Source organism: Streptomyces sp. SID4985 (assembly GCF_009863025.1).
Lineage (GTDB): Bacteria > Actinomycetota > Actinomycetes > Streptomycetales > Streptomycetaceae > Streptomyces.
The window spans coordinates 1-44,519 of the sequence record NZ_WWIR01000331.1 but is presented as its reverse complement, the minus strand read 5'-3'; the positions used below and the strand labels follow the sequence as shown (position 1 = coordinate 44,519).

Annotated in this window: 39 protein-coding genes, 1 tRNA gene and 1 pseudogene; 17 read left to right on the top strand and 24 right to left on the bottom strand. The window is 71.1% G+C overall.

Annotation, left to right across the window (positions count from 1 at the left end; genetic code table 11):
• Positions 1 to 453 (bottom strand): DDE-type integrase/transposase/recombinase (locus tag GTW40_RS13940; RefSeq protein ID WP_161180488.1); only part of this gene is annotated, 453 nt, incomplete at its 3' end.
• A gap of 219 nt (positions 454 to 672) precedes the next feature.
• Complete coding sequence (locus GTW40_RS13935; RefSeq protein WP_161180487.1) at positions 673 to 999, bottom strand: transposase; 327 nt, start codon at positions 997 to 999, stop codon at positions 673 to 675.
• A 406-nt stretch (positions 1,000 to 1,405) separates the two neighbouring features.
• Between GTW40_RS13935 and GTW40_RS13930 the strand changes: the two genes are divergently transcribed.
• Positions 1,406 to 1,648, top strand: a complete 243-nt coding sequence (locus GTW40_RS13930; protein WP_161180486.1) for a hypothetical protein — start codon at positions 1,406 to 1,408, stop codon at positions 1,646 to 1,648.
• Between the two features lie 9 nt (positions 1,649 to 1,657).
• Here the strand turns inward: GTW40_RS13930 and GTW40_RS13925 are convergent, their stop codons facing one another.
• Positions 1,658 to 4,969 (bottom strand): type ISP restriction/modification enzyme, encoded by a 3,312-nt coding sequence (locus GTW40_RS13925; protein WP_161180485.1) that lies wholly within the window; start codon positions 4,967 to 4,969, stop codon positions 1,658 to 1,660.
• Positions 4,970 to 5,412: 443 nt separating this feature from the next.
• Here GTW40_RS13925 and GTW40_RS13920 point away from each other — a divergent pair, with 443 nt between their 5' ends.
• From GTW40_RS13920 to GTW40_RS33110, 4 genes are all read left to right on the top strand, one after another.
• Positions 5,413 to 6,549: a hypothetical protein gene (locus GTW40_RS13920; RefSeq protein WP_161180484.1), complete on the top strand. Its 1,137-nt coding sequence runs from the start codon at positions 5,413 to 5,415 to the stop codon at positions 6,547 to 6,549.
• A 106-nt stretch (positions 6,550 to 6,655) separates the two neighbouring features.
• The gene (locus GTW40_RS13915) at positions 6,656 to 7,087 is read left to right on the top strand and encodes an ATP-binding protein (RefSeq protein ID WP_237525502.1); all 432 of its coding nucleotides are present in this window, start codon (positions 6,656 to 6,658) and stop codon (positions 7,085 to 7,087) included.
• 65 nt (positions 7,088 to 7,152) lie between these two features.
• A complete protein-coding gene (locus GTW40_RS33115) occupies positions 7,153 to 7,446 on the top strand; it encodes an AAA family ATPase (RefSeq protein ID WP_237525501.1) in 294 nt (97 codons plus the stop codon).
• A 15-nt stretch (positions 7,447 to 7,461) separates the two neighbouring features.
• The gene (locus GTW40_RS33110; protein ID WP_343245691.1) at positions 7,462 to 9,195 is read left to right on the top strand and encodes an AAA family ATPase; all 1,734 of its coding nucleotides are present in this window, start codon (positions 7,462 to 7,464) and stop codon (positions 9,193 to 9,195) included.
• Positions 9,196 to 9,228: 33 nt separating this feature from the next.
• Here GTW40_RS33110 and GTW40_RS13900 read toward each other — a convergent pair whose 3' ends face one another.
• The 4 genes from GTW40_RS13900 to GTW40_RS13885 all read right to left on the bottom strand — a co-directional run bounded on the left by GTW40_RS13900 (position 9,229) and on the right by GTW40_RS13885 (position 13,412).
• A complete protein-coding gene (locus GTW40_RS13900) occupies positions 9,229 to 10,194 on the bottom strand; it encodes a hypothetical protein (protein WP_161180482.1) in 966 nt (321 codons plus the stop codon).
• Between the two features lie 145 nt (positions 10,195 to 10,339).
• Positions 10,340 to 11,452 carry an AAA family ATPase gene (locus GTW40_RS13895; RefSeq protein ID WP_161180481.1) on the bottom strand — a complete coding sequence of 371 codons (1,113 nt, stop codon included), beginning with the start codon at positions 11,450 to 11,452 and terminating at the stop codon, positions 10,340 to 10,342.
• Positions 11,449 to 12,198 (bottom strand): nicotinamide riboside transporter PnuC, encoded by a 750-nt coding sequence (gene pnuC / locus GTW40_RS13890; RefSeq protein ID WP_161180480.1) that lies wholly within the window; start codon positions 12,196 to 12,198, stop codon positions 11,449 to 11,451. The genes GTW40_RS13895 and pnuC overlap by 4 nt, the downstream gene beginning before the upstream one ends.
• A 221-nt stretch (positions 12,199 to 12,419) precedes the next feature.
• Positions 12,420 to 13,412 carry a GNAT family N-acetyltransferase gene (locus GTW40_RS13885; protein WP_161180479.1) on the bottom strand — a complete coding sequence of 331 codons (993 nt, stop codon included), beginning with the start codon at positions 13,410 to 13,412 and terminating at the stop codon, positions 12,420 to 12,422.
• A 227-nt stretch (positions 13,413 to 13,639) separates the two neighbouring features.
• On the opposite strand from GTW40_RS13885, the gene GTW40_RS13880 reads away from it, so the two are divergent.
• Entirely contained in the window at positions 13,640 to 14,848 is a 1,209-nt protein-coding gene (locus GTW40_RS13880) for a cytochrome P450 (protein WP_161180478.1), read from the top strand.
• A 641-nt stretch (positions 14,849 to 15,489) separates the two neighbouring features.
• Here the strand turns inward: GTW40_RS13880 and GTW40_RS13875 are convergent.
• From GTW40_RS13875 to GTW40_RS13850, 7 genes are all read right to left on the bottom strand, one after another.
• Positions 15,490 to 15,577: transfer RNA gene (locus GTW40_RS13875), tRNA-Leu, on the bottom strand.
• Between the two features lie 158 nt (positions 15,578 to 15,735).
• The gene (locus GTW40_RS13870; RefSeq protein WP_161180477.1) at positions 15,736 to 16,683 is read right to left on the bottom strand and encodes a beta-ketoacyl-ACP synthase III; all 948 of its coding nucleotides are present in this window, start codon (positions 16,681 to 16,683) and stop codon (positions 15,736 to 15,738) included.
• A 283-nt stretch (positions 16,684 to 16,966) separates the two neighbouring features.
• Complete coding sequence (locus tag GTW40_RS33540; RefSeq protein WP_272919004.1) at positions 16,967 to 17,095, bottom strand: hypothetical protein; 129 nt, start codon at positions 17,093 to 17,095, stop codon at positions 16,967 to 16,969.
• On the bottom strand, positions 17,070 to 18,407 hold the full coding sequence (locus GTW40_RS13865) for an OFA family MFS transporter (protein WP_161180476.1): 1,338 nt from the start codon (positions 18,405 to 18,407) through the stop codon (positions 17,070 to 17,072). Before GTW40_RS13865 ends, GTW40_RS33540 begins: the two co-directional genes overlap by 26 nt.
• A 235-nt stretch (positions 18,408 to 18,642) precedes the next feature.
• Positions 18,643 to 19,173, bottom strand: a complete 531-nt coding sequence (locus GTW40_RS13860; RefSeq protein ID WP_161180475.1) for an isochorismatase family protein — start codon at positions 19,171 to 19,173, stop codon at positions 18,643 to 18,645.
• A 120-nt stretch (positions 19,174 to 19,293) separates the two neighbouring features.
• The gene (locus GTW40_RS13855; protein ID WP_161180474.1) at positions 19,294 to 20,376 is read right to left on the bottom strand and encodes a bile acid:sodium symporter family protein; all 1,083 of its coding nucleotides are present in this window, start codon (positions 20,374 to 20,376) and stop codon (positions 19,294 to 19,296) included.
• Positions 20,377 to 20,502: 126 nt separating this feature from the next.
• Positions 20,503 to 21,486, bottom strand: a complete 984-nt coding sequence (locus tag GTW40_RS13850) for an Lrp/AsnC family transcriptional regulator (protein ID WP_161180473.1) — start codon at positions 21,484 to 21,486, stop codon at positions 20,503 to 20,505.
• 153 nt (positions 21,487 to 21,639) lie between these two features.
• On the opposite strand from GTW40_RS13850, the gene GTW40_RS13845 reads away from it, so the two are divergent.
• The 4 genes from GTW40_RS13845 to GTW40_RS13830 all read left to right on the top strand — a co-directional run bounded on the left by GTW40_RS13845 (position 21,640) and on the right by GTW40_RS13830 (position 27,188).
• On the top strand, positions 21,640 to 23,145 hold the full coding sequence (locus GTW40_RS13845) for an MFS transporter (protein WP_161180472.1): 1,506 nt from the start codon (positions 21,640 to 21,642) through the stop codon (positions 23,143 to 23,145).
• A gap of 338 nt (positions 23,146 to 23,483) precedes the next feature.
• Positions 23,484 to 25,319 carry an AMP-dependent synthetase/ligase gene (locus GTW40_RS13840; RefSeq protein WP_161180471.1) on the top strand — a complete coding sequence of 612 codons (1,836 nt, stop codon included), beginning with the start codon at positions 23,484 to 23,486 and terminating at the stop codon, positions 25,317 to 25,319.
• 154 nt (positions 25,320 to 25,473) lie between these two features.
• Positions 25,474 to 26,310, top strand: coding sequence for an aldo/keto reductase (locus tag GTW40_RS13835; protein ID WP_161180470.1), 837 nt, complete (start codon positions 25,474 to 25,476; stop codon positions 26,308 to 26,310).
• Between the two features lie 182 nt (positions 26,311 to 26,492).
• Entirely contained in the window at positions 26,493 to 27,188 is a 696-nt protein-coding gene (locus GTW40_RS13830) for a glycoside hydrolase family 75 protein (RefSeq protein WP_161180469.1), read from the top strand.
• A 24-nt stretch (positions 27,189 to 27,212) separates the two neighbouring features.
• Here GTW40_RS13830 and GTW40_RS13825 read toward each other — a convergent pair whose 3' ends face one another.
• Complete coding sequence (locus tag GTW40_RS13825; RefSeq protein WP_161180468.1) at positions 27,213 to 28,574, bottom strand: alpha/beta hydrolase; 1,362 nt, start codon at positions 28,572 to 28,574, stop codon at positions 27,213 to 27,215.
• A gap of 68 nt (positions 28,575 to 28,642) precedes the next feature.
• Between GTW40_RS13825 and GTW40_RS13820 the strand changes: the two genes are divergently transcribed.
• Positions 28,643 to 29,251: a TetR/AcrR family transcriptional regulator gene (locus tag GTW40_RS13820; protein WP_161180467.1), complete on the top strand. Its 609-nt coding sequence runs from the start codon at positions 28,643 to 28,645 to the stop codon at positions 29,249 to 29,251.
• A 36-nt stretch (positions 29,252 to 29,287) separates the two neighbouring features.
• Here GTW40_RS13820 and GTW40_RS13815 read toward each other — a convergent pair whose 3' ends face one another.
• A complete protein-coding gene (locus tag GTW40_RS13815) occupies positions 29,288 to 30,187 on the bottom strand; it encodes a class I SAM-dependent methyltransferase (protein ID WP_161180466.1) in 900 nt (299 codons plus the stop codon).
• Positions 30,188 to 30,372: 185 nt separating this feature from the next.
• Here GTW40_RS13815 and GTW40_RS13810 point away from each other — a divergent pair, with 185 nt between their 5' ends.
• Positions 30,373 to 31,152: a ferritin-like domain-containing protein gene (locus tag GTW40_RS13810; protein ID WP_343245690.1), complete on the top strand. Its 780-nt coding sequence runs from the start codon at positions 30,373 to 30,375 to the stop codon at positions 31,150 to 31,152.
• On the opposite strand, the gene GTW40_RS13805 is transcribed toward GTW40_RS13810, so the two are convergent.
• A complete protein-coding gene (locus tag GTW40_RS13805) occupies positions 31,121 to 31,864 on the bottom strand; it encodes a class I SAM-dependent methyltransferase (protein ID WP_161180465.1) in 744 nt (247 codons plus the stop codon). The two genes, GTW40_RS13810 and GTW40_RS13805, sit on opposite strands and share 32 nt — an antisense overlap.
• Before the next feature lie 165 nt (positions 31,865 to 32,029).
• Here GTW40_RS13805 and GTW40_RS13800 point away from each other — a divergent pair, with 165 nt between their 5' ends.
• On the top strand, positions 32,030 to 32,893 hold the full coding sequence (locus GTW40_RS13800; protein WP_161180464.1) for a helix-turn-helix transcriptional regulator: 864 nt from the start codon (positions 32,030 to 32,032) through the stop codon (positions 32,891 to 32,893).
• Between the two features lie 34 nt (positions 32,894 to 32,927).
• On the opposite strand, the gene GTW40_RS13795 is transcribed toward GTW40_RS13800, so the two are convergent.
• Both GTW40_RS13795 and GTW40_RS13790 read right to left on the bottom strand, forming a co-directional pair.
• Positions 32,928 to 33,596: a response regulator transcription factor gene (locus GTW40_RS13795; RefSeq protein ID WP_202485845.1), complete on the bottom strand. Its 669-nt coding sequence runs from the start codon at positions 33,594 to 33,596 to the stop codon at positions 32,928 to 32,930.
• Positions 33,560 to 34,828 (bottom strand): sensor histidine kinase, encoded by a 1,269-nt coding sequence (locus GTW40_RS13790; RefSeq protein ID WP_161180493.1) that lies wholly within the window; start codon positions 34,826 to 34,828, stop codon positions 33,560 to 33,562. Before GTW40_RS13790 ends, GTW40_RS13795 begins: the two co-directional genes overlap by 37 nt.
• 199 nt (positions 34,829 to 35,027) lie before the next feature.
• On the opposite strand from GTW40_RS13790, the gene GTW40_RS13785 reads away from it, so the two are divergent.
• Together GTW40_RS13785 and GTW40_RS13780 are read left to right on the top strand one after the other, a co-directional pair.
• Positions 35,028 to 35,765 carry an ABC transporter ATP-binding protein gene (locus GTW40_RS13785; protein WP_161180491.1) on the top strand — a complete coding sequence of 246 codons (738 nt, stop codon included), beginning with the start codon at positions 35,028 to 35,030 and terminating at the stop codon, positions 35,763 to 35,765.
• Positions 35,759 to 38,215, top strand: a complete 2,457-nt coding sequence (locus GTW40_RS13780) for an FtsX-like permease family protein (protein WP_161180463.1) — start codon at positions 35,759 to 35,761, stop codon at positions 38,213 to 38,215. The genes GTW40_RS13785 and GTW40_RS13780 overlap by 7 nt, the downstream gene beginning before the upstream one ends.
• A 122-nt stretch (positions 38,216 to 38,337) precedes the next feature.
• Here the strand turns inward: GTW40_RS13780 and GTW40_RS13775 are convergent, their stop codons facing one another.
• The 3 genes from GTW40_RS13775 to GTW40_RS13765 all read right to left on the bottom strand — a co-directional run bounded on the left by GTW40_RS13775 (position 38,338) and on the right by GTW40_RS13765 (position 41,484).
• Complete coding sequence (locus GTW40_RS13775) at positions 38,338 to 38,763, bottom strand: OsmC family protein (RefSeq protein ID WP_161180462.1); 426 nt, start codon at positions 38,761 to 38,763, stop codon at positions 38,338 to 38,340.
• A 93-nt stretch (positions 38,764 to 38,856) separates the two neighbouring features.
• Positions 38,857 to 40,869 carry an alkaline phosphatase family protein gene (locus GTW40_RS13770; protein WP_343245689.1) on the bottom strand — a complete coding sequence of 671 codons (2,013 nt, stop codon included), beginning with the start codon at positions 40,867 to 40,869 and terminating at the stop codon, positions 38,857 to 38,859.
• 183 nt (positions 40,870 to 41,052) lie between these two features.
• Positions 41,053 to 41,484, bottom strand: a complete 432-nt coding sequence (locus GTW40_RS13765) for a hypothetical protein (protein WP_161180460.1) — start codon at positions 41,482 to 41,484, stop codon at positions 41,053 to 41,055.
• An 82-nt stretch (positions 41,485 to 41,566) separates the two neighbouring features.
• On the opposite strand from GTW40_RS13765, the gene GTW40_RS33535 reads away from it, so the two are divergent.
• Both GTW40_RS33535 and GTW40_RS13755 read left to right on the top strand, forming a co-directional pair.
• On the top strand, positions 41,567 to 42,340 hold the full coding sequence (locus GTW40_RS33535) for an MBL fold metallo-hydrolase (RefSeq protein ID WP_161180459.1): 774 nt from the start codon (positions 41,567 to 41,569) through the stop codon (positions 42,338 to 42,340).
• 14 nt (positions 42,341 to 42,354) lie between these two features.
• Positions 42,355 to 42,975 (top strand): VTT domain-containing protein, encoded by a 621-nt coding sequence (locus GTW40_RS13755; protein ID WP_161180490.1) that lies wholly within the window; start codon positions 42,355 to 42,357, stop codon positions 42,973 to 42,975.
• 104 nt (positions 42,976 to 43,079) lie between these two features.
• On the opposite strand, the gene GTW40_RS13750 is transcribed toward GTW40_RS13755, so the two are convergent.
• Positions 43,080 to 44,174, bottom strand: coding sequence for an MBL fold metallo-hydrolase (locus GTW40_RS13750; protein WP_202485844.1), 1,095 nt, complete (start codon positions 44,172 to 44,174; stop codon positions 43,080 to 43,082).
• Positions 44,171 to 44,519, bottom strand: a pseudogene (locus tag GTW40_RS13745) (pyridoxal phosphate-dependent aminotransferase); the annotation flags it as partial. The gene GTW40_RS13750 and the pseudogene GTW40_RS13745, both read right to left, overlap by 4 nt.

Sequence of the window (44,519 nt, the reverse complement as noted above, 5' to 3'; positions counted from 1 at the left end):
GCCGACCGAGCCGACCGAGCCGATCGAGGCGGCGATACCGGCAGCGTCCAGATGCTCGGCGAGCCGGAAACTCGTGTACTGCGACCCGGCGTCGGAATGATGGATCAACTCTCCTGATCGGATGGGGTGTTGGTCACGATCGCGCTGCCAGAGCGCCATCTCCAGGGCGTCCAACACGAAGACCGTCTCCTTCACGGTGGCCGCGGACCAGCCGACGATCCGGCGGGAGAAGGTGTCCACCACGAAGGCGACGTAGACGACCCCGGCCCAGGTCTTCACGTGGGTGAAGTCCGCGACCCAGCAGCGGTTCGGGGCATCGGCGACGAAGTCGCGGTCCAGCAGGTCCGGGGCCCGTTCGACCTGCCCGCCGGGCAACGTGGTGATCACGCGTTTGCCACGGACCGCTCCGGCGATGCCAAGCTCGCGCATCAGGCGTTCGACGGTGCAGCTCACGCCAGATCTTCCTCGCCCCGTAGACACGGTAGTTGGTGTCGTAGGCACGCTGGATCAGTGCCTTCAGCTCGCCGTCCCGCACGGTCCTGGCCGACGGCGCGGTCCGACGTTTGTGGTGGGCGTAATAGGTGGAGGGGGCGATCTTGCAGTCGTACTCTGTCAGCACGCGGCAGATCGGCTCGACACCGCCGAAGCGGTCCCGGTGCTCGTCGATGAAGGCTACGAGCGCGTATGTGGCCGGTCGAGCTCGGCCGCGAAGAAACTTGCCGCAGCTTTCAAGATCTCGTTGGCCCGCTTGAGCTCGGCGTTCTCCTTCTTCAACCGCTTCAGCTCGGCCGACTCCTCGGTGGTCACGCCAGGGCGCACGCCGGCGTCGACCTGGTCCTGCCGCACCCACTTCCGCAGCGTTTCGGTCGTACCGATGCCCAGCTTCTGGGCGACCGCTTTCATCGCGGCCCACTCGGTGTCGTACTCCGGCCGCACCTCGGCGACCATCCGCACCGCACGACGGCGCAGCTCAAGCGGGTACTGGGAAGGACGTGCCATGACTCGATCCTCTCAAATGATCGAGTCCCTACCGAACCCGGAACGGTTCAGGCAGCGCGCGTGAATCAACGAGCCGTTGCGTGTGCCTTGTTCGCGCCCGCCGACCGGCAGGCCTGAGAACTTGGGCCAGGCCCAGCGGCAGTGTCCGGCGACCGTCCAACCCGGTGGCATCACATGGCGCGCCACGCCCACGGACTTGCCCCTGCATGCCGGTGTCGGTCGGAGTGCCAACGGCATGCTAGGTATGGGGCTCATGGTCGTTCCGGACGTCGCACTCACCCAGACCCAGTACTCCCTACTCCGGGAGCTGCTGCTGGCGCCCCTCTGCCTCCAGAGGCCGGAGGCAACAGCCGATCGCGGACTTTCCCCTGACCAAGTAGCCGCAGACGCCCCAGCTCTCGCCTGGATGGGGCTGATCAAGAAGACCGGCGAGACGCTGGAAGCCACCGCACTGGGGGCGGCCTTCTTCCACCGAGCCGAGCACGAGGAGGCGACGGTCCTCCTGGCCGAAGTGGCCGCGTTCGCCGAGGCGTTGGGGGCCGAGGAGAAGGATCTGGACCAGCAACGGATTGCAGGTGCCCTGCGCAGGCTCGCGCAGGGCACCTGCAATCTTCAGGAAGCCCTCAGCAGCACACGTGCCGCTTCATGACTCCGCTGTTCAGTCGCCGTCGAGGTCCCCGAAGAGGCCCTCCATGAGCGCGCTCGCGCGCCGGGCCTTACGTGCGGCCTCCTGGACAGGCAGGATGCCTTCCTTCCACAACTCGGCCTCCGTGACAACGGGGCCGGACAGAACCTCGGCCAGCAGATCTCGCTGGCCGGGATGAAGATCGGTCAAGCGGCGCAGGACTGAGAGCAACTGGACCAACTCTTGCGTCCACTCATCGGGCCAGGACTCCACGTGTATGTCGTCCAGCGGGCTCGTCCTCTTGCTGTTCGGCGAGGCCTTCCTGTACCCGAACCACTTGCGGATCACCGGCATCCCGCCGACATCGAAGCTCCAGACCGCTTCGGGGACGGGACTGAACGATCCCTCACCCACGTACAGGGTCTCGGTTTCGGCGTCATAGCGCAGCTTCTCAGGGAGGGTCTTCCCGATGTGGGTCGCGTAACGAACCTGACGGGGATCGCCGACCTGGAATTCCACATCCTTGGGGGGACGACCGGCTTCGGGGGCGACGGCGCGTTCACCACAGGTGAGAGCCCAGATGGCTTCGGAACCAAGGGCTACCGCCTTCAGCCAGGTCTCGGGGTTCCGAGTCAGGGGTACCCGCACGCCGGGGGTCAGAAGCTCCTCCGCGAACTGTGCGGTGAAAACAGAGTGGCCGGCGACAGCCACGGTGTACGCGGCCAAGTCGTGGACCGTGATCTCGTCCAGCTCGAGGACGGTACTCAAGTGGGCGAGCAAGCCGGGGAGGACGTTGGCCGAGCCGTCCGGGTGAAGGATCGGCATGTTGCGGCCACCGCGCCCGTTGAAGTGATGAGTGTCCGGTATGAGCGCTGTAACCATCACGGCAGGCCCCGACTCGATCACATGGGACGACTGCTGGTTGAGAAATAACTGGTCTTCCGACATGGCCTCCCAGAGTTCCGAACGCGGACGGTCGAGAACCCGGTGGTCGGCAATCACCCACTGCCTGTCGAAGCTACGCATGGCGAGCCGCATCAGGTCCGGCTCAAGACGCCGTTCATCCCGAACGGAGGCAGGCCTTGCTGGTTGACCGGGCAGAGGTCCGATGGTGCGGTCGAGGTAACGGGCATCCGTCTCCTTGAACAGCTCAGCCTTCTCGGCTGGGTCGTCCTCGCGAATCAGCCGCGCCCAGCGGCGGCGCAGCGTCTCGGCAGACGGCGCACTGACCCAGGACCGGTTCGACGTCACGCCGAGGCTTCCCCAAGGGAAGAGGTCAGCCAGTGCCGGAAAGTCCTCCCAGCCTGACTGAGTAACCGGAGTGAACGGCCGCACAGCGGCATCATGAGTGTCCCGCCACACCTCGTCGTCCAACCGGACCTGCTTCAACTGCCGGAACTTCTCCTGCCGCTTCCCCGAAAGCGCCCGGTAATGAATGCGAGCGGGCCGATCGGGATCCGTGTCGAGTCGCCGTACGAATATGCAGATCGCCAGCGGCTGGGCAACGCCCGGGAAGACTCGCGTGCTCACATCCGCGCGCTGCCCCTCGGGGCTGAGGTTGATGATCCATCCCTCGTCGCAGGTACGCCGCAGATAGTCACGCATACCTCGCCCGCCGGGCCCGGTGGCGAATCCGGACGGGGTGATGAAGCAGATCACGCCGTGCTGGTCGGCCTCGTGGGCGTCGAAGACCTTCCAGGTGGCCCAGCGCCAGAAGTACACGTACATGTTCTTCAGGACATGCTCGTACCGGCCGTTTCCTGGGTGGCGGAAGGCATCCAGCAGCGGAGGCTCCTGCCCCTTGGGCCGTTTCTCCACCCACCCGCCACGGTTCTCCGCCTTGTCGTCGTACGGCGGATTGCCGATGACCACCGTGACCGGTGTCTTCCCCTTCACCTCGTTCGCACGTCGACGGGAGTCGGAAAGGGCCTCGTACGTCGAGGCCAGTTCCTGTTCTTCCACGTACGGGTTGTCCAGGGTGTCCGTGACGAAGAGGTTGAGGCCGCCCTTGGGCAGCGGGGCTTCGTGTCTCTTGAGCAGGTCCGAGGCACGCATCTCGGCGACCGCGAAGGGGCCCATCTGCAGCTCGAAACCGAACAGCCGTCGGGCGAGGCGAGCAATGGCGTCCCTGGCCATCGCCGGTCCGCTCCGCTCCACGGCCTGCGATGCCACTCGCTCGATGATCGTGTGGAGAAACGTCCCCGTCCCCATGGCCGGGTCCACGATCCGCACATCGTCCTCGGCGTAGGCCTTCGCCTTTCCCAGGCGCGTCCGCAGCACATCCGCGGTGAGGCGGACCATCTCCTCGACCACTTCGCGGGGCGTGTAGTACGAGCCGCTCTTCTGCCGCAGGCCCGCGTCGTACACGGTGAGGAAGTTCTCGTAGAGATGGAGATACGCGTCGCAGTTCCCCCGGCGGATGGTCTCCCAGTCGACGCAGCTGATCGTACGCAGCAGCAGGTCGAGGGTGACTTCGAAGCGTTCGTTGACGTTGTCGGTCAGGAGCTGGAGCGCCCTGCCCATCAGTGCGTGGCCGCCACCGAGCTTGCGGCCGACCTCGTGAAGGCTGACCTGCGTGAGGTCGATGCCTTCCACACGGGCCAGGAGCAGCGCGAAGGTGACGGTCTGCGCGTACCCGTCGGCGAAGGTCGCGTCGTCCGCGGAAGGGAAGAGCAGCCTGCGCCAGTCGCTCTTCAGGCCGGAGAAGGGGCGGGCATGCGCGACGCCGTCCTCATCGGTCGACCTGGCCTCGGCGGCGAGCTGTTCGAGGACAGCTCCACGAAGGAGTCGGCACAGCGGAGCGACGTGCTGGACCAGCCTGGAGACCTGGCGGATGGGGGGAGGCGCCCAGAGCAGGAACGCCTGCATCATCGCGTCGAAGGCGGCGGGGTCGGCCGGCACGAGTTTCTCGCCGGAGGTCTTCAGCGACCCCGCGAAGTGGACCGTCTCCCCGGTCTGGACGCCGTGGCGGAACAGACGCCACTCCGCACCGTTCGAGTACAGGAGGTTCGGCAGGTCACGGAGGTTCTCCCACTGCTCCCTGTTGCGACGGGTGAAGGTCTCGGGATCTACGCTCAGTCCTGGCTTCTTCAGTTCGATGTAGCCGTTGACCATTCCGCCGACGCGCACCGCGTAGTCCGGACGCACGCCGAGATTGCGGAGTTCGACCTCGTCGTGCCAGGTGACTTCGGAGATGGCGTGGTGGCTTCCCACGGCCGCGAGCAGATTCTCCAGTGGGCCACGTATCGCGGCTTCTTGTCCGCCGTCACCAGCAAGCTTCATCTTGCATGCGCGGCCGAAGTCCGAGACGGCTTGGACGAGCCAGTCGTACGTGCTGGGCGACACGGTCCCCCCTGGAAGTGTCATGAGCGCGTAATCTGCTTTTTATCAGGCAACTGACGTTGCGTCATCACCCGTGACATTTACGTACACACGAAGTTCCCTCACTGGCTGATCTGCCCCTTCCAAGAAGGATCATGAAGTCGCCGAGGGGGCGCTCTTCGCCGTTCGGGCCGCGCTTCGAAGCGCGAGCACTGAGCTACGGGATCCGCGCAACCCGGCAGTACCGCGTACGAGCGTCTGTGCCCCGTGTGCAGCGCCCCGCTTGTACACCCGCACCTGCGTAATTCGTCACGGCACCAGTCGCCTGACCACAAGTTAAGGTTGCCCCTCAAGGGGAGGACAGAGCGGCCGTTGCGCCGCTCGCCGAATCAACGCGCGGAGACGGCGGCAGGGGTGCCCACCCCCGCGGCTCGGTCGACCGCGGAACAGCCCGGGGGGCTTACGCCATGAAAGACGCGCCGACGCACGCCGCCGACATCGACACCGACGAAGTCGACGAAGCCGCAGACCAGAAGGTCGTCGAGCAGGAACAGGCCGATATCAAGGACTTCGTCAAGAGCCTGAGCGCGGACGACATCAAGTCGGGGAACTGGTTCACCAAGCTCGCCGCCCATGCCATGAACTCGTACACCGAGAAAGTGAACTGGCAGTACTTCCAGGACCGGTACGCGGGTGTGCCCGCGGATGCCATCGTGGATCAGCGGATCAAGATGGCGGCCCGGTACGCGGCGCTCGAAGGCGGGCTCTCCGCCGGGGCCTACACGGCGACCGTCGCCGCCACTATCGGAAGCCTCGGGGGTGCCTCGCCGGCGACCGTCCCCGCGGCCGTGGCGACCGTGATGGTCGACGTCGCGTTCATCTCCCAGCTCCAGCTTCGCCTGGCCTACGACATCTCCGTGCTCTACCGGGTCCCGGTCGACGTGCACGACCCCGACGACCTGTGGAAGCTCATCCGCGTGGCGTTGACGATCAAAAGCGGGGAAACGGCCAACAAGACCGTGTCCAAAGCAATCCCGGTCCTGGTACGACCAGTGGTCAAGCGCTTCTACTCGAATTCGGCACTCGCCGCCGGAAGGGCACTCCCCGTCATCGGGAAGCACCTCCTCCAGCGCAACGTCATCAAGATCGGCATCCCCCTGGTCGGCGTCCCTCTCTCCGTCCTGCTGAACCGCTACACCACGCTCCTCGCCGGCCGGCACGCGCGCGCCGTCTTCCGGAACGAGGCGCGGGTGATCGAACTCGCCGAGAGCCTGAGCAAGCGGAGTCGGCACCCGCAGTTGATGCTGTGGGTCGCATGGCTCGTCATCAGGGCGAACGCGAACAACAAGATCGCCGACGACGAGGCGCTGCTCATGCGGCACCTGGTGAGACTGGTACGGGAGCGGCACGACGTGGTCGACGAACAGCTCGCGAACCTCGTGGATATCGACCACATGGAGGTGTGGCGTCGAGTAGACGCCGAGCCGGACGATCTCAGTGACGTCATCGACGCGGCGGAGCGTGTGGCCACCGTGGACGGTGCCATCGACTCCCGCGAGAAGGCGGTCCTCGCGGAGCTTCGGGAGCGGTGCAGTCGGAGCTGACGCCGTCGTACGGCACCGCTCGCCACAGCCCGGCGCCGTGTACAGCGCACGGCCGTACAGGCGTCGCTCCTGGTGACACGCGCGTCCCGGCCGCAACGCTGGCCGCATGCACACGACGCTCTTCTCTTCCCCCGGCCCCACGGGGACCAACGAGTTCGCGATGTCGTTCACGTCGACCCCGCGAGGCGCCCCCCTGGCCCGGCTCTCCGTCGCGCACCGCCTTGACTCCCGGGGCCACCCCTACGACAGCGACGTCAACGAGTCGCTGGCCGTGATCACCGCCGAGCTGTGCGCCAACGCCGTACGGCACGGCCGGGTCCCCGGACGGGACTTCCACGTACGACTGACCACTGAAGCCGACGGTGAACTCCGCCTGGAGGTCTCGGACACCCGCGGCGAGCGCCGGCCCGCCGCTGTCCCTCCTGCGAACCCCGACGCCGAATCCGGCCGCGGCCTGCTCATCGTGACGGCGCTGGCCGACGAGTGGATTGACCGCACTCAGTGCGGGACCCGATGTCAGCAGTCCCGGATAGTCTGATCCACGATGTTTCACGCGTGACAGGTGATCAACCACGAGTGAAGGCCAGACATGACGGAGGGCCGATGCTGACCCGGTTGGAGGTCCACCGGTTCAAGAACCTGCTGGACCTGTCCATCGACTTCGGGCCGTTCACCTGCATCGCGGGCGAGAACGGTACGGGCAAGTCGAACGTCTTCGACGCGATCCAGTTCCTGTCGCTCCTCGCCGACGGGCCGATGATGGAGGCAGCGCAGGATGTCAGCGGTGTGCACGGCGAGCGCCACGGCGATCCACGCGACCTCTTCTGGAAAGGCTACCGGCCCGGGCATCACCGCATGCGCTTCGCCGCCGAGATGATCGTGCCACCGGAGGTCTAGGACGACTTCGGCCGTGTGGCGAAACCGACCATGACGTTCCTGCGCTACGAGCTGGAGATCGGCTACCAGGAACCGTCGGGACTCGACCGCTTCGGACGGCTCACCCTGCTACGCGAGGACCTCCGTCACATCACCAAGGGCGCCGCCAAGAATCACCTCCTGTTCCCGCACAGCGCGGCCCACTTCCGCAACGCGGTCATCACGGGTCACCGCAGTGGCGCCCCGTACATCTCGACGGACACGGACGCCTCGTCCGGAGAGCCCATCGTCAAGATCCACCAGAACGGCGGCAGCCGAGGGCAGCCGAAGCCGGCAGCGGCCTCACGGGCCCCCGGCACGATCCTCTCCACCATCGCGTCCAACGACGACCCGACCATTCTCGCCGCGCGCCGCGAAATGGAGTCCTGGCGCAGACTCGCCCTCGAACCCTCGGCGCTGCGCAGTGCCGACCGGTACATGGACCCGCAGACCATGGACGTGGACGGCTCTCATCTACCCGCCGCGCTCTACCGTGTCGCACACACCGCTGCGAAGGCCGACCCTGAACAGGTGTACGCCCGCGTCGCCGGACGTCTCTCGGACCTCACGGGCGTGCAGATCCGGGAACTGGGCGTGGACCAGGACGAGGTGCGCCAGCTCCTCACCGTCCAGGTGCGTGAAGCGGACGGGATGCTGTTGCCCGCACGCAGTCTGTCCGAGGGGACGCTGCGCTTCCTCGCGCTCTGCGTCCTGTTGGAAGATCCCACTGTGCGCGGCATGATCTGCATGGAGGAGCCCGAGAACGGCATCCATCCGGCCAACCTCAATCCCATGGTGGAACTCGTCCAGGATCTCGCTGTCAATCCCACCCAGCCGCCGGGGACGGACAACCCGTTCCGCCAGGTCCTCATCAACACCCACTCGCCCGGTGTCGTTCAACTGCTTTCCCCCGAAGACCTGTTGTTCGCCGACACAGCCGTACACCGGACCGAGACGGCAGCAAGGCGCGCAGTCTGCACCTGCGTCCGCTCACCGGTACCTGGCGGCTGGCTGGTGAAAGGCGTGACTACGTCACCAAGGCGGACATCCTCCCTTACCTCACCACGCCCCCGGGGCCCAGATCACCGTCGACCTGGGGGCGGCGTCACGCTGCGCATCCTCTTCACGGGCGAGGGAACGAGCGACAACGGCCTCGTCCCGCACATCGAGATGGTGGCGGCGGAGCGCGGCGTACAAGCCGTGGTCACCGCACCCGACTTCGGGCGCCTCGGACCGGACCACTGGCACGCCGTGACGGACAGGCTCCGCGCCGTAATCAGCCTCGGCGACACCTACGACCTGGTGATCGTGCACCGGGACGCGGACCGTGTTTCCCCCGATGACCGCCGGAAGGAGGTCGCTGAAGCCGTGACGAGGGAGTGGCTGGAGCACCCCCATATCGCCGTGGTTCCAGTGCGGGCCATCGAAGCGTGGCTGCTGCTGGACGAGTCGGCCATCCGGCGGATCGCCGAGAGTCCCAACGGGCGGATGCACCTCGACCTGCCCAAAGCAGGTGCTGTGGAACGGATCGCCGATCCGAAGAGACTCCTCCAGGAAACCCTGGCCGCTGCGAGTGGTGTGGCCGGACGCCGTCTCACAACGTTCCGCAACCGCTTCCCGCGCCATCACCACAAGCTGCTCGAGAGCCTCGATCCCTACGGACCGGTCTCCCAACTTCCGTCCTGGCAGGCCTTCCTCAGCAATCTGAACGCCGTATTTCTGCGCGCCTGACGGTTGGGGTTCAAGGCTCTCGGCGCCGGCTCGTCACCCGCGTCTCGACAACCCCGGAGTACGCAGGTTGATCGGTGTGCGGATGCGTGGACCGTCCAGGACCGAGTTGTCGATGGACGGTCTGGGACGGGGCGTGACCGCGGCCAGGGTGATTGTGCCGCGATCGCCCAGCGCGGTGAGCCACTCGCTGGGGCGGGGGCGCGCACCCCGCGCCCCCGCTGCCTGGGCGAAGAGCCGTCGTGCCGCCGCTTCCTGGCGTTCGTTCAGACAGCCCGGGACGGCTCGCAGCTCCTGTGCCGGGTCGAGGTACGGCTCCTGGGAGAGGACGCGTCCCACCGCGAGCGCCGTCTTGTAGGCATCCGTGTCGACACTGGCCTCGGTGGAGGGGGCGAGCGGGTCGTTCCAGTCCGGGGTGGCGGCCTGAGCCTGGACCGGTGAGCGCCCCACTCGCCGGAAGCCGTCGCAGTCCAGGAAGTGGACCGCCGTGTCCGGTGTGAGGGTCCACAGGACGTTGGCCTGCGAGATGTCACCGATGACGAGCCCCGCGTCGTGGAACCAGCCGATGGCCTCGGCGCAGGCCATGGCAAGAGCCCTGCGCTGCTCAGGAGTCGGCTGGGAGACCTCCTGCCAGGCGACTTTGGACGGCCTGATGAGGTACTGGAGTTCAAGTAGCTTCGTCGCTCCGGCAGACGTGCGCCACATCATGGCGGCGGGCGCGCGACGCATGAGGAAACCGACCACTCGGCCGCCCTCGACCACACGACTCAACGGCCACGCGGCAAGGGCGTCCAGGCGGGCGCGGTCGGTGGGGCCGAGAGCCTGCCGGAACGCGACCAGGTCGGCGAGGGCGTCGCCGTTGACTCTGGCCGGGTCCTTGTACTGCTTGAACAGCAGTGGGCCGCCGACCACCACGTGCACTTCGCCCTGGCCGCCGCTGCCGATGACGTCGCCCAGCACGAGCGACGACCGCGAGACGTCGGCACCGTCCTCCGCGCTCATGCCCCCGCCTCCCACACACAGATCACGGTGCGGTCGTCATCGTAGGACTTGGCCCGGGTCTGCGCCTGCCAACCGGTGCCCTGACCGGCGGCGGGATCACGTCCCGACGGTCACGGGCAACAGGGACATCTCCGACCGGTTCCGGTCAGCCCAACGGATCCGCCAGTCCCCACCCTTCCCCCAGAATCCGGTCCACGGCGGCGAGGGCATGCCCCAGCCGTGTCTGCCGGTCGCCCGAGATCTCGAGCCACTCGACACCGGAGGTGGCGAGTACCTCGCGGAAGCGGTCGGTCATCCACGGGCGGAGGTGTTCGCCGTCGCGCAGGCCGTCGTCTTCGAAGGGGACGTCCTTGTCGGAGGTGAGCAGGTAGAGGGCGCGGGGTGGCATGGCGGCGGCGAGGTCGCGGACCGGGGCGGTGGTGCGGCCGCGGTAGCGCTCCTGCCAGACGGTGGTGGCCAGAGCGTCGGTGTCGCACACGAGTACGGGGCCGCCGGTGCGGGCGGAGTGCTGTTCGGTGCGGTTCTGGCGGCGGGCGACCAGTTCGAAGTCCGCGTCGTCCCAGTCCAGGTCCGCCACGGTCGGCCGGGGCGTGTCGGTGGCCGCCACGGCGCGGGCACGGGCGAGCTTGGTGACCGTCAGCTCGCGGCCGTACTCGGGTACCCAGCGGGTGAGCGCGAACGGGCCGCCTCGGGCGCGCAGGGCGGTGGCCAGGTCGCGGGAGAGTGTGGTGGTTCCGGTGGACTCCGCGCCGAGGACGACGACCCGGCGGGTGAGCCAGGCGCGCACCGGTGGTTCGATCTCGTCCCAGTGGGCGACGGGGTCGGCGCGCACCTTGGTGCCGGAGACGGCGAAGGTCGTACGGCCGAGATCCAGCAGGACCGGTGCGGCGTCGAAGCGGTGGGCGAGTTCCGTGCCGTAGGGCTCGGAGCTGAACACCGCGTCCACGGAGGCGGCGTTCGGACCGGTGGCAACGGCTTGGCGCATCAACCCGACGTGTCCGTCCCAGAGTTCCGCGCTGTCGTAGTCGACCGGCAGATCGTCGACGATGCCGACGACCGCCACGTGGGGCTGACCGGCCCAGTGTTCGCGTATCCAGGCGACGCGCTCCGCGAGGGGGATCGACTCGTGCCCGGCCGCCATCACGACGACGGTGACCCGTGCGCAGGAGTCGGCGGCGGAGCGGATCAGGAAATGATGGCCGGAGTGGGGTGGGTAGAACTTGCCGATGACGAGGCCGTGGGCGAAGGACGTGCTCATGCGGTCACCGTCCGGTCGGGGGCGCCGGAAAAGTTCGCGCCGCCGGTATCGTTCGCGCCGCCGGTGCCGGTCCCGTCGCCGGTGCCGGTCCCGTCGTCCGCTCCGGCCGCGGGCCGGGTGGCCGTCGACCCGTCACGCCACGACCGCCAGCCCATCAGGCACATGCCCAGGAACAGCACGTAGACGATGGCCGTGAGATCGAGCCCCTTGGTGAAGTACAGCGGGATGTAGACGAGGTCGGCGGCGATCCAGAAGTACCAGTTCTCGATCCGCTTGGTGTTCAGCAGCCACTGCGCGGCCAGTGAGAGTGCGGTGGTCAGCGCGTCCCAGAAGGGAGCGGAGTCGTGCGCGCGGGCCAGCAGGACGGTCAGCCCCCAGGTGACGGGGACCAGCAGCGCGAGCAGGACGAGCAGCGTGGATCTGGACGCACGGCCCACGCGCCGCCGGGAGCGCCGCTCGCCGCCTCGCAGCCAGAGCAGCCAGCCGTGGGCGGCGAGGACCAGGTAGACGACCTGGAGCGTGGCGTCCGCGTACAGCCGGGCGCTCCAGAACAGGGCGAGGAAGAACAGGTTGTTGGCGATGCCGACAGGGAAGTTCCACACGCTGGCCCGTACGCACAGCCACACGCACACCGCGCCGGTGGCGAAGCCGAGTAGCTCGGACCACGTGACCGCGTCCTGGCCCAGCTGGAACACCTGCTGATTCAGCGGCGCGATCAGGCCGCCGAGTATGTCCGGGACAGCCATTCCGTCCTCACCCCTCCCGTTAATGTCGAAGTGACGATAACAAGTGGGTGGCGACTACACAATCCCCGTCCGACCACGCTGGTTTTCAGCCATGTGCCCCTGCGCCCATTCCGGCCTTCGCCAGTCCCACGCCCTTCGCCGCGAGCACCTCTTCGGGGCGAACGACGACGTCTTCGCCACTGGGTGAACTCCCCGGCAGCGTACGGAAACGGGAGCGTGCTCTAGCCCGTGCTCACCACGACGATGACCACCAGCCAGCACACCGCCACGAGTGACGGGAGCAGCACCATGAGCATCCCGGTCGGGGAGGCGCGCAGCCATCCGTTGTTCGCCTCGCTGATGTCACGGCTCACTATGCGGTGACCGCCGTGCCAGGCCAGGTGTTCCTCCAGGTCTATGACCGCCTTCTTGCGGGCCTGGAGGTAGCGGCGTCCGAACCGGAGCATCTGGGAGAAGGCCACGGACGTGCCCAGTCCGATGACGCCGATGATCACGGTGAGGTTCCGGGCCATCCGCTCGGACGCGGCCCCGTCCTTGCCGAACGCGAAGGCGATGGCGGCGGCGAGGGCCGCGGTGATGTAGAAGAAGTTGTTCAGCTTCTGCCAGTTGGTGACGTCCTCGTGCTTGTAGAGGTCGACGGCGATGCCGTACTGGGCGTAGAGCAGCATCTCGCGGGGCTTGCGGCGCACCCACACCACCCGCTGTCTGCCGTCCGGCGGGACCAGCCGGATCAACTCCTCGAAGCCGAGCCGACGATGGAACCGGGTGGACGCCTCGTTGGCCGGCTCCGCGACCACGGCGGCGATCACCGGCTTCTCCTCGCACTGGTCCAGCACGTGGTAGTACAGCCGCGAGGCCACACCCTGGCGGGCCGCGTCCCGCGCCACACAGATCTGCTTGATCACCAGGAAGCTGCCCAGAGCGCTTCTGATCCGCCGGTTGAGCCATTCGTCGGGCTCGAGACGCTCGTCGCTGTAGGCGAGCAGGAAGCCCAGTACGGTGGCGCCCTTGACCGCGACGTAGAAGTGTTCGGCGGTGTTCAGCCGGGCGCGGTACGTCTGCTCGGTGAAGTCCGAGACGAGGAACCCTTCGTGACGGGCCTGCAAGGGGTCCGTCCGGTCCAGGCTCCGTGACGCGGCCAGTGCCGTGATCTGCTCCAGGTGGTCCTCGCGTGCCCGGACGATCTGGAAGTCCACCGCTGCGCCGTCCACCATCGCCGCTCCCCCTCGGGATCCAGTTAGCCGCCTCAACCTACCGTGACGGTCGCTCAGTTGTCGGCCTCCGTCGCGTCGATTCACGCGTTCGGAAGATCCGCCCGGGTCGCCGCGCGGCGGCGCGGCCGGTGTGTCGCGGGACAGGTCCGCCGCGACCGCGACACGGCCGTGACCGGCGGCGCCGCGCACTGCTAGCGTCGGGGCGAGTCTGCGAACAGGGGTGGAAAATGGGGGATGTTGAAGTGATCGACCTGGTGGCGATGGGCGACGACTTCGTCCGCGACCCGTATCCGGTGTACGCGGCGCTGCGCGAGCGCGGGCCCGTGCACCGGGTGCGGATTCCGGAGGGGGCCGAGGCGTGGCTCGTGGTCGGGTACGAAGCGGGGCGTGCCGCGCTCATGGACCCCCGGCTGTCGAAGCGGTGGGACAACGCCGCGCCCTCGTTCCCGATCTCCAGCCCGGCCGCCGGGCCCCACATGCTCAACCAGGACCCACCGGACCACGGGCGGCTGCGCAAGCTGGTGGTCCGCGAGTTCACCCCGCGCCGCATCGAGCAACTCGCCCCGCGCGTCCAGCAGATCACCGACGAGCTGCTCGACGCGATGCTGGCGGCGCCGGACAGCCGGACCGACCTGGTCGACGCACTCTCGTTCCCGTTGCCGATCTCGGTGATCTGCGAACTGCTCGGCGTGCCGATGCTGGACCGGGCCGCCTTCCGCGACTGGACGAACACGGTCCTCTCCAACGCCGCTCCCGAGGTCCGGCAGGAGGCGACGCGCGAAACGGCCGCGTATCTGGCCGAGTTGATAAAGAGCAAGCGTGACGCTCCGGGCCAGGACCTGATGAGCGACCTGGTCCGCACCACCGACGAGGACGGCGACCGCCTCTCTCACGAGGAACTCCTCGGCACCGCCTGGCTGTTGCTGGTCGCCGGGCACGAGACCACGGTCAACCTGATCTCCAACGGCGTACTGGCCCTGCTCACCCACCCCGAGCAACTGGCCGCTCTCCGCGAGGACATGACGCTCATGCCCAACGCGGTGGAGGAGATGCTGCGTTACGACGGCCCGGTGGAGACCCCGACGTTCCGCTTCACCACGGAGCCGGTCGAGATCGGCGGCACGGTCGTCCCCGGCGGCGGCCACATGGTCCTGGTCGCCCTGGCGGACGCCAACCACGACCCCGCCCGCTTCCCCGACCCGGACGCCTTCGACATCCGCCGCCCCGCGGGCGGCCACGTCGCCTTCGGCCACGGCATCCACTACTGCCTCGGCGCCCCCCTCGCCCGCCTCGAAGCCCGCATCGCCCTCACCTCCCTCCTCACCCGCTTCCCCCACCTCGCCCTCGACGCCCACCCGGCCGCCCTCTCCTGGCGCGAGGGGATGCTGATCCGGGGGCCGCGGAGTCTGCCGGTGCGCTGGGGGATCTCACAGTGATCGAGCTGAAGATCCCGGACATTTACCGGGACGACGAGAACGCGGTACGACTGCTGACCGAGTACTTCACCCAGCAGCGCAGCCGTGGCGACCTGTTCTAGTCGGGCGCGCACTTCGAGCGCCTGGGCGGCGGCGGGGACGCGGAGGAGGCGGCAGACCACTTCGACACAGCTGGTCGAACCTCACCGATACGTCTTCGGCGGGCTCGCCTTCCACGCCCGGTCGAGGGAATCGTCCCAAGTGCCGTCCCGGTCGAAGCTGGCGGCTCGACAGCCACGGGACATAGGCGCCGCGGCGCTATGGCGCCAGGACGCATCCCCGATTCGGGCTATTGCGTGGCCGCCGTGTCGGCAGACTGCGTGCCCCATCAACTCGTCAGCCAGCCGCTCGAGCTGCGTGGTCCGGTCCGCGACCTCTTCCTTGATGCCCCGCAACACCTCCTCGGCGCTGGAAACCCCCTGCGAGGAGTTCGGGGACCCGGTGCCGCTCCGACGACTGCGGGCAGACATGCTTTCCCGTGCCAGCCGTCTTGACCTGTCACCCCCGAGACCGGACCGGAAATTCGTTCGGCCGTTGGTCACGCGACTGGTCACGCCGCAGCCAGAAAAACAGAAAAACCCCAGATCAACTGGGGTCTCTGCTGGTGTCCGAGGGGGGATTTGAACCCCCACGCCCGATAAAGGGCACTAGCACCTCAAGCTAGCGCGTCTGCCATTCCGCCACCCGGACTAGGTGTCTGTCGCCTTCGGGGTGTGTTCCCCTCGGCGACATGGACAACAATACCAAGGTTTCGGAGTGGGTTTCACCTGCGTATTCGTGACGCGGGAGGGGGGTGAACCTGGGGGTACGGAGAGTTAACCGAACATAGCCGTGCGTGAGCGGGGGGCTCACGGGCAGCGGATCACCTGGCCCGCGTACGAGAGGTTGCCGCCGAAGCCGAAGAGGAGGATGGGGTCGCCGGTGCGGACGGCGCCCTGTTCGATGAGCTTGGAGAGGGCGAGGGGGATGCTGGCGGCGGAGGTGTTGCCGGACTCGGTGACGTCGCGGGCGACGACGGCGTTCACGGCGCCGATCTTGTGAGCCAGGGGTTCGATGATGCGCAGGTTGGCCTGGTGGAGGACGACGGCCGCGAGGTCGGCGGGCTCGATGCCGGACTTCTCGCAGGCCCGGCGGGCGATGGGGGGCAACTGGGTGGTGGCCCAGCGGTAGACGCTCTGGCCCTCCTGGGCGAACCTCGGCGGCATGCCCTCGATGCGGACCGCGTTGCCCATCTCCGGCACCGAGCCCCACAGCACCGGGCCGATGCCGGGTTCCTGACCAGGCGTACACGCCTCGACCACGGCCGCGCCCGCGCCGTCGCCGACCAGGACGCACGTCGTACGGTCGGTCCAGTCGGTGATCTCCGACATCTTGTCCGCGCCGATGACCAGCGCACGGGTCGCGGCACCGGCCCGTACCGTGTGGTCGGCGGTCGCCAGCGCGTGCGTGAACCCGGCGCAGACCACGTTCACGTCCATCGCGGCCGGCTGCGGGATGCCGAGGCGGGCCGCGACGCGGGCGGCGGTGTTCGGGGAGCGGTCGACGGCCGTGGAGGTGGCGACCAGGACCAGGTCGATGTCCTCGGGGGCGAGGCCCGCCGCCGCGAGGGCCTTGGCCGCGGCGTGCGCGGCCAGCTCGTCCACCGGCTCGTCGGGGCCCGCGATGTGCCGCGTACGGATGCCGACCCGGCTGGTGATCCATTCGTCGCTGGTGTCGACCATGCCCGCCAGGTCCTCGTTGGTGAGCACCTTGGCGGGCTGGTAGTGCCCGATCGCGGTGATGCGCGAGCCGATCATGTCGAGGTCCCCTTGTTCGCCGTAAGTAGCGGGACCGTCCAGTCTGATCAGTGACTCACGGGTACGCGGACACGTGAAGCCACAGGAAACGGGCATCCGAGTTGTCGGCTTCCCGCAGACCCTCGGATGTCCGCATACACAGCGTTTCCGAGGGTCACGGGCTTGGGCCATGCCCTGACTCCGGGCGGCGGCCCTTCACTCCGGGTACGGCCCGTTCCAACCCCGGGTACGACGCGTCCAACCCCGGGTACGACGCGTCCAACCCCGGGCACGGTGGCGCGCTTCACCCCGTGAACAGCTGCGTCGCCTTCCGTACGAGTTCGTACACCCCGTAGGCCAGCGGCGCCGACACCCACAGCCAGGCGAGGACGATCAGGCCCCTGAGATCACGCGGGCTGCTCTCGCTGGACATCGGGTGCCTCCTTCGGGTCGGGGACGTGGTGGCGGGCGTGGACGGGGCGGACGAGTTCGTTGGCGGCGAAGCCGACGACGAGCAGGCCGATCATGATGGCGAAGGAGAGCCCGTACAGGGCGGGGCCGTCCTTGCCCGCCTCCTCCTGGCGGTCGGCGATCCAGTTGACGATCAGCGGGCCGAGGACGCCCGCCGTGGACCAGGCGGTGAGCAGGCGGCCGTGGATGGCGCCGACCTCGTACGTGCCGAAGAGGTCCTTCAGATAGGCGGGGATCGTGGCGAAGCCGCCGCCGTAGAAGGAGAGGATCACCAGGGCGCAGAGTACGAAGAGGGGCTTGGCCGTGTCGCCGAACAGGGCGATCAGGAGGTACATCAGGGCGCCGACGCCGAGGTAGACGCGGTAGATGTTCTTCCGGCCGATCAGGTCGGAGGTGGACGACCAGCCGATCCGGCCCGCCATGTTCGCCGCCGACAGCAGCGCGACGAAGCCCGCCGCCGCGGAGACGGAGACCGGGGTGGAGCTGTCCGCGAAGAAGTCCGTGATCATCGGGGCGGCCTTCTCCAGGATGCCGATGCCCGCCGTGACGTTGGTGCACAGGACGACCCACAGGCACCAGAACTGCGGGGTGCGCACGGCGCTGCGGGCGGAGACGCGGACGCCGGTGGGTGCGGCGGCCACGGCGTCGCCCGCCGTCGTCCGCTCGGGCGCGCGCGGGACGCGGATCAGCAGCACGCCGAGGGTCATGAAGACGGCGTACGACAGCCCGTGGACGAGGAACGCGAGGGCGATGCCGTTCGGGCCGGTGCCGAAGGACTCGAGCATCTGGGCGGACCACGGCGAGGCGATCAGGGCGCCGCCGCCGAAGCCCATGATGGCGATGCCGGTGGCCATGCCGGGGCGGTCCGGGAACCACTTCATCAGGGTGGAGACGGGCGAGATGTAGCCGATGCCGAGGCCGATGCCGCCGACGAAGCCGTAGCCGAGGACGATCAGCCAGTACTGCTCGGTGCGGGCACCCAGCGCGGAGATCAGGAACCCGGAGGAGAAGCAGACGAGGGCGACGGTCATCGCCCAGCGCGGGCCGTTGCGTTCGACGAGCGTGCCGCCGAACGCGGCGGACAGGCCGAGCATCACGATCGCCAGCTGGAACGGCAGCGCGCTCTGCGTGCCGTCCAGGTGCAGCGCGGACTCCAGGGGCGGCTTGAACACGCTCCAGGCGTAGGCCTGGCCGATGGACAGATGGACGGAGAGGGCGGCGGGCGGGACCAGCCATCGGCTCCAGCCCGCGGATGCGACAGGGGGGCTGCTCATGGGGCCGGACGGTAGGGCGGGGGGCGGGAGTTGAGAAGGTGGCGGGGCGACGGGATGCGGTGAGCGGTAGGGGTTGTGCGTCCAGCGGTCGGTACGGGCGTGAACGCCGGGCGCCGCGGCGGCTGCGGTCGGCCTCGGGGTGAGTGCCGGCCGGCCTCCGCGACGACCTCGACCGGCCTCCGTATCAGCGCCCCGGCCTCCGCGTCCGCGCCGCTCACCCCTACGGCAGCCGCCCTCAGCCTCCCGTCCCGAACCGCACCTCCGCCGCCCGCACCACCGTCCCCAGCCTCGGGAAGTCCAGCCGTACCGACGCCTCGTGCTCGGCGGCCGTGAACGCGGCCATCGCGTCCTCGGCGAAGACCAGGTCGTAGCCGAGGTCGGCGGCGGCGCGGGCGGTGGATTCGACGCCGAGGTTGGTGGTGATGCCGCCGAGGACGAGGGTGGTGACGCCGTGCTCGCGCAGCCGTGTGTCGAGGTCGGTGCCCTGGAAGGCGCCGATGGTCCGCTTGACCACCTCGGCGTCGCCCTCGTGGCGCAGTCCGGCGACCAGTCCGCTGCCCGGCGGCTGCTCGGCGACGGCGGGGCGCTCGGTCCGGACGAGGACGACCGGGGCCCCGGCGGAGCGGAAGGCGGACGCCAACTCCTCGGCGGTGGCGTGGGCTTCGATGCCCTTACGGGGTTCCAGGGGCAGCGCGACGATACGTTCCATCAGGTCGACGAGGACGAGGGCGGTGCGCTGCGGGTCGAGTACGGGAGCTGCGGTCATGACGGAACGTTAGCCGTCGCCCGCGGTCCGTGGTGCCAACCCGGGTCAACGGGCCGGTGAACTGAACGCGTTCGGCGGTGGGGGCAGGGGCAGGTTTCGGCCACCGTGCGTCATCGTGCGTCACCGCGCGGACGGCCGTACGTCCGGACGGTCCGGCTCCGACGCCCGCTCCCCTTCCTCGTCACGCTCCTCGTCCGGCTCTCCCGCCCGCCCCCGCTCCTCGTCCCGCTCACCCGCCGCCCCATCTCCCGCCCGCCGCTTGGCGATCACCGCGCACACCATCAGCTGCATCTGGTGGAACAGCATCAGCGGCAGCACCGCCAGCGAGGCGTGCGCGCCGAACAGCACGCTCGCCATGGGCAGCCCCGAGGCGAGGGACTTCTTCGAGCCCGCGAACTGGATGGCGACCCGGTCCGCGCGGCCGAAGCCGAGCGCCCGGGCGCCGTACCAGCTCACGCAGAGCATCGCGGCGAGCAGCGCCGCCTCCACGCCGAGCAGCGCGCCGAGCCGCAGCGGGCTCACCTGGTGCCAGATGCCCTGGGCCATGCCCTCGCTGAAGGCGGTGTAGACGACCAGCAGGATCGAGCCGCGGTCGACCAGGCCGAGCACCTTCTTGTGGCGCGTGACGAAGCCGCCGATCCAGCGCCGGAGCACCTGCCCGGCGAGGAACGGCACCAGCAGCTGGAGCACGATCTTCAGGAGCGAGTCGGCGGAGAAGCCCCCGCTGCCGCCGAGGAGCGCGGCCGCGAGCAGGGGGGTGAGGACGATGCCGACGAGGGAGGAGAAGGAGCCCGCGCAGATGGCGGCGGGGACGTTTCCGCGCGCCATGGAGGTGAAGGCGATCGACGACTGGATGGTGGAGGGGACCAGGGTGAGGAACAGCAGGCCCTGGTAGAGCGGCTGGGTCAGGACGTACGGCACCAGGCCCCGCGCGGCCAGGCCGAGCACCGGGAAGACGAGGAAGGTGCAGGCCAGCACGGTGAGGTGAAGCCGCCAGTGGCGCAGTCCGTCGAGCGCCTCGCGGGTGGAGAGGCGGGCGCCGTAGAGGAAGAAGAGGAAGGCGATGGCCGCCGTGGAGGCGCCGGAGGCCACGGCCGCGCCGGTCCCGCTCGCCGGGAGCAACGCCGCGACGCCCACCGTCGCGAGCAGCAACAGGATGTACGGGTCGACGGGCAGCCGACGGGGCAGGTGCGGGCGTTTCACGGTGCTCCGGGTGCTGGACGGCAAGGACGCAAGGACGACAACGACGACCGCAGGGTGCGGACGCACGAGGGGCGGGCGGACCGGCTTCCATCATGCCCCCTGGCCGGAGCGGCGGTCCGGGCCCCGTCAGCGGCCCCCGCGATACGTCAGCTGCTTGACCCGGCGCAGGAACGGCGTCGTCTCCACGTGGCGCACCCCGTCCAGGCGGCCGAGCGGGCCGCTGAGGTAGGTGTACAGGCTCGCGGTGTCGCGGACGACGACGGTGGCGACGATGTGGGAGGGGCCGGTGGTGGCCGCGGCGAAGGCGACCTCGCCGTGGCCGGACAGGGCCTCGCCTACGGAGTGCAGGGCGGCGGGTTCGGTGGTGATCCACAGGGCGGCCGTGCGGGCCTGCCCGGAGAGTTCGTAGTCGTACTCGATGTCGATGTAGATCGCCCCCGAGGCGAGCAGCGCGGCGAGGCGGCGTTTGACGGCCGACTCGGAGCGGCCGGTGGCGCGCGCGAGTTCCTGGTGCCCGGCGCGGCCGTCACGCCGGAGGACGTCCAGGAGGGGTTCGTCCTCGGGTTCGATGCGGGCCTCGGCCACCGGGCGGGCGGGGTGGCGGGGCCGTAGCGCGGCGGCCTGTTCCGCGTCCAGGGCGCCGGACTTGACGATCCAGCCGCTCGGGCCGCCGTCGAAGCGGTGCAGGAGTTGCTGGGCGTGGACCTCCATCACGCTGGGCGTGCGCGGGAGTTTGCCGAGCAGGAGGTCGTCGTGGTCGCCGGGGCTGCGCGGGTGGGTCATGCAGACGATCTCGGTACCGCCGGAGGCCAGCCCGATCCAGGAGGTGTCGGGGCGCTTGGCGAGGGCGTCCGCGATGACGGGGGTGCTGTCCGGGGCGCAACGCAGCCGGAGCATCCACTGGTCCTGGCCGAGGACGAACGCGTCGCGCCGGGCGACGACCCGGAGACCGGCCTCGGCGGTGAGGCGGCGGCAGCGGCGGGCGACGGTCTGGTCGGACACGCCGAGGACCTGCCCGATCCGGGCGAAGGAGGCGCGGGCGTCGACCTCCAGGGCGGAGAGGATCAGGACGTCCAGCTCGTCGAACGTGTCGGATTTCGACGCCTGCATGAGTTCCCCCGTCGGTTTTCACCGGCCCGAGGGCCGTGGCCGGGGTGTTCGGCCCGGTGCCGCGCATCGTACGGGCGAGGACGCGCGGTCGCGCGTCACGTCGTACGGAACGCGTCACGGCGTACGGAAACGGAAATGGCGGGAGGCGGGGACATGCGGACATGGGGGACGCTCACGGCGGTGTGCCTGGGCACGTTCATGCTGCTGCTCGATGTGACGATCGTGGTGGTGGCGCTGCCGGACATGAGTCACGCGCTGCACGCGTCGCTGGGCGATCTGCAGTGGGTGGTGGACGGCTACGCGCTCGCGCTCGCCGCCCTGCTGCTGGGGGCGGGCGCGGCGGCGGACGTACTGGGGCGGCGGCGGACGTACGTCGCGGGCGTGGTGCTGTTCGCGGCGGCCTCGCTGCTGTGCGGGCTGGCGGCCGGGCCCGGGATGCTGGTGGCGGCGCGGGTGGTGCAGGGTGTGGGCGCGGCGGCGATGTTCGCGACGACACTGCCGCTGCTCGGCTCGGTGTACCAGGGGAAGCAGCGGTCGGTGGCGCTCGGTGTGTGGGGCGCGGTGAGCGGCGGCGCGGCGGCGGTCGGGCCGGTGCTGGGCGGGCTGCTGGCCGAGGGGCCCGGCTGGCGGTGGATCTTCTTCGTGAACCTTCCGGTGAGCGTGGCGGCGGTGTGGCTGACGCTGCGGGTGGTGCCGGAGTCGCGGGGCGGCGGTGCGGGGAGCGCCTGGCAGCGGGTGGACTGGGCGGGTACGGCCGCCTTCGCCGCGTTCGCGGGCGGGCTGACGTACGCCGTCGTACGGGCCGGTGAGGACGGCTGGGCCGCGCCCGCGACGCTCACGGCGTTCGGCTGCGCGCTGCTGGCACTGGTGGTGTTCGTGCTGGTGGAGCGGCGGGTGGCGCATCCGCTGCTCGACCTCTCGCTGCTGCGCAACCGTACGTTCGTGGGCGTGATGGCGGGTGCCTTCGCCTTCAACGCGGTGGCGTTCGGCGTGACGCCGTACCTCTCGCTGTGGATGCAGACACTGCTCGGCATGAGCCCGGTGCGCAGCGGTCTGACACTGCTGCCGATGACGGTCGCGGCGATGGTCGTCGCGGTGCTGGTGGGGCGGCTGCTCCACGGGGCGCCGTCCCGGCTGACCATCGGTGGCGGGCTGTTGCTGATCGGCGCGGGGTGCCTGTGCCAGGCGGTCCTGTCGGCGGGCTCCGACTGGACGGCCCTGATCCCCGGCTTCGTGCTGGTGGGCGCGGGTACGGGCCTGGTCTCCCCCACCGTCGCCGGGGCCGCGCTCGCCTCGGTCCAGCCGCACCGGGCGGGCATGGCGGGCGGCGCGGTCAACACCGTGCGCCAGCTGGGCTACGCCCTCGGCGTCGCCGTCTTCGGCACGATCCTCACCTCGCGCATGGAGTCCACCCTCCCCCACGAAGCGGCCCACGCCCTCGCGGGCGGCGCGGCGGGCGCCCTGCGTGCCACCTTCCCCGACCACGTCCTGCACGCGGCCTTCGCCTCCGGCCTGAACCGCGCCCTCCTGACGGCGGGCATCGCCGGACTGGCGGCGGGCGCGCTGGTCCTGACGGTGGTCCGCACGCCGCGCCCGGCTGGGGAACAGCCGACGGCGGGCGGGGTGCCGGTGGAGCCGACGGCGGCGCGCCGGCGGTAGGTGTGGACGTACGGCCCGCAGGGGCAGGCAGGTGCGGGTGTACGAGGGGTGGTTCGGGCCGGTGGCCGGAACCACCCCTCGGGCGTGCGGGGCTTCTCGCCGCCCCCGTCTGCCGAACCGCCGGACGGCACTCCGTGACCAGCCCGTACAGATTCGGTGGAGATTGGGGTGGGTTCGGCTGAGCGGTCGCCTCCGTCGTGTCCGTACCTTCCCCTTGTGCGGGTATTTTCCGGGCAACGGCGGGCGCGAATGCGTGGGTTGCCCGGATTCGGGACGGCTCCCATCCGGCCAACGGGTGGGGTAGCGTCACGGCGCTGTGAGGAACGGAGGGCGGAAACTTGCAGGGCTTCACCAATCCTCCGACGACAACGACGTCGGCACCGGCGCCGGCCGGCGGGCTGGCCGACACCGTCTTCGAGTACGCCCGGGTCGACCCGCAGCACATCGCGCTCGGCCGCAAGGACGGGGCGGGCCAGTGGCGGGACGTGACCGCCGCCGAGTTCCGTGACGAGGTGCTGGCGCTGGCCAAGGGGCTGCTCGCGAACGGGATCCGCTTCGGCGACCGCGTCGCGATCATGTCCCGTACCCGCTACGAGTGGACGCTGTTCGACTTCGCGCTGTGGACGATCGGCGCCCAGGTGGTGCCGGTCTATCCGACGTCCTCGGCCGAGCAGTGCTTCTGGATGCTGTACGACGCCGAGGTGACCGCGGCGATCGTCGAGCACGAGGACCACGCGATGACGATCGCCACCGTCATCGACCGCCTCCCCCGGCTCGGCCGCCTGTGGCAGCTGGACGACGGCTGCGTACGGGAGTTGTACGAGGCGGGCGCGCACCTGGACGACGAGCTGGTGCACCGGCACCGCCGCGCGGTCACCCCCGAGGCCATCGCCACGGTCATCTACACCTCGGGCACCACGGGCAGACCCAAGGGCTGTGTGCTCACCCACGGGAACTTCATGTTCGAGGCGGACGCGATCATCGACCGCTGGGAGCGGGTGTTCCACTCCAAGAAGGGCGACGAGGCGTCCACGCTGCTGTTCCTGCCGCTGGCCCATGTCTTCGGGCGGATGGTGGAGGTCGCCGCGTTCCGGGGCCGGGTCCGCTTCGGGCATCAGCCGGAGCTGCACGCGTCCGCGCTGCTGCCGGACCTGGCCGCGTTCCGGCCGACGTTCATCACCGCCGTGCCGTACATCTTCGAGAAGATGTACTCGGCGGCCCGCCGCAAGGCGGAGAAGGACGGCAAGGAGGGGCCGTTCCTCAAGGCGGTCGACGTGGCGGTGCGCTACGCCGAGGCGCTGGAGGCGAAGGCGTGGGGCACGGGGTCGGGGCCCTCACCGGCGCTGCGGATGCAGCACCAGCTGTTCGACAAGCTCGTCTACTCCAAGGTGCGCGCGGCGATGGGCGGCCGGATCCGCAACGCGATGTCCGGCGGCTCGGCGATGGACCGCCGTCTGGGGCTGTTCTTCGCGGGCGCGGGCGTGCAGATCTACGAGGGCTACGGCCTGACCGAGTCGACGGCCGCCGCGACCGCGAACCCGCCCGACCGCACGCGCTACGGCACGGTCGGCCAGGCCGTTCCCGGGGTCTCGGTGCATGTCGCCGAGGACGGCGAGGTCTGGCTGCGCGGCGGCAACGTCTTCCAGGGCTACCTCAACAACCCCAAGGCGACCGACGAGTCCCTGCACGAGGGCTGGCTGGCCACCGGTGACCTGGGCGCGCTGGACGAGGACGGCTATCTGACCATCACCGGCCGCAAGAAGGAGATCCTGGTGACCTCCGGCGGCAAGAGCGTCTCCCCGGGTGTGCTGGAGGAGCGGGTGCGCGACCATCCGCTGGTCCACCAGTGCATCGTCGTCGGCAACGACCGTCCGTACGTCGCCGCGCTGATCACGCTCGACCAGGACGCGGTCGAGCACTGGCTCCAGATGCAGGGCCGGCCGCGCCGGGACATCTCCCGGCTGGTGCGCGATCCGGCGGTGGAGACGGAGGTGCGCCGGGCGGTGGTGGCCGCCAACACGCTGGTGTCGCAGGCGGAGTCGATCCGGACGTTCCGTGTCCTCGTGCAGCCGTTCACCGAGGAGCACGGGCTGCTGACGCCGTCGCTGAAGCTGAAGCGGAAGGCCATCGAGAAGGCGTACGGGCAGGAGATCGACGCGCTGTACCAGGGCTGATGCCGGACGGAGTGCCCGGCCGGGGCCGGAAGGATCGCCGGTACGGACCGCCCGTACGGATCCCAGGTACGGATCGCCGGTCAGGAATGCATTCGGGCCCGTGATCGTTGACGATGGTGTACGACCCTGTCCACAACCGAAGGATCAAGAGCTCGTGAGCAGCAAGGTCCCCCCGATCGTCCTCAACAACGGTGTCGAGATGCCCCAGCTGGGGTTCGGCGTCTGGCAGGTGCCGGACACCGAGGCCGAGCGCGCGGTCAGCACGGCGCTGGAGGCCGGGTACCGCAGCATCGACACAGCGGCGATCTACGGCAACGAAACCGGCACCGGCAAGGCCATCGCCGCCTCCGGTCTGCCCCGCGAGGACATTTTCGTCACCACCAAGCTCTGGAACAGCGACCACGGGTACGACGCGACGCTGCGCGCGTTCGACGCGTCCCTGGAGAAGCTGGGCCTCGACTATCTCGACCTGTACCTGATCCACTGGCCCGTTCCGGCCCGGGACAACTACGTCGATTCCTACAAGGCGTTCGAGAAGCTGTACTCCGACGGCCGCATCCGCGCGATCGGTGTGTCCAACTTCCTCCCCGAGCACCTGGAGCGGCTGATCTCGGAGACGTCCATCGTCCCGGCGGTCGACCAGATCGAGCTGCACCCGCACCTCCAGCAGCGCGCGGCGCGGGAGTTCAACGCCGAGCAGGGCATCGCGACCGAGGCGTGGTCGCCGCTCGGCCAGGGCAAGGGCCTCCTTGAGGTGCCCGCCATCGTCGCGATCGCGCGCAAGCACGGCCGTACGCCCGCGCAGGTCGTGCTGCGCTGGCACGTCCAGCTCGGCAACATCGTGATCCCCAAGTCCGTGACGCCGTCGCGGATCAGGGAGAACATCGAGGTCTTCGACTTCAACCTGGACGACGAGGACCTCGCGGCCATCAGCGCGCTGAACGAGGACAAGCGGCTCGGTCCGAACCCGGCCGAGTTCGAAGTGGTCTGAGCCCGGGTCCGGGACGGCCCGGTCTCCGACTCGGCCTGAACTCCCGTACGCCATAAGGCACTCCCGTACGCCACACGGCCGTCCGCCCCGCCATCACCGGGGCGGACGGCTTTGTGCGCGTGGCGGGACCGATTCTGCTTCCTCCTCCGCGACTTGAAGCTCATCGACGTGAAGGATCACCCATGCGCCCCCGCCCCCTGGGCCTGGCCACCGCGGCCGGTGTCGTCCTGCTCGCCTCGGCGACGTTCTATGCCGTCATGGACCGCTCCACCGGCTCGGCCCGCGAGGGCTCGGTGTCCGCGTCCGACCTGCTGGCCAAGGTGACGTCCTGCGAGCGGATCTCCGACGGGCTGTACCGCACGGACGAGGAGAAACCGGCCACCGTCCCCGTGTGCGGCGCCAAGGGCGCGGTCTTCTGGAAGGCGGACATGGACGTCGACTGCGACGGCCTGCGCACCGACAAGTGCAACAAGGACCGCGATCCCTGGTACCAGGACGACACCGCGTTCCACCAGTCCGACGGCAAGCCGCTGCGCGCCGACGCGCTCCCCTACATCGTGGTCCCCGGCTCCAGCGCCCTGTGGGACTACACCAAGTCCGGCGTGAAGGGCGGCGGTGTGGTGGCCGTCGTCCATGGCAACAAGGTCGAGTACGCGGTCGTCGGCGACACCGGCCCCTCCCGCATCATCGGCGAGGCCTCGTACGCCGCCGCCGAGGGCCTGGGCATCGACCCCGACCCGGCGACGGGCGGCGCGGAGTCGGGCGTGACGTACATCCTCTTCACGGGCGCCGAGTCCAAGGTCTCCCCGATCGAGAGCCATGAGGCCGCGGTGGAGCTGGGTGACCGGCTGGCGCGGAAGTTCGTCGGGCGGGACTGAGCCGCCGGTGACTTGTACGTCGGGTCACTGGTGGGCGTGGAGGAAGGCGGGGATGTCCGAGCGCTTCGGGTAGTCGGGCAGCGGTGCCGGTTCGTCCCGGAGGAACGCGGTGATCACGGCGGCGGCGCGGCGGTTGTTGTCGTCCAGGCCGTTCCACAGGTGGTGGCCGACACCTGGCAGGTACTGCGTGCGCCGGATGCCGGGGTCGGCGGCCAGGACGGCGGTCGCCCACTGGCGTACCTGCGAGGAGCACTCGGCGATCATCAGCATGGCCGGGGTGCGGGAGTTCTTCAGGCGCGGGGCGAGGGACGGCGAGTCCTTCACCGTCCGCTGCACGCGGAGGCTCGCTGCGGGGCTGAAGGAGAAGTTCCGCGCGGAGTCCTCGGCGGGGATGCGGTGCGCGTCGCGGGCGCAGTAGGCGGACGCGGTGTCGCCGCCGAGGTCGGCGGCGGTGAACGCGTTGTCGCCCTCGGCCTGTCCGATCAGACCGGTGTCCGGGGCGAGGAGCCCGAGGCGCATGAGGCCGAACGCCACCGCGTACCGGGGGACGTGGGTCGAGCGGGGTCCGGTCATGGCGGGGGCGAGGCCGCGCGCGGTGGGTCGGCCGTGCTGTCCGTCGATGCGTGCGGTGGGGCCGTCCATGGGGCCGGGCTCCGCGATGATCGCGCGATGTATATGGGCGGCAACCATGGGGGTGGCGAGGGCGCGGGTGAGGACGACGGCGCCGGAGGAGAAGCCGAGGATGTCGGCCTTGGCCGCGGTCCGGGGTTCTGCGGTGGCCAAGTGGTCGAGGACGGCTGCGAGATCGCGGACCGAGCGGGACAGGGAGTACTGGTCCATCGGCAGCAGACCGCTGCGTCCGGCGCCTGCCGGTTCGTAGGCGTACACGTCGTGACCCTGGCTCGCCAGCAGCCGTAGGAAGCGGTGGTCGAGCAGTGAAATGCCGCGTACGGGGCCGCCGTTGAGGTAGACGAGCGGGACGGCCGGGCGGGGTGCGGGGCCCGTCGGCGGATAGTGGTAGACCGCGACCCGGCTGCCGGTGGACAGGTGCCAGTGCTGCATCGCCACGGAGGGCAGCGCGGGCGGATACCGGCGGGCGGTGGGCGCGGTGGGGACGCAGACCGACGCGGTGAGCGCGGCCGCGAGGACGATGGGCAGGAACAGGGCGACGCGGGCCGCCCGGGACGCCTCGGTTCGGCGCCTGCTCCGCCGGAGTGCGACGGCTGTGGCAAGTCCGGTGGTGACGCACCAGGCGACGAGCCCGGAGCCCGCGCCGTCGGTGAGGACGATCAGCAGGAGGAAGGCGGCGGATAGGGCGGCGGCGACTCCAATTCCCTTGACCACACGTGTGGTTGAGCGGGCGAGACGTAAGGCGAACGCGGACATGACGGACCCCCCAGAGTTTCCGAACGCTGTTTCAAAACGACGTTACCAGAGGGGCTAGGCTGCTCGGCATGGGCAGGCCGAGAACGAATGACGAGGGCGTCGCGGAGCGACTGGTGGCGTGCGCGACGGAGATGCTGGCCACGCGACCCCGGGAGTCGGTCACGGTGCGCGTCGTGGCGGCGGACGCCGGGACCTCGACGGCGGCGGTGTACTCCCTGTTCGGCGGCAAGGACGGACTGATCGCGGCGGTGCGCGACCGGGCCGTGGCCGGACTCTTCGCGGACCTGTCGGCGGTACCGGCCACCGACGACCCACTCACCGATCTGTACGCCCTCGCCGTCGCGTACCGGCGCTGGGGGCACGGCCACCGTCATCTGTACACGGTGCTGTTCGGCGGGGTGCAGTCCTTCGAGCCGTCGGGGGAGGTCGGGACCGCCGACCCGGTGGGGCCGCTCGTCGCGGCGATCGAGCGGGCGCTGGCGCGGGGCGTTCTCGACGGCGACGCCACCGCGATCGCGCTCTCGCTCTGGGTGGCGCTGCACGGGCTCGTGACGCTCGAACTGGCCGGGGCGCTGGACCTGTTGGCGGCCGACGCGGCGTTCGGGGCGGCGGTGGGGGCGACGTTGCGGGGGTGGGCGACGGGCGAGGTGTTTCCCGGACTGCGCCGGAAACCCTGACGGAGGCGGGACCTCCGTCAGGGTCGAGCGCTCCGGTTATGCGGGCCGTACCGCCGTGTACACGGTGTACGCGTCCAGAAGGAACACGTCCGGCCGCTGGTGGACGCTCGCCGGGTCGGCGGGGTCGACGAGGCGGTCCAGGGTGGCGCGGTCCTCGGGAGTGAGGTCGTCGGGGGCGGCGTCGCGCAGGCGGGTGAGGGTGGTGGCGACGTGGGCGCGGGCCTGCTCGGTGGCCGGGGCGGGCACGTCGAGGAGGAAGCTGCGGGTGCGGGTGGGGCGCAGCCCGGCGGAGGTCAGGAGGGCGGGCCAGTCCTCGGTCTCGGGGACGGCGCCGGGGAGTCCGGCGCGCATCCGGGCGAACCACTCCTCCTCCAGCGCGGTCAGCCGGGACTGGAGTCCGGGGCGGCCGATGCCGATGTCGCGGGGGAGGAAGCGGGCGGGGAGTCCGCCTTCCAGGAGGGCCAACGTGCCGCCGGGGGCGAGGTGTTCACCGAAGGCGGTGAGCGCGGCCCGCTGGTCGCCGAGGTGGTGCAGACTGCGGCTGGCCCAGAGGAGATCGACGGGTCGGTCCAACTTCTCCAGCACGTCCGGGAGTTCACCGGTCAGGGTGCTGAACCGGTCCCCCAGTCCCTGCTGTTCGGCACGGTCCTGCGCGCGCTCCAGGAGCGGGGCGGCGCCGTCGACCGCCACCACGTGCGCCTGCGGGAACGCCGCCGCGAACAGGCACGCCACGACACCGGGGCCGCTGCCCGCGTCCACGATCAGCTTCGGCGCGGGCACCTGCTCGGCGAGCCAGGCGATGGCCTGCTCGTACGCGGGGGTGTACAGCTCCGCCTGCGCCTCCAGCATGGGGCCCTGCTCGGCCCAGTCGAGGTCGGTGTGGTCGTGTCCGTGCGCCTCGTGGTGCTCGTGGTGCTGGTGGTGGTCGTGCGCCATGGTGGCCCGCCTCTCTTCCGGATGGGCCCAGCGTGCGACGGCGGGGCGGCCGCGGGCCAGTTCTGTTGCCGTTATGGCAAGTGCGGATGCCGTACGCGCGGCGGGCGGGGTGGCGGAACGGTTCGGCGCCCGGGCGCGTCGTCCCTCTTCAGGGTGCGAGGGCCGCACCCGGGGAGGGGATCAGGGTGCGCGGGAGCGATTTCGCGGAGTGGACGCGGCGGTTCGAGGAGGAACGTGAACGGCGGGCCGCGCTGGGCGACCCGGACTGGCGGCGGAACGCCACGGAGCACCCGGCGGTGTGGGCGAGCGTCCAGCGCTTCCAGGTCGGGGAGGACGGCGACGGCACCAGCCTCCTCGCCAAGGCCGACCGCGCGGGCGACCCCGACTACGCACGGGCGGCCCGCCTCTTCGTCGCCGAGGAACAGAACCACGCCCGTCTCCTCGCCCGGCTCCTCGCCTCGGCCGGGCTCCCGACCCTCTCCGGCCACTGGAGCGACACGGTCTTCGTACGTCTGCGCCGGCTCCTCGGCCTGCGGCTGGAGCTGCTGATCCTCATGGTCGCGGAGCTGGTCGCCCTCCGCTACTACCGCGCCCTCCGCGACGGCAACACCGACCCCCTCACCGCCGAGGTCGCGGCTCGCATCCTCGCCGACGAGGAACGCCACATCCCCTTCCACTGCGCCCGCCTCCACACCTCGTTCGCCCGACTCCCCCGCCCCCTCCGCCGCCCCCTCCTCCTTCTCTGGCGCCTGCCCCTGCTCGGCGCCTCCCTCCTCGTCGCCACCGACCACGGCCGCGCCCTCACCGCCCTCGGCGTCGGCCGGGCGCGCTTCGTGGCGGACGTGCTGGGGACGAGCGGGGACGTGATCGCGGCGATCCTGTCGCCCGGGACGGACGGACCGGCTCAGGAAGCTCAGGGCGACGGCAGTCGGCTCACTCCGGCTTCCGATAGGCCCGCAGCCTGAACACCGGGTCCGCGCGCGGCCGGTCCTGATCCGGGAGGCGGGACAGAAGCTCCGCGAAGTGGGCCGTCTCCGGGGCGCCGGGCGGAAGGGTGCTGAACCAGCCGCGGCCGAGGTCGGTGATGGTCCGGCGGGGGCTGCGGCCCTGACCGACGCCCACGAAGCGACCTTCGCCCGCCGGGATGAGACCGGCCTCGGTGGCGTGGGCGGTGATGATGTCGGGCGCGTCGGCGGCGGGTGGGCGGGTGCGGGAGGCGAGGACGGCGTCGATGTCGCTGCCCACGTTGTGGGAGCGGGCCTTGTCGACGGTGGTGACGTAGGTGCCGCCGGGGCGCAGGACGCGGGCGACCTCGGTGAGGACCGCGCGCCGGTCGGCGGGGTCGGCCAGCAGGTGGAGCAGCCAGACGCTGGTGACGGCGTCGAAGGTGGCGTCGGGGAAGGGGAGTTGGCGGCAGTCGGCGCGCAGGATCGCGCCGGGGACGAGGGCCGCCGAGCGTCGGATCATGGCGCGGGCGCGGTCCACCCCGGTCACGCGCAGACCTGGGCGGGCGGCCGCCAGGCGTCGGGTGACCGTGCCGGTGCCGCAGCCGAGGTCCAGGAGGCGGCCGGTGCGGGCGGGGATCAGGGCGAGGACGGCCTCGGTGGCGGCCTCCGCGCGGGCCTCTCCGCCACGGGAGGCGTCGTAGATGGCGGCTTCCTTCTCGTAGTCGAGCACGGGGCCAGTGTGCGGTCGCCGCGATCGCCATGTCCCGCTATTTGTAAAGGAGTTGACAGATCGTCAGGTATGCGTTCCCGATCTTTCTTACCTTCGGGCACGTGTGCGGAAGCCCTGCTCGTGACAGACTGGCGGCACGACTTCGGCACGCAGGGAGGGGCGGGCGTGAGTGAGCGGCGGGCCGCGCCCACCGTGGGCCAAGTGGTCCTGGGCAAGCGGTTGCAGGAGCTGCGTGAGACGGCCGGTCTCGGCCGGGACGCGGCCGCGCAGGTGCTCCATGTGAACGCCGCGACGGTACGGCGCATGGAGATGGCCGAGGTAGCCCTCAAGATCCCTTACGTGCAGGCACTGTTGGCCGCGTACGGCGTGACCGGCGACGAGGCGGCCGCGTTCATCCGGCTGGCCGAGGACGCGAACCGCCCGGACTGGTGGCAGCGCTTCCACGACGTGCTGCCGGAGTGGTTCAGCCTCTACGTCAGCCTGGAGGGCGCCGCCCGGCTCATCCGCTCCTACGAACCCCACTTCGTCCCGGGCCTGTTGCAGACCGAGGCGTACGCGCGCGCCGTACTGGAGGCCGGGACCATCGGCCAGCACGCGCCGGACTCGGTCGAGCGGCACGTCACCCTGCGCATGGAGCGCCAGCACCTGCTGGAGCGGGACGACCCGCCGCATCTGTGGATCGTCATGGACGAGACGGTACTGCGCCGCCCCGTGAGCACCCGCTCCGAGGTCATGCGCGACCAGCTGGACAAGCTCCTCGAATACACCGAGCGGGACCGCGTCACCCTCCAGCTCGCCGAGTTCGCCGCGGGCCCGCACCCGGGGACGTACGCCCCGTTCACCCTCTTCCGCTTCCCCCAGCGGGAGTTGCCCGACATGGTCTTCACCGAGTACCTCACCGGCGCGCTGTACCTGGACTCCCGCGAGGAGGTGGCCACGCACCTGGAGGTGCTGGACCACATGACGGCACGCGCGGCATCCGCCCAGCGCACGCAGAAGCTGCTGCGCGAGTTCCGCGAGAGCCTCTAGAGCTGTTCACCCGGAGCCGTTCACGCAGGGCTGTTCAGGCCCGTAGGTAGGCCAGGACCGCCAGGACCCTGCGGTGTGCCGCGGCCGTCGGGGGCAGGTCCAGCTTGGCGAGGATGCTGCCGACGTGCTTGCCGATCGCGGCTTCGGAGACCACCAGTTCCCCGGCGATCGCGCTGTTGGACCTGCCCTCGGCAACGAGTGCCAGCACCTCGCGTTCGCGCGGGGTGAGCCGCTCCAGCGGGTCACGGCGACGGCGCAGCAACTGGCGTACCACCTCGGGGTCGACCACCGTCCCGCCGTCCGCGACCCTGCGCAGCGCCTCCAGGAACTCCTCGACCTGGCCGATCCGGTCCTTGAGCAGGTAACCGACGCCCGTTCCGTCGCCGGAGTCCAGGAGGTCGGCGGCGTACGTCCGTTGCACGTACTGGCTGAGGACCAGGACCGGGAGTGCGGGGTTCCGCCGCCGCAGCCGTACCGCCGCGTGCAGGCCCTCGTCCTGGAAACCGGGCGGCATGCGCACGTCCGTCACCACGATGTCGGGGGCCTGCTCCTCGACCGCGGTGATCAGTGCCCGCGCTTCCCCGACGGCCGCCACCACCTCGTGGCCGCAGCGGCCGAGCAGGCCGACGAGCCCTTCCCGCAGCAGCACGCCGTCCTCGGCCAGCACTATGCGAAGCGGTCGGCCGCCTCGGTCAACTCGCAAGGAAACTCCACACGCAACAGCGTCGGTCCACCCGCCGGACTGGTCAGCGCAAGTCTGCCATCGAGCGCCCACACCCGGTCCGCGAGACCGGTGAGACCGCTGCCCGCCGAGGGGTCCGCACCGCCGCGTCCGTCGTCGCGCACCTCCAGGAACAGGCGTCCGTCGCGATGGCCGCCGCTCACCCGCGCCCGGTCGGCCCCGCTGTGCCGGTCGACGTTGGCCAGCGCCTCACGGACCACGAAGTACGCCGCGGACTCGACGGACTGATCCGGACGGCCCGGCAGTTCGAGGTCGACGGCGACGGGGACCACGCAGTGGTCGGCGGCGTCGGCGACCGCTGCCCCGAGGCCGTAGTCGGTGAGCACCTTGGGGTGGATGCCGTGGATGAGTTCACGCAGCTCCGCGAGCGCGCTCCCCGCCTCCTCGTGAGCCTTGGCAAGCTGGTCGGCGAGAGGGCCGGGCGGAGCGTCGAGGCGCGCCAGCCCGAGGGTCATCGTCAGGGACACCAGGCGCTGTTGGGCGCCGTCGTGCAGATCGCGCTCGATGCGGCGGCGCTCGGTCTCGAAGGCGTCGACCAACCGGGCCCGGGATCGGGCCAGTTCGACCACCTCAGCGCTCAACTCCCCGTCACGGGAGGCGATCAGGAGCCGGGTCAGCGCGGCGCGGGCACCGGCCGTGACACCGAGCGCGTAGGCGCACAGCCCCAGCAGGAGCAGCCCCAGTACGGCGACGCCGATCGCGGCGGGCCAGGTGGTGACCGTCCACTGCTTGAGCACCTTCGCCTCATGGCCGTCGCCGGTCGTGGCCATGAGCAGCGGAGTCGCGGCCAAGGACAGGGGCACAAGGGCGACCACGACCGCCAGTGCGTCGACGGGCCACAGCAGTCCGGCGAACAGCAACGCGTATCCGAGTTCCCGCCAGGTGGCCTGCTCGCGGAGCCGCGTGGTCAGCCATGCCCACAGTCCCGGCGCGGTCGGTACCCGGTGCCGGCCAGTCATCGCGTCGCCGTCGACCAGGCGCAGCCTGTGCCGCTCCACCCAGGCCACCGGGATACCGCCGAGGGCGAGTACGACGCACAGCGGCAGCCCCACCAGGACGACGGCGAGCGCACCGCAGACCGCCACCGCCGTCACGCCCGCCGCCAGGACGGCGGCGCCGGTCACCGCGCCGGTGAGGAGATACGCGGCGGAGCGCCAGGGCCAGGCGGACAGCAGAAAGCCCGGCCGGGACATGGCCTGCCACACATTCCGAGGGTGCATGAGCATGACCGTAAGCGGCCCCGTCGGCCGGAGGCCATCGGTCCGGGGCCCGTATTGGGGGTATGCCTGGCCCTACCCCGTTTCTCGTCCTGGCCGTACTGCGTCACCGGGGGCCGCCGCGGTTTCGTGGAGGCACCGACGAGCCGAGGAACAGGTGCCGATGAGGGAAGACATGACCGAGGACGCGATCCGACTGCGCTCCGTGACCCGGCGGTACGGCTCGGGCGGCACGTCCGTCACCGCCCTCGACGGGGTGTCGCTCGCCTTTCCCCGGGGGACCTTCACCGCCGTGATGGGCCCGTCCGGGTCCGGCAAGTCGACGCTGCTCCAGTGCGCGGCGGGGCTGGACCGGCCCACGTCGGGCTCGGTCACCGTGGGCGGTACGGAGCTGACCACGCTGAGCGAGACCGGGCTGACCCTGCTGCGCCGTAAGCGCGTCGGCTTCGTGTTCCAGGCGTTCAACCTGCTGCCCGCGCTGACCGCCGAACAGAACGTGGCACTCCCCCTGCGGCTGGCGGGGCGCCGTCCGGGAAAGGCCGAGGTGCGCGAGGTGCTTCAGCGGGTCGGACTCGGCGACCGCGCGCGGCACCGGCCGGCCGAACTGTCCGGCGGCCAACAGCAACGGGTGGCGCTCGCCCGCGCCCTGATCACCCGGCCCGACGTGCTGTTCGGGGACGAGCCGACCGGCGCGCTGGACTCGCGGACCGGCCGCGAGGTGCTGGACCTGCTGCGCGGCATGGTCGACGGAGACGGCCAGACGATCGTCATGGTCACCCACGACCCCGTCGCCGCCGCCCGCGCCGACCGCGTCGTCCTGCTCGTCGACGGCTGCGTCGACGGCGAGCTGACCGGCGCGGGCGCCGAGGACATCGCGGCACGGATGGCCACGCTGGAGGCGGCGCCGTGCTGAGCACCGCTCTGCGTACCCTGCGCACCCGCTGGGTCACCTTCGTCGGCAGCTTCGTCGCCCTCTCCCTGGGGGTGGCGCTGATCGCCGTCATGGGGCTGGCGCTGGCGTCCTCGCTGGACGCACCCGACCGGAGGCCGGAGCGGTTCGCCGCCGCGCCGGTCGTCGTGCAGGGGCAGGACACCCTCAGGGTCGCCACCGCGAACGGTGACCGCACTCAGAAACTCGCGCGGCCTCGTGCCGTGCCCGCCGCCGCGATGACCAGGCTGCGCGCTCTCGGGACCGTCGTCGAGGACCGGTCGTTCGCGGTGCGGGCCGAGGGCGCCCCCGCCGATCTGGTGGGCCACCCCTGGTCCACCGCCGCCTTCGCGCCGTACGCACTCGACGCGGGACGCCCGCCCGAGTCCGCCAACGAGGTCGTCGTGAGCGGTGACTGGGCCCGCCCGGGGACCGACGTACGGACCGGCGGCGGCACCGTGCGCGTCGTCGGCACCGTGACCGGGCTCGGCTTCGAGAACGCCGTGTTCTACACCGACGCCCGCGCCGCCGAACTGTCCCCGTACAGCCCGCGACTTGTAGTCGACGCCGATGCGACGGCTGTGCGCGAGGCGCTCCGTGGCGTCGAGGGTGTCCAGGTCCTCACCGGGGACACGCGCCGGTACGCCGACGCCGATCCCGACCGGGACAGCGAGGCTCTGACCGCGATGAACGCCATGTTCGGCACGGCCGGGGGCGTCACCGGGTTCGTGTCGGTGTTCGTGGTGGCCTCGACCTTCGCGTTCGCGGTGGCCCAGCGGCGCCGCGAGTTCGGGTTGCTGCGCACCGCCGGGGCGACCCCGGGGCAGCTCCGCCGCATGGTCGTGTCCGAGGCGCTCGTGGTCGGCGTGCTCGCCTCGGCCGTCGGCTGTGTGCTCGGTTCCCACGAGGCTCCGAGGCTTGCCGCGTGGGCGGTCGACGAGGGCCTCGCGCCGCGCTGGTTCGCCATCGGCGACTACACCTGGCCGTACCAACTCGCTTTCTGGTCGGGCCTGTTCGTGGCGGTGTCCGGCGCACTGACCGCGTCCTGGCGGGCGGGGCGCACCGGTCCCGGCGAGGCGCTGCGCGAGGCGTCCGTGGACACCGGGGCGATGACCCGGGGCCGACGGCTGTTCGGCGCGGCCCTGCTGATCACCACCGCGGTGACGCTCGCCGTGGCCCTGCTGACGAATCCGGGCGAGCTGTTGCAGCGCAAGGTCTACGTGAGCCGCCCGATGCTGCTGATCAGCGCGGTCGCACTGCTCGCGCCGGTGCTGGTACGGCCGCTGGTCCGGTTGATCGCCCGGCTGCCTGCCCGGCTGCCCTGCGCCGTGGGGATGCTGGTGCGGGAGAACGCCGCCGCCGGGGTGCGCCGCACCGCCGCCGTCGCGGCGCCCGTACTGGTCACGGTGGCGCTGGCGGGCTCGCTGCTGGGCGCCACCGCCACCCTCGACCGGGCGAAGGCCACCGAGGTGCGCGAGCGGACGGCCGCCGACTTCGTGGTCGTTCCGGCGGATGACTCCGGCTTCGACGGGGCGACGCTGCGGCGGCTTCGGGCCGTGTCCGGTGCCGAGGTCGCGCCGAGCGCGTCGAGTGCCGTGTACGCCCTGGAGGACGACGTGGCACTCCTCAGGTCCGATGCCAGGGCCGCCGAGCCGGAGCCGCTCGCGACGACCGCACACCTTCCGCTCGCCGCCGGGAAGGTGAGCGACCTGGACGACGACTCGATCATCGTCAACGAGGAGTGGCAGAAGCACACTGTGGGCGAGCGGGTGGACGTGTGGCTCGGCGACGGCACGAGGAGGTCCCTGCGGATCGCCGCGGTCATGACGACCGGCACCGGCGGCAACGGCGTCTACGTCACCCCGCGCAACGCCCCTGCGGCACCCGTCGACCGGGTCGACGTACGCCTCGCGGACGGATCCGACCGGACCACCGTGGCCGCCGGTCTGCGCCGGGCGGTGCGGGCGTCGGGCGGGAAGGTCCTCACCGGGAACGCCTGGGTGCGTGATCAGTCCCCCGAGACCAACCGGACGACCAGGGCGGGCTTCCTCCTGGTCCTCGGTATCGCCCTCCTCTACACCGGCATCTCTCTGGCCAACACGATGGTCATGGCGACCTCCGACCGGGTCCGCGAGCTGGCCGTGCTGCGGCTGACCGGCGCCACCCGGTGGCAGGTGCTGCGACTGGTGGGCGCCGAGGCGCTGATGGTCGTCATGGTCGGCGGAGTGCTGGGAGCGCTGGTCGCCGGGCTCAACCTGGCAGGCATGTGGGTCGCGTTGGGCCTGCTCTCCGTGTGGACGACCGTCGAGATCCCGTGGCCGACGCTCGCCGGGGTCCTGGGCGCCTGCGCGGTGCTCGCGGTGATCGCGGCCGTCGTTCCGGCGGGTCTGCTGCTGCGACGCGGGGCGGTGGAGTCGGTGGGCGTACGCGAGTGACGCGGTGACGATGCGGCACTCAACACCCGTTCGCGGGGCGCGCGTTCGCCCCCGCTCGCACGCAGGACGCACGACGAAGAGCGCGGTGCCCCCGGCACGGCCAGGGGCACCGCCCGTCCACCTCAGGCCAGTTCGGCCGTCAGGGTGATCGGGGCGCCGGTCAGGGCCTGGCTGACCGGGCAGTTCTTCTTGGCGTCCTCGGCCGCGGCGCGGAAGGCGTCCTCGTCCAGGCCGGGGACCTCGCCGCGCACGGTGAGGTGGATGCCGGTGATGCCCTCGCCGGGCTGGAAGGTGACATCGGCCTTGGTCTCGAGGCGGGTGGGGGGATTACCGGCGCCGGTCAGGCCGTGCGAGAGCGCCATGGAGAAGCAGCTGGAGTGGGCGGCCGCGATCAGCTCCTCGGGGCTGGTGCGGCCGTTCGCCTGCTCGGCGCGCGACGGCCACGAGACCGGCTGGGAGCCGATGCCGGAGGAGTCGAACGTGACGGTGCCGTTGCCCGTCAGGAGTTCGCCCTCCCAGACGGTGTGTGCGGTGCGCGTGGTGGCCACGGTGGTTCCTTTCGCATGTGATCCCGTTTCCGGGCTCTGTGTCACCCATCCGATCACATTCGGCGGCGCGGCGGTGTGAGGACCCGTCCGCGCTCAGGCGGCGCGCCGGTCGGCGTCGGTGTCGAGCGGCACCTCGGGACCGCTCAACTCCCCCAGCCAGCGCCGCAGTACGGCGTGTACGTGCTCGGCGCCCACGAGCTCCCCGCCTGGTGCGGACAACGCCACCGGGGAGAGCAGGAAGGGCCGGGACTGGGCGCCGCCGAGGCCGCCGTGGGAGCCGATCTGCTCCTCGAAGGCGAGGACTTCGCCGGTCTCCGGGTCGTAACTGGAGTTGACCATGATGTCGGCGGTGTGCGGGAAGGCGTGCGTGCGGCGTACGGCCTCGGCCGCGCCGGGGCCGAAGGGGGCGAGCGGGCCAGGGTGTTCGTCGAGGTCGGCGAGCGGGATCTCGGTGCCCGCGGGGCCGAGCACCACACCGCCGTGCTCCTCGCTGCGCACCAGCAGGAAGCCGACGCCGGGGTGGTTGGCGAGGGTGGCCAGCAGGGCGGGGTGGCGGGCGTCGATCTCCTCCTTGGTCAGCCGGTGCGGCCTGTCCGGGAAGGAGATCAGGCCGAGGTTGCCGGAGGCGAGCACGACCGGTTCGAGGCGGCGGGCGGGGCGCGGAGGTGTCTCGTCGGGCTCGTCGGGCCTGCCGAGGGCCGCGCGCACGGCGGCGCGGGCCTCGGCCCCGCTGTGGGTTCGCTCGGCGCGGCGCGGTACGGGCAGCCCGCAGCCCGCGCGGACGAGGTTGGCCAGCGTGAGGCCGTAGCGGGCGCGGAAGGTCTCGCCGGGGCTCTGGCCGTGGTCGGAGAGGATCACCACGTGGTAGGGGCGGGGCGCGTGTTCGGCGGCCTTCTCGATGAGCGCGACGGAACGGTCGAGGCGGCGCAGCACCTGCTCCACGTCCCGGCTGTGCGGCCCGGAGTGGTGGGCGACCTCGTCGTACGCCACGAGGTCGGCGTAGACGACGCTGCGTCCGGCGAGCAGGTCGCCCATGACGGCGGCGACCACGACGTCCCGTTCGACGACGGTGGCGAAGGCGCGGATGAAGGGGTAGAGGCCGCCCCGGCTCACCCGGGGCCGCTCCTGGCGCAGCCGGGCGCGCACGGACTGGACGGTCTCGCGGCCGATCTCGGCGGCGAAGGACAGGGCGGTGCGCACGGCGTTGGCGGGGTCGCTGAAGTAGGCGAAGTACCCGGCGCGGGAACGGTTCTCCCGGCCCCGGCGACGGGTCGCGATGGACAGCACGAGCGCCTGTTCCCCGGCACCGCCGCTGAACAGGTTGCCCCGGCTGGCCCCGTCCATCGCGAGCAGTCCGCGTTCCCCGGTGCGGATCATGGCGCGGCGCTGGAGTTCGGCGGCGGAGGTGGGCCGGTTGCAGACCATGACCTCGCCGCGCTCCTTCTCGTACCAGCGGAAGGCGGGCACGTCGAAGGTGCTGCCGTGCAGGATGCCGAGCTGGCTGGCGCCGGTCTGGCTGGACCAGTCGGTGCGCCAGGGGGTGAGCCGGTGGGTGGGGCCCGTACCGTCGGCGCCGGTCAGCAGGCGGGCCAGGGTCGGCAGATGCCCGGCGCGGACGGCGGCGGTGAGCACGTCGTGCCCCACGCCGTCGAGCTGGACGCAGACCAGTCCGGGCCCGGCCGGACAGGGCGGGGTGCCCCGGCGGCGGCGGTCGGCCAGGCGCAGCAGTCGGCGCCGGTAGGCGTCGTCGTCGCGCACGGCGAGGGCGCCGCCGGTCGCGGAGGCGACGGCGGACATCACGGCGGCGACGATGACGGCGGTCTCGGGCGCGGCCTCGCCCTGCCCGGTGGGGCTGAGCCGCAGGGCGAGCAGCAGCAGGGAGCCGTTGAGCGCGAAGACGAGAAGGCCGAGGAAGAGCGCGGGCACGAGCAGCAACAGCCGTACCAGGAGCGGCCAGACGAGGGCGGAGAGCAGACCGAAGGCGCCCGCTCCGCAGGCGGCGGTGATCGCGATCCGGGTCGCGCTGTCGCCGTCGGCGGACTGCAGCCGGAAGTCGGGCAGCAGCGCGGCGAGCGCGAGCATGGTGAGCGTCGAGACCGCCCACACCGTGACGCTCCGCCCTAGCTGACCGGCGATCCGTCGCCACCGTACGCCCCGTACACCCCCCACGCCCCGTGCACCTCGCCTCCCGGCCCGTACGGCACCGGGCCCCGCTCCACCTTGCCACACCGGGGCGCGGAGCCCCGGTGATCCGGATCACCGGGGCGATGTCGGGCGCCAAGCCCCCGTTCAGAGGCCGTCGTACCCGGCCGTCGGCATCGACAGCCTCCGGTGCACCCGCGCCTTCATCGCCGCGTCGTACGACGGCTCGGCCCGCCCCACCGTCTCCACGCGCACCCCGCGCCGGGCGCACTCGGCGGTGAACTCCTCCACCGAGGACAGGGCGCGTTCGAGGACGCGTCGGCTGGGGGCGACGAAGACGTCCACTCCGGAGCGCACGCCGTCCCACAGAGCGCCGTGGTCGAAGCGCAGGCCGCCGACGAGGAGCTCCCGTGTGACGACGTAGCCCTGCTCGGCGGCCCAGCGGGCGCACATGGCGTGCTGGCTGCGGGAGTCGACCAGGAACGGGTCCTCCTCCAACTCCTCCAGCGGAGTCAGGCTGGCGATGGCGGTGACCCGCACCGGCGCGATCCCGTCGGCGGCACCCCGTAACGGTCTCATGGCGTCCCCTCACCTCCGGGCTCGCCGCAGACCCTACCGCTGCCCGTAGGCTTCGGGGGAGTCGTGCGAAGGAGGTGCGGGGGTGCCGGTGGAGGTCACCTGGTGGGGACACGCGACCTGTGCGATCCAGGATTCGGACACACGGGTGCTCACCGATCCCCTGTTCGCCGTGCGCCTCGCACATCTGCGCCGCCGCCGGGGCGCGTTGCCCCCCGCACGCGCCCGGCGCGCGGATCTGGCGCTGGTCTCCCATCTGCACTCCGATCACCTGCACCTGCCGTCGCTGGCCGAACTGGAGCCGGGTACGCGGCTGCTGATGCCCCGGGGCGCCCCGCGCGCGGTGCCCGGGCTGCGACGGCTGCGCCACCTGGACATCACCGAGGTCCAGCCCGGTGACGAGGTACGGGTCGGTCCCCTACGGGTACGCGTGGTCTCCGCCCGGCACGACGGACGCCGGCTGCCGTTCGGCCCGCACCGCTCCCCCGCGCTCGGGTACGTGGTCGAGGGCGAGGGCCGGACCTACTTCGCCGGGGACACCGGTCTGTTCGACTCCATGGCCGAGGAGGTCGGCCCGGTGGACGTGGCGCTGCTGCCGGTGGGCGGCTGGGGGCCGTTCCTCGGCGAGGGGCATCTGGACGCGGGGCGGGCGGCGCGGGCGCTGGCCGGACTCGGGCCGCGCTGTGCGGTGCCGGTGCACTACGGCACGTACTGGCCGATCGGCATGGACGCGGTCCGCCCGCACGAATTCCACGCGCCCGGCGACGAGTTCGCGCGCCTCGCGGCCGAGACCGCGCCCGGCGTCGCGGTGCACCGGCTCGGGCACGGGGAGAGCGTACGGCTGGAGGTCGCCCGGTGAGATGCCCGGCGGGCGTGGCCCTGCTGGCGGCGGCCGCCCCTCAGGTCGTACCGCCCGAGTCCACGCAACAGGCCCTCGGCTACCCGCCGTTGTTCCTCCTGGTGCTCATCGGGGCGCTGGTGCCGGTGGTGCCGACGGGGGCGCTGGTCAGCTCGGCGGCGGTGGTCGCCTTCCATCAAACGGCGCCCTACTCCCTCGCGTTGGTCTTCGTGACGGCCTCGCTCGCGGCCTTCCTCGGGGACGCGGCGCTGTACTGGCTGGGGCTGCGCGGGCTGCGTTCGCAGAGCGGCTCGCGCTGGCTGGAGGCGATACGCGACCGGGCGCCGGAGGAGAAACTCGCCGGCGCTCAGGAGAAATTGGCGGACCACGGGGTCGCGGTGCTGGTGCTGTCCCGGCTGGTCCCGGCGGGCCGGATACCCGTGATGCTCGCCTGTCTGCTGGCGAAGTGGCCGCTCAGACGCTTCGCCCGGGGGAACCTGCCGGCCTGTCTGGCGTGGGCGGTGACCTACCAGCTGATCGGCATCCTCGGGGGTTCGCTGTTCCCCGAGCCGTGGGAGGGCGTGGTGGCGGCGGTCGCGCTGACGGTGCTGGTCGGCGCGGTACCGGGGGTGGTACGGCGGGTTCGGGGGCGGTGAGGGGGCTCGTGCGTACGGGGCGCGGTCCCGGGTCAGTCCAGCACCCGTGTCCCGGGTCAGTCCAGCACCCGTGTCCCGGGTCAGTCCAGTACCCGTGTCCCGGGTCAGTCCAGCACCCGTGAGGCCCCGATCGGCAGGTCCCACAGGTCGTCCCGGTCGTACCCGGCCTTCTCCCAGGCGGTGCGCACGCGGGTGAGCGGTTCCAGGACCGGTTCCGCCGAGAGGACGAAGGTGCCCCAGTGCATCGGCGCCATCCGCCGGGCGCCGAGATCCTGGACGGCCTGGACGGCCTCCTCGGGGTCGCAGTGCACATCGCTGAGCCACCAGCGCGGGTCGTAGGCGCCGATCGGCATCAGGGCCAGGTCGATGCCGGGGTAGCGGCGGCCGATACGGCTGAACCAGTGGCCGTATCCGGTGTCCCCGGCGAAGTACACGCGCTGTCCGTCGGGCGCGGTGAGCACCCAGCCGCCCCACAGGCTGTGGCAGGTGTCGGTGAGGGTGCGCTTGGACCAGTGGTGCGCGGGCACGAAGTCGAAGCGGACACCGTCGAGTTCGGCGCCCTCCCACCAGTCCAGCTCGGTCACCCGGGTGAACCTCCGTCTGCGGAACCAGCTTCCGAGCGCGGCGGGCACGAACAGCGGTGTGTCACGCGGGAGTCGGACCAGCGTGGGCGCGTCCAGGTGGTCGTAGTGGTTGTGGCTGATGACCACCGCGTCCACCGGGGGCAGCGCCTCCCAGGGGATGCCGACCGGCGTGACACGGGCGGGCGTGCCGAGGATGCGGCGCGACCACACCGGGTCGGTGAGCACGGTCAGGCCGCCCACCTGGACGACCCAGCTGGCGTGCCCCACCCAGGAGGCGGCGACGGTACGGGCCCCCACATGGGGCAATGGGCCCGGTTCGTAAGGGAGTCGGGGAATGTCGGCGAGGCCCTGCGGGTCGGGGCGCAGGGAACCCTCGCGGGCGAAGCGGGCCATGGCCTTCAGGCCGGGCAGCGGCGTGGTGAGCCGGTCGTGGAAGGCGCGCGGCCACACCCGGCGCTCCCCGAGCGGGCGCGGCTCGGCGAGCGGCGGAAACGCGGGCGGGAGCGCGGACTTGGGCGATCCGCCCACGGGAACGGTGGTGGTCGTGCCGACGGTCGCGCTGATCGCTTCGGGGGTCGTGGCGGTGGACCCGGGCTCGTGCGTCTGCTGCGTCATCGAGGATGCTCCCATCGCTGAGCGTCGTCACGGAGATCGTCGAAGACGGACCCCAAGGACATCAACGCGCGTTGCACATGCGGCAGTTCCATCGGTGTGGGCGAGGTGAGGCTTTCGGTGCGATCCGCATCGGTCGTACCCGTCAGGGGGCCGGTGGCGAGCCGTACCCGCAGTGCGCCGAGGTCGTCGCCGAAGCGGTGGCCGCCGGGGGCGGGCATGGGGAGCCGGGCGGTGAGGTAGTCCTCCAGTTCCTGGGCGTCGCCGACGCCCCGTGCGGCGAGCGCCTCACGCAGCGGGCCGAGGTCGGCGTACAGCTGGCGGCCCGCCTGCGGCGGCCGGGCGAGC

Coding starts and splice junctions, on each gene's coding strand:
- GTW40_RS13790 (WP_161180493.1), bottom strand. CDS start 34,828: ATGTCCCGGCCGGGCTTTCTGCTGTCCGCCTGGCCCTGGCGCTCCGCC.
- GTW40_RS13935 (WP_161180487.1), bottom strand. CDS start 999: ATGGCACGTCCTTCCCAGTACCCGCTTGAGCTGCGCCGTCGTGCGGTG.
- GTW40_RS13885 (WP_161180479.1), bottom strand. CDS start 13,412: ATGGTGGACGGCGCAGCGGTGGACTTCCAGATCGTCCGGGCACGCGAG.
- GTW40_RS13785 (WP_161180491.1), top strand. CDS start 35,028: ATGACCGAGGACGCGATCCGACTGCGCTCCGTGACCCGGCGGTACGGC.
- GTW40_RS33115 (WP_237525501.1), top strand. CDS start 7,153: ATGCTGACCCGGTTGGAGGTCCACCGGTTCAAGAACCTGCTGGACCTG.
- GTW40_RS13850 (WP_161180473.1), bottom strand. CDS start 21,486: ATGCAGGCGTCGAAATCCGACACGTTCGACGAGCTGGACGTCCTGATC.
- GTW40_RS13930 (WP_161180486.1), top strand. CDS start 1,406: ATGGGGCTGATCAAGAAGACCGGCGAGACGCTGGAAGCCACCGCACTG.
- GTW40_RS13750 (WP_202485844.1), bottom strand. CDS start 44,174: ATGACGCAGCAGACGCACGAGCCCGGGTCCACCGCCACGACCCCCGAA.
- GTW40_RS13895 (WP_161180481.1), bottom strand. CDS start 11,452: ATGAGCACGTCCTTCGCCCACGGCCTCGTCATCGGCAAGTTCTACCCA.
- GTW40_RS13870 (WP_161180477.1), bottom strand. CDS start 16,683: ATGATCGGCTCGCGCATCACCGCGATCGGGCACTACCAGCCCGCCAAG.
- GTW40_RS13830 (WP_161180469.1), top strand. CDS start 26,493: ATGCGCCCCCGCCCCCTGGGCCTGGCCACCGCGGCCGGTGTCGTCCTG.
- GTW40_RS33540 (WP_272919004.1), bottom strand. CDS start 17,095: ATGTCCAGCGAGAGCAGCCCGCGTGATCTCAGGGGCCTGATCGTCCTC.
- GTW40_RS13845 (WP_161180472.1), top strand. CDS start 21,640: ATGCGGACATGGGGGACGCTCACGGCGGTGTGCCTGGGCACGTTCATG.
- GTW40_RS13865 (WP_161180476.1), bottom strand. CDS start 18,407: ATGAGCAGCCCCCCTGTCGCATCCGCGGGCTGGAGCCGATGGCTGGTC.
- GTW40_RS13915 (WP_237525502.1), top strand. CDS start 6,656: ATGCACACGACGCTCTTCTCTTCCCCCGGCCCCACGGGGACCAACGAG.
- GTW40_RS13920 (WP_161180484.1), top strand. CDS start 5,413: ATGAAAGACGCGCCGACGCACGCCGCCGACATCGACACCGACGAAGTC.
- GTW40_RS13860 (WP_161180475.1), bottom strand. CDS start 19,173: ATGACCGCAGCTCCCGTACTCGACCCGCAGCGCACCGCCCTCGTCCTC.
- GTW40_RS13815 (WP_161180466.1), bottom strand. CDS start 30,187: ATGGCGCACGACCACCACCAGCACCACGAGCACCACGAGGCGCACGGA.
- GTW40_RS13825 (WP_161180468.1), bottom strand. CDS start 28,574: ATGTCCGCGTTCGCCTTACGTCTCGCCCGCTCAACCACACGTGTGGTC.
- GTW40_RS13820 (WP_161180467.1), top strand. CDS start 28,643: ATGGGCAGGCCGAGAACGAATGACGAGGGCGTCGCGGAGCGACTGGTG.
- GTW40_RS13900 (WP_161180482.1), bottom strand. CDS start 10,194: ATGAGCGCGGAGGACGGTGCCGACGTCTCGCGGTCGTCGCTCGTGCTG.
- pnuC (WP_161180480.1), bottom strand. CDS start 12,198: ATGGCTGTCCCGGACATACTCGGCGGCCTGATCGCGCCGCTGAATCAG.
- GTW40_RS13880 (WP_161180478.1), top strand. CDS start 13,640: ATGGGGGATGTTGAAGTGATCGACCTGGTGGCGATGGGCGACGACTTC.
- GTW40_RS13765 (WP_161180460.1), bottom strand. CDS start 41,484: ATGAGACCGTTACGGGGTGCCGCCGACGGGATCGCGCCGGTGCGGGTC.